This is a genomic window from Sphingopyxis sp. HIX (assembly GCF_001468285.1).
In the GTDB taxonomy this organism is placed as follows: domain Bacteria; phylum Pseudomonadota; class Alphaproteobacteria; order Sphingomonadales; family Sphingomonadaceae; genus Sphingopyxis.
On sequence record NZ_LNSB01000009.1, the window covers coordinates 1 to 55,938 of the forward strand.

The 55,938-nt window shown below is 66.5% G+C and carries 52 protein-coding genes and 3 tRNA genes (1 of these 55 only partly in view); 31 read left to right on the forward strand and 24 right to left on the reverse strand.

Annotated elements, in window-relative coordinates; translation table 11 throughout:
* Positions 1 to 201, reverse strand: a 201-nt coding sequence (locus ATE62_RS05900; protein ID WP_231736134.1) for a GcrA family cell cycle regulator, incomplete at its 3' end; no start/stop codon positions are given.
* Between the two features lie 109 nt (positions 202 to 310).
* Between ATE62_RS05900 and ATE62_RS05905 the strand changes: the two genes are divergently transcribed.
* Positions 311 to 1,195 (forward strand): ABC transporter permease, encoded by an 885-nt coding sequence (locus ATE62_RS05905; RefSeq protein WP_058808321.1) that lies wholly within the window; start codon positions 311 to 313, stop codon positions 1,193 to 1,195.
* Between the two features lie 9 nt (positions 1,196 to 1,204).
* Here the strand turns inward: ATE62_RS05905 and hspQ are convergent, their stop codons facing one another.
* Both hspQ and ATE62_RS05915 read right to left on the reverse strand, forming a co-directional pair.
* A complete protein-coding gene (gene hspQ / locus ATE62_RS05910; RefSeq protein ID WP_058808320.1) occupies positions 1,205 to 1,588 on the reverse strand; it encodes a heat shock protein HspQ in 384 nt (127 codons plus the stop codon).
* A 94-nt stretch (positions 1,589 to 1,682) separates the two neighbouring features.
* Positions 1,683 to 1,772 (reverse strand) — tRNA-Ser (locus ATE62_RS05915).
* A 343-nt stretch (positions 1,773 to 2,115) separates the two neighbouring features.
* Between ATE62_RS05915 and ATE62_RS05920 the strand changes: the two genes are divergently transcribed.
* Both ATE62_RS05920 and ATE62_RS05925 read left to right on the forward strand, forming a co-directional pair.
* The gene (locus tag ATE62_RS05920) at positions 2,116 to 3,090 is read left to right on the forward strand and encodes a right-handed parallel beta-helix repeat-containing protein (RefSeq protein WP_082662630.1); all 975 of its coding nucleotides are present in this window, start codon (positions 2,116 to 2,118) and stop codon (positions 3,088 to 3,090) included.
* A gap of 73 nt (positions 3,091 to 3,163) precedes the next feature.
* Positions 3,164 to 4,123, forward strand: coding sequence for a right-handed parallel beta-helix repeat-containing protein (locus ATE62_RS05925; RefSeq protein WP_058808318.1), 960 nt, complete (start codon positions 3,164 to 3,166; stop codon positions 4,121 to 4,123).
* A gap of 15 nt (positions 4,124 to 4,138) precedes the next feature.
* Here ATE62_RS05925 and virB11 read toward each other — a convergent pair whose 3' ends face one another.
* The 9 genes from virB11 to ATE62_RS05970 all read right to left on the reverse strand — a co-directional run bounded on the left by virB11 (position 4,139) and on the right by ATE62_RS05970 (position 15,357).
* Positions 4,139 to 5,140 (reverse strand): P-type DNA transfer ATPase VirB11, encoded by a 1,002-nt coding sequence (virB11, locus tag ATE62_RS05930; protein ID WP_058808317.1) that lies wholly within the window; start codon positions 5,138 to 5,140, stop codon positions 4,139 to 4,141.
* Positions 5,140 to 6,210: a TrbI/VirB10 family protein gene (locus ATE62_RS05935; RefSeq protein ID WP_058818460.1), complete on the reverse strand. Its 1,071-nt coding sequence runs from the start codon at positions 6,208 to 6,210 to the stop codon at positions 5,140 to 5,142. The genes virB11 and ATE62_RS05935 overlap by 1 nt, the downstream gene beginning before the upstream one ends.
* Positions 6,207 to 6,905: a TrbG/VirB9 family P-type conjugative transfer protein gene (locus tag ATE62_RS05940; protein ID WP_058818461.1), complete on the reverse strand. Its 699-nt coding sequence runs from the start codon at positions 6,903 to 6,905 to the stop codon at positions 6,207 to 6,209. The genes ATE62_RS05935 and ATE62_RS05940 overlap by 4 nt, the downstream gene beginning before the upstream one ends.
* Positions 6,902 to 7,729 carry a virB8 family protein gene (locus tag ATE62_RS05945; RefSeq protein ID WP_231736137.1) on the reverse strand — a complete coding sequence of 276 codons (828 nt, stop codon included), beginning with the start codon at positions 7,727 to 7,729 and terminating at the stop codon, positions 6,902 to 6,904. Before ATE62_RS05945 ends, ATE62_RS05940 begins: the two co-directional genes overlap by 4 nt.
* Before the next feature lie 12 nt (positions 7,730 to 7,741).
* Positions 7,742 to 8,980 (reverse strand): type IV secretion system protein, encoded by a 1,239-nt coding sequence (locus ATE62_RS05950; protein WP_058808313.1) that lies wholly within the window; start codon positions 8,978 to 8,980, stop codon positions 7,742 to 7,744.
* On the reverse strand, positions 8,977 to 11,355 hold the full coding sequence (locus tag ATE62_RS05955; protein ID WP_082662631.1) for a VirB4 family type IV secretion/conjugal transfer ATPase: 2,379 nt from the start codon (positions 11,353 to 11,355) through the stop codon (positions 8,977 to 8,979). The genes ATE62_RS05950 and ATE62_RS05955 overlap by 4 nt, the downstream gene beginning before the upstream one ends.
* A complete protein-coding gene (locus tag ATE62_RS05960) occupies positions 11,328 to 11,612 on the reverse strand; it encodes a type IV secretion system protein VirB3 (RefSeq protein ID WP_058808311.1) in 285 nt (94 codons plus the stop codon). Before ATE62_RS05960 ends, ATE62_RS05955 begins: the two co-directional genes overlap by 28 nt.
* 10 nt (positions 11,613 to 11,622) lie before the next feature.
* Positions 11,623 to 11,952, reverse strand: coding sequence for a TrbC/VirB2 family protein (locus ATE62_RS05965; protein WP_443028854.1), 330 nt, complete (start codon positions 11,950 to 11,952; stop codon positions 11,623 to 11,625).
* Positions 11,953 to 12,096: 144 nt separating this feature from the next.
* Positions 12,097 to 15,357, reverse strand: coding sequence for an amidohydrolase family protein (locus tag ATE62_RS05970; RefSeq protein WP_058808309.1), 3,261 nt, complete (start codon positions 15,355 to 15,357; stop codon positions 12,097 to 12,099).
* Positions 15,358 to 15,494: 137 nt separating this feature from the next.
* Between ATE62_RS05970 and ATE62_RS05975 the strand changes: the two genes are divergently transcribed.
* The 19 genes from ATE62_RS05975 (at position 15,495) to ATE62_RS06065 (ending at position 31,798) form a co-directional block, all read left to right on the forward strand.
* Positions 15,495 to 16,673, forward strand: coding sequence for a CaiB/BaiF CoA transferase family protein (locus ATE62_RS05975; RefSeq protein ID WP_058808308.1), 1,179 nt, complete (start codon positions 15,495 to 15,497; stop codon positions 16,671 to 16,673).
* A gap of 74 nt (positions 16,674 to 16,747) precedes the next feature.
* Entirely contained in the window at positions 16,748 to 17,629 is an 882-nt protein-coding gene (gene yghU, locus ATE62_RS05980; RefSeq protein ID WP_058808307.1) for a glutathione-dependent disulfide-bond oxidoreductase, read from the forward strand.
* A 140-nt stretch (positions 17,630 to 17,769) separates the two neighbouring features.
* The gene (locus ATE62_RS05985) at positions 17,770 to 18,342 is read left to right on the forward strand and encodes a phage tail protein (protein WP_058808306.1); all 573 of its coding nucleotides are present in this window, start codon (positions 17,770 to 17,772) and stop codon (positions 18,340 to 18,342) included.
* Between the two features lie 53 nt (positions 18,343 to 18,395).
* Positions 18,396 to 19,016 (forward strand): phage tail protein, encoded by a 621-nt coding sequence (locus ATE62_RS05990; RefSeq protein WP_058808305.1) that lies wholly within the window; start codon positions 18,396 to 18,398, stop codon positions 19,014 to 19,016.
* A gap of 46 nt (positions 19,017 to 19,062) precedes the next feature.
* A complete protein-coding gene (locus ATE62_RS05995) occupies positions 19,063 to 19,686 on the forward strand; it encodes a phage tail protein (protein WP_231736140.1) in 624 nt (207 codons plus the stop codon).
* A 101-nt stretch (positions 19,687 to 19,787) separates the two neighbouring features.
* The gene (locus tag ATE62_RS06000) at positions 19,788 to 20,399 is read left to right on the forward strand and encodes a phage tail protein (protein WP_058808303.1); all 612 of its coding nucleotides are present in this window, start codon (positions 19,788 to 19,790) and stop codon (positions 20,397 to 20,399) included.
* Between the two features lie 68 nt (positions 20,400 to 20,467).
* Positions 20,468 to 21,055 carry a phage tail protein gene (locus tag ATE62_RS06005; protein ID WP_231736143.1) on the forward strand — a complete coding sequence of 196 codons (588 nt, stop codon included), beginning with the start codon at positions 20,468 to 20,470 and terminating at the stop codon, positions 21,053 to 21,055.
* Positions 21,056 to 21,097: 42 nt separating this feature from the next.
* A complete protein-coding gene (locus ATE62_RS06010; protein ID WP_082662635.1) occupies positions 21,098 to 21,724 on the forward strand; it encodes a phage tail protein in 627 nt (208 codons plus the stop codon).
* Between the two features lie 204 nt (positions 21,725 to 21,928).
* Positions 21,929 to 22,480: a phage tail protein gene (locus ATE62_RS06015; RefSeq protein WP_231736146.1), complete on the forward strand. Its 552-nt coding sequence runs from the start codon at positions 21,929 to 21,931 to the stop codon at positions 22,478 to 22,480.
* A 47-nt stretch (positions 22,481 to 22,527) separates the two neighbouring features.
* Positions 22,528 to 23,130: a phage tail protein gene (locus ATE62_RS06020; protein WP_197411679.1), complete on the forward strand. Its 603-nt coding sequence runs from the start codon at positions 22,528 to 22,530 to the stop codon at positions 23,128 to 23,130.
* 46 nt (positions 23,131 to 23,176) lie between these two features.
* On the forward strand, positions 23,177 to 23,800 hold the full coding sequence (locus ATE62_RS06025) for a phage tail protein (protein WP_197411678.1): 624 nt from the start codon (positions 23,177 to 23,179) through the stop codon (positions 23,798 to 23,800).
* Positions 23,801 to 24,085: 285 nt separating this feature from the next.
* Entirely contained in the window at positions 24,086 to 24,529 is a 444-nt protein-coding gene (locus ATE62_RS06030) for a TadE/TadG family type IV pilus assembly protein (protein WP_058808298.1), read from the forward strand.
* Positions 24,529 to 26,154: a TadG family pilus assembly protein gene (locus ATE62_RS06035; RefSeq protein WP_058808297.1), complete on the forward strand. Its 1,626-nt coding sequence runs from the start codon at positions 24,529 to 24,531 to the stop codon at positions 26,152 to 26,154. Before ATE62_RS06030 ends, ATE62_RS06035 begins: the two co-directional genes overlap by 1 nt.
* A gap of 108 nt (positions 26,155 to 26,262) precedes the next feature.
* Positions 26,263 to 27,162 carry a PAS domain-containing protein gene (locus ATE62_RS06040; protein WP_058808296.1) on the forward strand — a complete coding sequence of 300 codons (900 nt, stop codon included), beginning with the start codon at positions 26,263 to 26,265 and terminating at the stop codon, positions 27,160 to 27,162.
* Between the two features lie 151 nt (positions 27,163 to 27,313).
* A complete protein-coding gene (locus tag ATE62_RS06045; RefSeq protein ID WP_058818463.1) occupies positions 27,314 to 27,847 on the forward strand; it encodes a phage tail protein in 534 nt (177 codons plus the stop codon).
* Positions 27,848 to 27,882: 35 nt separating this feature from the next.
* The gene (locus tag ATE62_RS06050) at positions 27,883 to 28,515 is read left to right on the forward strand and encodes a phage tail protein (protein WP_197411677.1); all 633 of its coding nucleotides are present in this window, start codon (positions 27,883 to 27,885) and stop codon (positions 28,513 to 28,515) included.
* Positions 28,516 to 28,558: 43 nt separating this feature from the next.
* Positions 28,559 to 29,161 (forward strand): phage tail protein, encoded by a 603-nt coding sequence (locus tag ATE62_RS06055; RefSeq protein ID WP_058818464.1) that lies wholly within the window; start codon positions 28,559 to 28,561, stop codon positions 29,159 to 29,161.
* A 191-nt stretch (positions 29,162 to 29,352) separates the two neighbouring features.
* Entirely contained in the window at positions 29,353 to 30,546 is a 1,194-nt protein-coding gene (locus ATE62_RS06060) for an acyl-CoA dehydrogenase family protein (protein WP_058808292.1), read from the forward strand.
* A gap of 112 nt (positions 30,547 to 30,658) precedes the next feature.
* Positions 30,659 to 31,798 (forward strand): acyl-CoA dehydrogenase family protein, encoded by a 1,140-nt coding sequence (locus tag ATE62_RS06065; RefSeq protein ID WP_058808291.1) that lies wholly within the window; start codon positions 30,659 to 30,661, stop codon positions 31,796 to 31,798.
* A 343-nt stretch (positions 31,799 to 32,141) separates the two neighbouring features.
* Here ATE62_RS06065 and ATE62_RS06070 read toward each other — a convergent pair whose 3' ends face one another.
* The 4 genes from ATE62_RS06070 to ATE62_RS06085 all read right to left on the reverse strand — a co-directional run bounded on the left by ATE62_RS06070 (position 32,142) and on the right by ATE62_RS06085 (position 39,526).
* On the reverse strand, positions 32,142 to 34,589 hold the full coding sequence (locus ATE62_RS06070) for a TonB-dependent receptor domain-containing protein (protein ID WP_058808290.1): 2,448 nt from the start codon (positions 34,587 to 34,589) through the stop codon (positions 32,142 to 32,144).
* Between the two features lie 2 nt (positions 34,590 to 34,591).
* A complete protein-coding gene (locus ATE62_RS06075; RefSeq protein ID WP_058808289.1) occupies positions 34,592 to 35,527 on the reverse strand; it encodes a FecR family protein in 936 nt (311 codons plus the stop codon).
* The gene (locus ATE62_RS06080; RefSeq protein WP_331458545.1) at positions 35,517 to 36,155 is read right to left on the reverse strand and encodes an RNA polymerase sigma factor; all 639 of its coding nucleotides are present in this window, start codon (positions 36,153 to 36,155) and stop codon (positions 35,517 to 35,519) included. The genes ATE62_RS06075 and ATE62_RS06080 overlap by 11 nt, the downstream gene beginning before the upstream one ends.
* 158 nt (positions 36,156 to 36,313) lie before the next feature.
* On the reverse strand, positions 36,314 to 39,526 hold the full coding sequence (locus tag ATE62_RS06085; RefSeq protein WP_058808288.1) for an autotransporter outer membrane beta-barrel domain-containing protein: 3,213 nt from the start codon (positions 39,524 to 39,526) through the stop codon (positions 36,314 to 36,316).
* 208 nt (positions 39,527 to 39,734) lie between these two features.
* Between ATE62_RS06085 and ATE62_RS06090 the strand changes: the two genes are divergently transcribed.
* From ATE62_RS06090 to ATE62_RS06100, 3 genes are read left to right on the forward strand one after another with little or no spacing between them, the layout of a single operon-like run.
* On the forward strand, positions 39,735 to 40,931 hold the full coding sequence (locus ATE62_RS06090; protein ID WP_231736149.1) for an efflux RND transporter periplasmic adaptor subunit: 1,197 nt from the start codon (positions 39,735 to 39,737) through the stop codon (positions 40,929 to 40,931).
* Positions 40,932 to 40,937: 6 nt separating this feature from the next.
* Entirely contained in the window at positions 40,938 to 44,132 is a 3,195-nt protein-coding gene (locus tag ATE62_RS06095; RefSeq protein WP_058808287.1) for an efflux RND transporter permease subunit, read from the forward strand.
* Positions 44,129 to 45,529 carry an efflux transporter outer membrane subunit gene (locus ATE62_RS06100; protein WP_058808325.1) on the forward strand — a complete coding sequence of 467 codons (1,401 nt, stop codon included), beginning with the start codon at positions 44,129 to 44,131 and terminating at the stop codon, positions 45,527 to 45,529. Before ATE62_RS06095 ends, ATE62_RS06100 begins: the two co-directional genes overlap by 4 nt.
* 6 nt (positions 45,530 to 45,535) lie before the next feature.
* Here ATE62_RS06100 and ATE62_RS06105 read toward each other — a convergent pair.
* Positions 45,536 to 45,626: transfer RNA gene (locus ATE62_RS06105), tRNA-Ser, on the reverse strand.
* A gap of 75 nt (positions 45,627 to 45,701) precedes the next feature.
* Here ATE62_RS06105 and ATE62_RS06110 point away from each other — a divergent pair.
* Positions 45,702 to 46,640 carry a peptidylprolyl isomerase gene (locus ATE62_RS06110; RefSeq protein WP_058808286.1) on the forward strand — a complete coding sequence of 313 codons (939 nt, stop codon included), beginning with the start codon at positions 45,702 to 45,704 and terminating at the stop codon, positions 46,638 to 46,640.
* Between the two features lie 5 nt (positions 46,641 to 46,645).
* Complete coding sequence (locus ATE62_RS06115) at positions 46,646 to 46,960, forward strand: DUF1905 domain-containing protein (RefSeq protein WP_058808285.1); 315 nt, start codon at positions 46,646 to 46,648, stop codon at positions 46,958 to 46,960.
* Here the strand turns inward: ATE62_RS06115 and ATE62_RS24010 are convergent.
* A complete protein-coding gene (locus ATE62_RS24010) occupies positions 46,950 to 47,078 on the reverse strand; it encodes a hypothetical protein (protein WP_269433361.1) in 129 nt (42 codons plus the stop codon). The two genes, ATE62_RS06115 and ATE62_RS24010, sit on opposite strands and share 11 nt — an antisense overlap.
* Positions 47,079 to 47,195: 117 nt before the next feature.
* Between ATE62_RS24010 and ATE62_RS06120 the strand changes: the two genes are divergently transcribed.
* Positions 47,196 to 47,270 (forward strand) — tRNA-Thr (locus ATE62_RS06120).
* A 27-nt stretch (positions 47,271 to 47,297) separates the two neighbouring features.
* Here the strand turns inward: ATE62_RS06120 and ATE62_RS06125 are convergent.
* Together ATE62_RS06125 and ATE62_RS06130 are read right to left on the reverse strand one after the other, a co-directional pair.
* Positions 47,298 to 47,666 carry a hypothetical protein gene (locus tag ATE62_RS06125; protein WP_058808284.1) on the reverse strand — a complete coding sequence of 123 codons (369 nt, stop codon included), beginning with the start codon at positions 47,664 to 47,666 and terminating at the stop codon, positions 47,298 to 47,300.
* 72 nt (positions 47,667 to 47,738) lie between these two features.
* The gene (locus tag ATE62_RS06130; protein ID WP_058808283.1) at positions 47,739 to 48,617 is read right to left on the reverse strand and encodes a LysR substrate-binding domain-containing protein; all 879 of its coding nucleotides are present in this window, start codon (positions 48,615 to 48,617) and stop codon (positions 47,739 to 47,741) included.
* A gap of 138 nt (positions 48,618 to 48,755) precedes the next feature.
* Here ATE62_RS06130 and ATE62_RS06135 point away from each other — a divergent pair, with 138 nt between their 5' ends.
* Positions 48,756 to 51,077, forward strand: a complete 2,322-nt coding sequence (locus ATE62_RS06135; RefSeq protein ID WP_231736152.1) for a CDC48 family AAA ATPase — start codon at positions 48,756 to 48,758, stop codon at positions 51,075 to 51,077.
* On the opposite strand, the gene ATE62_RS06140 is transcribed toward ATE62_RS06135, so the two are convergent.
* A complete protein-coding gene (locus ATE62_RS06140; protein WP_058808282.1) occupies positions 51,074 to 52,384 on the reverse strand; it encodes an MFS transporter in 1,311 nt (436 codons plus the stop codon). The two genes, ATE62_RS06135 and ATE62_RS06140, sit on opposite strands and share 4 nt — an antisense overlap.
* A 174-nt stretch (positions 52,385 to 52,558) precedes the next feature.
* Here ATE62_RS06140 and ATE62_RS06145 point away from each other — a divergent pair, with 174 nt between their 5' ends.
* Positions 52,559 to 53,197, forward strand: coding sequence for a class I SAM-dependent methyltransferase (locus tag ATE62_RS06145; protein ID WP_156420551.1), 639 nt, complete (start codon positions 52,559 to 52,561; stop codon positions 53,195 to 53,197).
* Here the strand turns inward: ATE62_RS06145 and ATE62_RS06150 are convergent.
* Positions 53,194 to 54,390, reverse strand: coding sequence for a phospholipase D-like domain-containing protein (locus ATE62_RS06150; RefSeq protein WP_058808281.1), 1,197 nt, complete (start codon positions 54,388 to 54,390; stop codon positions 53,194 to 53,196). The genes ATE62_RS06145 and ATE62_RS06150 overlap by 4 nt on opposite strands.
* Positions 54,391 to 54,540: 150 nt before the next feature.
* On the opposite strand from ATE62_RS06150, the gene rpoZ reads away from it, so the two are divergent.
* Positions 54,541 to 54,885 carry a DNA-directed RNA polymerase subunit omega gene (gene rpoZ / locus ATE62_RS06155; protein ID WP_058808280.1) on the forward strand — a complete coding sequence of 115 codons (345 nt, stop codon included), beginning with the start codon at positions 54,541 to 54,543 and terminating at the stop codon, positions 54,883 to 54,885.
* 65 nt (positions 54,886 to 54,950) lie between these two features.
* Here rpoZ and ATE62_RS06160 read toward each other — a convergent pair whose 3' ends face one another.
* Both ATE62_RS06160 and ATE62_RS06165 read right to left on the reverse strand, forming a co-directional pair.
* Positions 54,951 to 55,286 carry a hypothetical protein gene (locus ATE62_RS06160; protein WP_058818465.1) on the reverse strand — a complete coding sequence of 112 codons (336 nt, stop codon included), beginning with the start codon at positions 55,284 to 55,286 and terminating at the stop codon, positions 54,951 to 54,953.
* 56 nt (positions 55,287 to 55,342) lie between these two features.
* On the reverse strand, positions 55,343 to 55,938 hold the 3' portion of the coding sequence (locus tag ATE62_RS06165) for a DUF3800 domain-containing protein (protein WP_058808279.1). The gene runs 10 nt beyond the window's last position; the window shows 596 of its 606 coding nt (coding positions 11-606); its start codon lies off the right edge, out of view; the stop codon is at positions 55,343 to 55,345.

Consider the following 55,938-nt stretch of genomic DNA (forward strand, 5'->3'; position numbering starts at 1 on the left):
GGGTGCGGCCGCCTTGGGCGCGGGCTTCGCCTTTTCGGTCGCCTTCACGGGCGAGGGGCGCGATTTCAGGCCCAGGCGATGCGCCTTGCCGATCACCGCATTGCGGCTGACGCCGCCGAGTTCGTCTGCGATCTGGCTGGCAGTCAGCCCCTTTTCCCACATGCTGCGCAGGCTTTCGATGCGCTCGTCGGTCCAAGACATGCTTCAAATCCTTATCATTCCGCGTGGCGGGTCAGTCGCCGGTCCCTTCGGACCCTCGCGTCGCCGGCCAGCTTGCGGGAAAGTCGGGGAGGCGATAGGCGAGAACGCCATGAACGACCAGCCCCAAATTTCACGCCGCGACTCGGGCGTTTCCTCGGGTGATTTCGCCGCGACTCCGCCCTTTGCGGAACCCGGCGTGCCGCATATCCGGACACTGAACGTGCCGGGCATGCAGGCCCTATATGTCAAGGAGGTGCGCCGCTTTTTCAAGGTGCAGCTCCAAACTATCTGGGCGCCGGCGATCACGACGCTCCTTTTCCTTGTCATTTTCACCGTCGCGCTGGGCGGGGCGGGGCGCACCGTGATCGGCGTGCCCTTCGCCGACTTCGTCGCGCCGGGCCTGATCATGATGGCGATGCTGCAAAACAGCTTCGCGAACAGTTCCTTCTCGCTGCTCGTCGGCAAGATCCAAGGAACGATCGTCGACTATCTGATGCCGCCGCTCGCGGTGGGCGAACTCATCATCGCGCTGATCGGCGCCGCGGTGACTCGTGCGATCCTTGTCGGCCTTGCCCTGTGGCTCGCGATGCTGCTCTGGCCGGGGGTGCATGTGATGCCCGATCACCTGTGGGCGGTCGCGGTGTTCGGCATCCTCGGCGCCGCGATGCTGGGCTTTCTCGGGCTGATCACCTCGGTCTGGGCCGAGAAGTTCGACCACGCTGCGGCGGTGACCAATTTCGTGGTGACGCCGCTCGCATTGCTTTCGGGGACCTTCTACGCGATCGACCGGCTGGCACCGATGTTCCAAGGCATCGCGCATGCGAACCCGGTCTATTATGCGATCATGGGCTTTCGCTACGGCTTCATCGGCACCGTCGATTCGACGATCGCGAACCCGATCCTGACCGCGATCCTCGTGCTCGTCGGGGTCAATCTGGTGCTGGGGCTTTTGACCTATCGCCTGCTAGCTTCGGGCTGGAAGCTGAAGGCGTAATCGCTCGCTTCAGTGGCGGTGGATCGCGCGGAGGCGATAGCGACCGCGCTCGATCCCGTCGAACATCGCCTCGATCTGCGGATGCTCGACCGGCCCGCGATCACCGTCGGCGACCAGATTCTGCTGGCTGACATAGGCGATGTAGGACGAATCCTCATTCTCGGCGAGCAGATGATAGAAGGGCTGCTCCTTCGACGGGCGCATGCCTTCGGGAATGGCTTCATACCATTCGTCGCTGTTCGCGAAGACCGGGTCGATGTCGAACACGACGCCGCGGAAATCGAACATGCGGTGGCGCACGATATCGCCGGGCGCAAAGGTCGCGCTGCCGATCAGCGGCGGGGCGATGCCGCCGGTGTCCACGGTGGACTCGGAAAGGGATTTGAACGTCATATGATGAATCTATGACGATCCCGCAGCGATTCAAGTGGATATGACGCCGCGCCGGCCCAGCCAGCGCCGGTCCGCATCATGGTCGATAAGAAAATGGAGGAGAGTGAGGGATTCGAACCCTCGGTACCGTTGCCGGCACTTCGCATTTCGAGTGCGACGCTTTCGACCACTCAGCCAACTCTCCTCGCTGAGGCAGACGCCCCTAGCGGCGGCATTTCGATATGGCAACCCCTGCGCGCGTCACAAAGTTTCATTTGGTCAGAAGATCCAATGAATATAACCGGATAGGCCTTGTTTCGCGTGCAAGAGCGCCATGGTTAAGCACTTGCTAGCCATGGGCAATACTGCCATGAAGCGATCAGGAGGGCCCGGCTTCGTGGGGAGCCGGCGAATCCCCGCGTCCGGCGGGGGCACGCGCGACACGGTCGAAGCGCGCATCCCGTCACGATCGACGTTATTGAGTGGGACTATGCCCCTGCCGCCGGCCGCCGGCCGAATGCGAGGAGGGCCATGATGGGGGAATATTTATGACCAGAAATATGTTTCGTGGCCTGATGGCCGCCTCCGTGGCGATGCTTGCACTTCCGCTGGCGACGCCCGCCTCGGCGCAGGCGACGCGCACCTGGATCTCGGGCGTGGGCGACGATGCCAATCCGTGCAGCCGCACCGCGCCGTGCAAGACCTTTGCCGGCGCCATTTCGAAGACCGCCGCTGGCGGCGAGATCAACTGCCTCGATCCGGGCGGTTTCGGTGCGGTGACGATCACCAAGGCGATTTCGCTGATCTGCGAGGGCGAGCTCAACGGCGTCCTCGCCTCGGGCGGCAACGGTATCAACATCTCGGCGGGAGTGAACGACGTCGTGCTGCTCAGCGGCTTCGACCTGCAGGGCTTCGGTTCCGGCGTCAACGGCGTCCGCTTCAACACTGGGGCCGGGCTGCACATCCGCAATTCGATCATCCGCGGTTTTCGGGGTAGCACCGGCTTTGGCGTCAACTTCCAGCCGACGACGACGACCGGCTCGTCGCTGACGCTCGAAAATGTGACGATCGTCGACAATGGCAATGCGGCAGGCGTCACCGGCGGTGTCCTGGTCCAGCCGGCCGCCAACGTCCCGGCGAACATCCTGATCGCAAACAGCCGGATCGCCGACAACAATCGCGGCGGTATCCGCATCGACGCGAGCGCCGCGGGCTCGAGCGTCAAGGGCTCGATCTCGGGTAGCGAGATCGTCGACAGCCAGATCGGCGTCTATGCCCGCTCCGCGCCGGGCGGCGGGACCGTCAACGTCACGCTCGTCGACTCGGTCGTGAGCGGCAACGGCAGCACAGGCGTGATGGCCGAAGATGCGCTCGCGACGATCAACGCGAGCGGCAACACGGTCACGCAGAACGGCAATGGTCTGCGCTCGCTGACCGGCGGCATTCTGGTCAGCTTCGGCGACAATGTCGTGGTGGCGAACAACACCAACGGCAGCTTTACGTCGACCCAGGCCAAGCAGTAAGCAGTCAGAGGGCCGGTGCCTTCGGGGTACCGGCCCGATGCCTTCCCTTTTTCCTTCTCGACATCGGAAACCCATGACCCTCAAGACGGGCGCCCTGCTGGGCGCAGCCGCCCTGGTCGCCGGAGCGCTCGGCTTTGCTGCACCCGCGACCGCACAGGCGACGCGAACGTGGGTTTCGGGTGTCGGCGACGACCTCAATCCGTGCAGCCGGACGGCGCCATGCCGGACGCTCGGCGAAGCATTGTCCAAGACCGCCGCGGGCGGCGAGATCAACTGCCTCGATCCCGCAACCTTCGGACCGTTCACGATCACCAAGTCCGTTTCGATCATTTGCGACGGAGTCCCAGGCGGGATCCATGTCGAGTTTGATGATACGGATCAATTTGCCGCGATCATCGTGGATGCAGGTGCGACGGATAGCGTCCTGCTCAGCGGCATCAACCTTCGCGGCAACATGCGGGCGGGGCAGGGCGGCATACAGCTGAATTCGGGTGGCGCGCTGCACGTCCGCAACTCCACCATCCATTCGCTCGGCGGCAGCGGGGTTGCCATTCTCGGCGCCAGCACGGTGGTGCTCGAAAATATAGCGCTCAACAATGTCGTTGAAGGCGTCGCTGTTCATCCGCTTTCCGGAGGAACGGTAAATTTTGGCATCAGCAATGTGCAAATGACCAATCTTGTGTTCAACGGGATTTCCATTGCTTCACTGCCGGCCACAGCTAGCGTCAAAGGCACCATGTCGGACAGCCTGATCGGTGCATCGCGTTACGACCCCAGCCACGGCATATCGGTTGAAGCCTCGAGCGGGCAAGTCCGGCTTTCCGTCGAACGCAGCCTCATTTCCGGACAAGAGCTAGCCGGAATTCACGCCGAGGGCAGCGGGGCGGCCATCACCGTCAGCGACAGTGTGATTTCGCACAATTCTGTTGGCCTGAATGCACAAAACGGGGCGGCGTTGGTCAGCTTCGGCGGCAATATTCTGGTCGGGAATACAGACAATGGCAGCTTTACCGGCACCAATCTGAAAAAATAGGCGAACTCGCGCGGACTAGTCGCCGCGCAGTTTCACTTCGCTGATGTGCCGCCTGCCGCCGCTGCGGCCGAGCTGGACGAAGACGTCGACCGTCGAATGTACATAATGATGCACATCGGCGCGCGCGAGCTGGCTGCCCGCTTGGAGCACGAGCAAGGTCAGCTGTTCGATCGCTCGTTCCGGGCTGTCGGCGTGGATCGTCGTCATCGACCCCGGATGGCCGCTGTTGACCGCGCGCAAGAAGGAAAAGGCTTCGACTCCGCGCAGCTCACCGAGAATGATGCGGTCGGGACGCAGGCGCAGCGAGGCGCTGAGCAGATCCTCGGCGCTCGTGTGTGTTTCGCCCAGTGCACTGCGCGCCGCGAGCAGCCCGACGGCATTTGGATGATGGATCGTGATCTCGGGCGTATCCTCGATCAGGATCAGCCGCTCGCGCTCGGGCACCTCGCGCAGCAGCGCGTTGAGGAAAGTGGTCTTGCCCGACGAGGTGCCGCCCGAGATCAGCACATTTTTACGGTTCTGCACCGCGGTACGGAGCAGCACAGGGATGTCGCCCGCATCGAGCAGTTCGTGGAGCCGCCGGTCGAGATCGTCCTTGTCGCCGATGCGCCCCGGCTTGGTGGCGGCAAAGGCACCGCTATCGGCATAATCGTTGAGCCGAAGGTCGGGCGACACATGCTTGCGGATCGCGAGCACCATGCCGCCGCGCGTCGCGGGCGGCGCGACGATCTGGACGCGCGCGCCATCGGGCATGGTCGCGGAGAGCAAAGGATGCTCGCGGCTGATCCCTTGGTGCGACAGCGCCGCGATCTGGCGCGCGAGGCGTTCGAGCAGGACCTCGGTGAGCGCGGGCAGGTCGTGCGTCTCGATCTTGCCGCTCAACGATTCGGCCCAGGCCTCGCCGGGACGGTTGACATAGATGTCGGTGACGTCGTCGCGGGCGAGCAGCGGCGCCAGCGGCGCGAGATAGCTGCGAAAAAAGACGCGGTCGTCCGGCAGGGCCGCGACTTGGCCCATCAGCGGCGCTCGACCCCCGAGAAGTCGAGGTCGCGCGCGACGAAGACGGAGATGCTGGTCCCCTGCGCGACCTTCAGCGTCGGGGCGATGTTGGTCGGTTGCGGGCGTTGTGTCCCGGTCCCGCCGGGCAGGATCACGACAGGCGAATTGGTCGCGCTCGCCGCGGCGTTGACGCCGATATCGAGCACCGACTGCAGGATTGCCTCGCCGAAACGCGAGAAGAAGTGGCTGTTGACCTTGGCCTTGATCCCGCCGCGCCCGAGCGGATCGCCCGAAGGCGAGTTGAGCTGGATCGTCGCGCCGTCGGGGCGGATCAGGCGGGTCCAGGTGATGAAGGCGCGCTTCTGCCCCTGCGTCGCTTCGGAGCGATATTCGCCGATCAGCCGGCTGCCGCGCGGAATGAGGATGCGGCTGCCGTCGAAGCCGCGCACGTCGCGCGAGACGACCGCGCGCGAGAAGCCGGGGCGCGAGCTGTCGAGCGGGGTTTCGAGCACCGCGGGGATGAGCGAACCCTGCACGACGGTGGTGCCGCGATTGGCGAGCACGCCGGCGCGGACGCGGCTTGCCTCGGCGGCGCCGGCGCCGCGCTGCTGCGCGCCGTCGCCGTCGCTGCCCTGCGATCCCGCTGCTGCGGCCCCGCCAGCGCCATCATAGACGAGGACCGACCCGCCGCCGATCGCGCGCGGCGGGGCGGGCGGCCCCTCATAGCTTGGCGGTGGCCCCATCGGCGCGGGCTGCGGCATATATACGACTTGTGGCGGCGGGGGCGGCGCGCTGGGCGGCGCGGCTGCGGGGCCCTCGACGAACGGTGCGGGGAGCAACTCGGGCGGCTGCGGATAGTCGGGCAGCGCGAGCGGCGGCGGCGCCGAAATCATCGCGACTTGGCCGCCGGTCACCGCGGGTGCTTCGGCGCCCTGACGGCGGCCTTCGAGGATCACGAACAGCAACACTGCGGCAAGCAACGCGAAACCGACGAGCAGCGGCGTCGGCAGGCCTTGGCGCGGGCGGCGCACGACCGGGGCATTGTCGGGCGCCGTGCGAGGGGTTTCGGAAGCAGTCGTATCGGTCATTTGGCGCGCGCCTGGCTACGGCGGACGGCGCGCGCGAGCTTGCCGTCGAGCCGGAAGACGAGGCGCGGGACGACCTCGTCGATGGTGAGGATGCCGTCGCGCATCATCGCGTCGACCAGCTTTTCCTGGCCGAGTTCGTCGACGGTGTAGACCGCGGGCAGCGTTGCGTCGGCGTCCCACTGCATGAAGGTGCGGAGGCCGTCCTCGCTGATCGCCGAGGGGAAGAGTTCGCGCGTGCCCGTCAGCTTATAGAGCCCTTGGTCGACGCGTTGCTCGTCGGGCGGGGTCGAGACCGGCGTGGGTTCGGGATAGACGAAGCGGACGATCTGCGCATCGCTCCCGCCGCCGCCGCTCGACGGCACGAGTTCGAACAAATAGGTGCGCGTCCCCGTTACCACCGTCATGTTGGTGGTGATGCCATATTGCAGTGGCTTGATGAAGATGCGGTCGCCGCGGCGGCTGGGTGCCACCTGCCAAGCGCTGCTGTCGCCGAGCGCGATATTCTCGATCGTCTCGTCGGCCGAGATTTCGACCGTCAGCTGATAACCCGGCGTCGCGCTCAGGCGCACGACCTTGCCTTCGGCATAAGTCACCGCCTGGATCGACGCGTCGAGGCCGATCGGCACCGGATCGATCTGCGCCATCGCGGGCAAAGCACACAGCGCCGTGGTGAGAAGGGCGGCCGCGCGGATCACAGCGTGACCTGCGTCCCGTCGGGCATGACCTTGACCGTGTCGCCGCGGCGCGGACGGCTCGACGAGGGAGGTTGGGGCAGCGGTTGGCCGTCCGCCGCAACCGGAGCGGCGTCGGGTGCAGCAGCGGGCGTGGCCGTCGCCGCAGCAGCGGGCGCCGGCAGCATTTCGGGATCGCGGCGATAACGCAGAACCTGGAAGCCCAGCGGGTTGAACACCCGGTCCTCCTGCTTCATCGGCTCGCCGGTGTAGCGATAGCGGATCGTCGCGACCCAGCTTTGCGCAGGCTGCCAGTCGCCCGTGGCGTCGCGTCGGCGCGTGTCGAAGCGGATCAGCGCGACATTGGCGCTGACCGGCGACACGCTCTTCACCTGCGTCTCGACCACGGTCCCGCGCGGATATTTGACCAGCGGGCTGGCCGTGCTGCCCGACTGCATCAGCGTCAGATAGTCGCTGCGCGCGCGGTCGGCGGACCAGAGCGCGACCTTGCGATAGTCGTTCTGCACCGAATCGACGTCGTAATTTTCGCGCGCGATGACGTACTGGACGAGGAAGCTCTGCGTCAGCGCGGTGTCGCCGCTGACCTTCGCCGGTGCCAGCGGGTTTAGCGCCTGGACATATCCGGTGTGGCGGTCGACGAGCAATGTATAGGGTTCGACCGTCTTGAGCGGAGTCAGGAAAACGAGCGCCAGCGCCTCGCACAGCGCTATCGCGGCGGCAACCGACGCGACGATCCACGCGGTGCGGCGCGACTTGCTCAGTTCGGCATGACGATCGGCGCCCCAGCTTTCGGCCGCCTGCAGATAATCTTCGCGGGTCTGTTTCATATCCTGTTTCATCTAGCGTGTGTCCCGCCGGTTGCCGCTGGTGGAGACGCGGCCCGTGGTGCGGCGGCGCGCAGGGGCATCGCCTCCGGTATCGGTAGAGGCGCGCTGCGCATCGCGGCTCGCGGCGGTTCCCGAGGCGGCGCTGGCGACGGCACGCGCGCGGTCGTTGCCGCCGCCGCGGCCGGGGCCGGTGGAAGCTTCGCGGCGCTGCATTGCCTCGACCGCGTCGACGATCACGGCGGCGCGCGAGCGTGGGTCGTTGCGGTCGGCGGGTTGCGTCGCTGCCCCACGGTCCGCGCCGCTACCGCTGCCGCGCATCGAAGCAGGCAGATAATTCTGCGCCCATTGCCACTGCGGCAGGCGGAGCCCCGCGGCGACATAGAAAGAGACGCAGAGGATCGCGAGCGTGACGAAGGCGAAGACGATCGACAGCGCGAGCAACTCCGTCGCCGACCCCTGAATCGAATAACCCGAGGCGCGCAGGGTGATCAAAGCGACGATGCGCGGCTGGACGATCGCCGTCTCGACCGCGAGCACGAGCGAACTCGCCGTGCTGCCGAGCGTCAGCCCAATCAGTCCGCGCAGCCAGCCGCCGAAAATCCCGCGCGTCGCGTCGAACAGCAGGAAGGCGATGAACAGCGGCCCGAGCGCGAGCAATATGCCCGCTGCAAGGCGAGTAAGCGCCACGCTGCCCAGCGCACCGGTCAGGAAGCCCATGCGCGCGGCGCCGAGCGCCTTGGTCTCATAGGTGGTGTCGGGCTCGATGCCTTCGCTGTCCGACACGCCGGCGCGCGCCGGTTCGCTGCCGACGCCCCAGGCGGTGAGCGTGCGATAGGCGCGGTCGGTCTCGGAGAGGCGCGTCGACAGCGACAGGTCGCTACCCGCGAGCGAGGCGGCGCTGCCCACCGTCGCGCCGATCTGCGCGGGCGTATCGATGGCGACGTCGTAGATCAAAGTGCGGAAGGAAGGCCAACTGGTCGCCAGCGCCACCACGATGCCGATCTTGGCAAAGATGAGCAGGCCGCCGCCCAAGTCGGGCCCGCGCCCCGCGAACATGCGATAGCCGATCAGCGCGATGAAGATCGTCAGCATCGCGGTCAGGAAGGCGGCGATGCCCGATCCCGGCCCCGACAACGCCAGATAGCCCGCGTTGCCAATCGTCTGCGCCTGGCACTCGATCGCCGCCAGCGTGCCGCCGATGAAGCTGTCGGCCGACGAGGGGACGGGGCAGGGAGCGAGCGCGATCGTCACGCGACCGCCAGCAGGCGCGACATCCACACCCCCGGATCGTCGCCCGCAGTCTCGCGGATCTGGTCGAGCAGGCGCACAGTGCGCTCGCGGCCCGACAGGATCGTCAGCAGGTCGCGTTCGCCGGTCAGGTTCAGCCGCACGACGACGCTGTCATTGCCATGCTTGACCAGGAAGCAATGCGCGTCGTCGGGCAGGGTGCGGATCAGTTGATACTCATGCTCGGTCAGCCCGAAGCCGTCCATATAGTCGGCGGCGCGCGCCTTGGGGTTCGCCATGAAGATCTGCGTTGCGACCTGTTCGATCAGCGCGCTGGCGATCTTGCTCTCGAGCGCGTCCTGCGCGCTCTGCGTCGCGAAGCCGACGATGCCGTTGCGCTTGCGGATCGTCTTTTCCCAATCCTTGATCCGGCGCACGAAGACGTCGTCGTCGAGCGCCTTCCAGCCCTCGTCGACGACGATGATCGTCTCCTCGCCGGTCAGCCGTTCCTCGACGCGGTGGAAGAGGTACATCATGGCGGGGGTACGCATCGCGGCATCGTCGAGGATGACGGTCATGTCGAAGCCGATGGTCGCGCTCTCCATGTCGGTCAGATCCTCGACATTGTCGAAGAGCCAGGCGCGCTCGCCGTCGCCCCACCAAGGCCGCAGCCGCGACCACATATCGTCGGCGCGCGGGCGGTGACCGCCGCGGAACAGCTCGGCGACGTGGCGCAGGCGGCGGTGCGCGGGCGGCTGGGCATAGCTCGCGTCGACCGCATCCTTGATCTGCGCCATTTCCTCGATGCTGGCGCCGCCGACGAGCTGCGCGAGCCAGTCGATCAGGAACTGGCGGTTGACCGGCGTGTCGTCGAGCTGGAGCGGATTGAGCCCGCTCGCGACGCCGGGGCGCAGCTGGTCGTAGCGCCCGCCGATCGCGCGGATGAACAGTTCGGCGCCGCGGTCCTTGTCGAAGAAGATGATGCGCGGGTCGAAGCGGCGCGCCTGCGCGAGCAGGAAATTGACGACGACGGTCTTGCCCGACCCCGACGGGCCGATGACGGTGAAGTTGCCGAGATCGCCCTGGTGGAAGTTGAAATAATAGGGGCCGGCGGCGGTGGTTTCGAAGACCGTGACCGCCTTGCCCCACACATTGCCGTCGGCGCGGCCTGCGGCGAAATTATGCCCGCTCGCGAGGCCCGCGAAATTGGCCGAGGAGACCATGCCGCGGCGGACGATATATTTGAAGTTGCCCGGGAACTGCGACCAGAAGGTCGGCTCGAGCGCGATATCCTCGCGCACCGAGATGATGCCCAGTTCGGCGAGCGACGCCTGGACGTCAGCGATATTGGCGCTGACTTCGGCCTCGTTCGCGCCGTGCACCGCGATCGTCATATGATGCTCGCCGAAGGCGGCGCGGCCTGCGGCGACATCGTCCTTGGCGCGCGACAACTGGTCGCGCAGGCTCAGCGCCTCGTCCTCGGTCGAGCGCATCCGGCGGAGCGCGAGGTTCATCTTGCCGAGCGCGGGCTGGCGGTCGACGAAGGCGAAGCTCTGCGTCATCACCATCTCGAAGGGCAGGCGCAGCAATTCGTCGAACATGCCCGTCGCGGTCGACGCGGGATAATCCTTGATCGCGACCATGCCGACAAAGCGGCGCCCGGCGTCGCCCGCGGGCCCAAGCTCGATCGTCTCGGCGCCGAAGCTCACCCGCCGGTCGGGCAGATAGTCGCCCGCATCCTGATGCGGTGCGAGCAGGCGGCGAGGCTCGCCCGAATAGAGCTGGCCGAAAAATTCGAGCGGTTCGGAGCAGAGCCCCTGGTCGCTGTCGTAGAGTCCGAGCAGTTCGGGCTGATAGCTGCCGAGCTGCGCCATCAGCGCCTCGCGCGCAGTGTCGAGCAGGCGTAGTTCCTGCGCGATCGTCGCGCGATAATCCTGCCCGGTCTGGCCGAGCCAGCCTGACAGCCGGTCGAGCAGCCCCATGCGCCCCGGGGCGGGGCGGCGGACTAGGGTGATGTAGAGATCATTGTAGTAGAGCTGCTTGGTCGCGAGCCGTGCCTGCCAGCGTTCGTCGAGCCCCGCGGAGAAGTCGTCGCCGAAATCGCCATCGAGCTCGACGCTCGCCTCGCGCCGCACGACATGGTGATAGAGCGCGTAGCGCGACGAGCCGATCGCCTGCAGCATCGCGTCGCGCAGCAGCTTGCGATAGTTGAGTTCGTCGCTGTCGGCGGTCTCGAACAATATGCCGCGCAGGCGGATGACCTGCATCAACAGGCCGTCGCGCGTTTCGATCGTATGATCGTCGGCATGCCGGGCATAGGGCAGATGCTTGCCCGCCGGCACTTCGCCGTCACTCGCCGCCGGGCGGGGTTTCAGGGACGATAGGAGTTGCACTGCCAGGTCTTGAAATTCTTGACGCGCGGACAGCGGCTGACCTTGGTCAGCCAGATGTCGAAGAAGCGCGGTTCGCGCAGGCAGAGCAGCGCACCGGCCATATGGACGACGACTGCGCCGATCAGCGCCCAGGGCGAGCGGAAGATGAGGAACAGCTCGGTCGCAACGATCGCGTTGATTACGAAGAAGCTGTACGTGACGCCCGCGAACATCTGCGGCCGCGTGAGCGCCACAAACAGGGGATCGCGGTCTAGGTCGCTCATGGCGGCGCTCCTAGAGACCGCTTCCCGAAGCCGACTGGATGCCCGCGACGATGCTGGCGGCGCCGAAGAGGATGAAGCAGCCGAGGATCACGGTCGCGCCATAGCGCCAGTTGATTCGCCCGGTGAGCATCAGGAAACCGACCGAGGCGACCGCGATGATCGCGACGACGGTCGCGACGGTGCCGAGCAGGGTGCCCTGCAGCCAGCGCACGGCGTTGACGATCGCGCCCGAACCCTCGGGATCGGGCAGCGCGGTCGCTGCATAGGCATTCGCGGCATGGAACAGGCCCGCCATCGAAGCCGCAATCGCCGTTACCCTGGCTTTCAAACTACGCAAAATATTCCCCCTGGCCCGCGGGCCTCAGCAATCCCCAAGCCTAAATGTCTATAGGCAAAGGGGTTCGCCGCGCAAGGGCGATGCTGAGGCCCGGACAACGGCTCGTCGTTTCATTGCGGGAGCGGCAGACGCTCCCGCCTTCACGATTCAGCGGGTCGCCGAAGGCGAATCCATTTCCCACCCATAGGGCGCGCGCTTGCGGTTTCCGGTATCGACCTCGTTCATCGTCAGCGGGTCGTAGAGCCGCCCGCCGAGCATCACGCGGTGGATCTTTTCGGTGTTGCGAATCTCGACTGTCGGATCGGCGTCGAGGATCAGCAGGTCGGCGAGTTTGCCGGGCTCAAGCGAGCCGACGTCCTTCGCATAGCCCAGCGACTGGGCGGGCATGATCGTCGCCGCGCGCAGCGCGTCGACATTGCTCCACCCGCCGCGGACGAACGACCAAATCTCCCAATGCGCACCGAGCCCCGATTGCTGGCCGTGTGCGCCGATCGAGACGTTGCGCCCAGCCTGCGCGATCTTCCATGCCTCGCGCGCCGAATCGTCGTCCACATAGTCGCCCTCGGGCGCGATGACGCGGCGCTTGTTCTGCGCTGCGAGATCGGTCGGCGGGATGTGCCTGGTCAGGATCGGATGCTCCCACACATTGGTATGGGCGCGCCAATAGGGGTCGCCCGCGGGGCCGCCATAGGTGACAACCAGCGTCGGCGTATAGTCGACCGTCGTCTGGCCCCAGAGCTGGACCAAGTCCTTATAGAAGGTGTGGAGCGGGATATTGTGCTCGACGGTCGAATTGCCGTCCTGGATCAAGGTCAGGTCCATCGTGTAGAGCGAGCCGCCTTCGGGCACGACCTCCATCCCCTCGGCCTGCGCCGCCTTCACGACCATCTGGCGCTGTTCGCGGCGCGGCTGGTTGTAGTTCTTGACGCTGTGTGCGCCCTGCGCTTTCAGCCGGCGGACATGCGCGAGCGCGTCGTCATAGCTGTTGATCTCGGCATAGACCCCCGCGGCCTTGGCGCCGTAGATGATCTCGCCGGTGGAGAAGATGCGCGGCGCGAGGATAAGCCCGGCGCGCTGCATTTCGGACGAGGGAAAAATCTCCGACGCGCGCGACGACGGGTTGTGGCTAGTCGTCGTGCCCATCGCGAGATTGACGATCTCCGACCAGTTCTGCTGCGGCACCAGTTCGTCGTCGCCGTGCGAGCCATGCGCATGCGCATCGACGAAACCGGGGACGATCGTCTTGCCCGCCGCATCGACCGTGATCGCGCCCGCGGGCACGCTGATCGCGGCGAGCGGACCGACCGCGGTGATGCGGTCGCCCTCGATCACGATCGCGCCATTGTCGATGATGCCGCCAGCCTTGTCGGCCATGGTGACGATGCGCGCGCCAGTGATCACTACCGTAGTCTTGGGCTTCGCCGCAGCCTGCGTCATAGCGAGCGAGACGCCGTCGGTCGGCGGCGCGAATTTCGGCGCCTTCTCGTCCGCGGGCGCGTTGAAGAACAGGCTGGCGAGGTCGGCACTGAACAGCGTCGCGCCGCGGCTCCAGTGGAGCTTCGATCCGCCGTTCGACCAGTGCATATAATCGGCGCCGCTACCGCTGACGCGCGTCACGGGCAAGGCGCCGCTCTTGGTGCCGAGCGAGACATCCTGTCCGCCGGGCATCAGCGGCGTGACATAGGCGTCGTAATTCTGGCGGAAGGCGAGCGTGCGGCCGTCGGGCGAAATCTCGTAATCGCTGACCAGTTCGCCGCTGGCGTGGACGCGCTTGTCCTGGCCGTGGAGGTCGGTACTGATCAGCTGGCTCTTGCCGTCGGCAGCGGCGACCATGAAGAGGCGGTCATTGTCGCCGCCGAACTGTGGTTTGGCGCCGTCCGAACTGACGCGTTCGGGCGCGCCGCCCGCCGCCGAGACCCGGTAGACGCCCGGGTCTTCGCTCCATTTGGCTGAAGTCAGCCCGCCGCTGCCACGCCGCTCGAAGGCGATCGTCTTGCCGTCGGGCGAAAAGCGTGGCTCGGCATAATGGCCGGGGACGCTCGTCACCTTGCGCGAGGCGCCGCCCGCCGTCGGGGTGACATGGATTTCGCCCAAGCCACTGTCGGTCCAGCGCACGAAGACGATCGACTTGCCGTCGCGCGACCAGCTCGGCCATGCCTCCATCGCATCGTCCTTCGCCGCGGTCAGCCGCCGCGCGGTGCCGCCGCTCGCGGGCTTGGTCCAGAGCTTGCCCAGCGTCTCGAACACCACGGTGCGCCCGTCGGGCGATACCTCGGCCCAGCGCGGCATCCTGGTGGTGAAGCTGTCGGGGGCGACCTCCACCGTCGGATGCGTCGCATCGACGATCACGCGGTCGTCGGCGATGCTGAAAGGAATGACGCGCGCCTCGCCGCCAGCGGCGCCGACGCGGCGGAGCTTGCCGCCGGCCCAGAAGACGACCTCCTTGCCGTCGGGCGTCCACGCCATATTCGGATAGACGCCAGTGACCGCCCAGGTCTCCTGCACATCCTGGTCGAGCGCGTCATAGATTTTGCGCTCCTGCCCGGAGGCGAGGTCCTTCACATAGAGCTTCGACTGCGTGCCCTCGCGGCGGACATAGGCGAGCTTCTTGCCGTCGGGCGAAGGCGTGGGGCGCACGGCGCCGCCTGCACCCGACGCGGCGGTGCTCGTCTCGCCATCATCAAGGTTGTAGCGCTCGATATGGAACAGGTCGCTGTTGCTGTCCTGCGCATATTCGAAGATCGGCCCAGGGGTGACGTTGCGCGTGAAATAGACGCTCTTGCCGTCGGGCGCGAAGATCGGCTCGCCGAGTTCCTTCTGGTGGCGCTCGTTGGGCTTCTTGACCAGCGGTACGCCCGCGCCGCCCGAGACATGGTACATCCACACCTCGCCGGTGCCGAGCGAGCGACCCGTGGTGAAATGCTTCTTCGCGACGATGAACTGCCCGTCGGGCGACCAGCTCGGCTGGTTGAGCAGGCGGAAATCCTCCTTCGAGAGCTGGACCTTGCCGCTGCCGTCGCGGTTCATCAGCCAGATATTGTCGCCGCCGCCGCGGTCCGAGACGAAGGCGAGGCGGCTGCCGTCGGGCGAGAAGCGCGGCTGGTGCTCATAGGCCAGTCCCTCGGCGATGCGCGTCGGCGTGCCGCCGTCGATCGGCATCGTATAGATGTCGCCGAGCAGGTCGAAGGCGATCGTCCGCCCGTCGGGGGCGACGTCGACGTTCATCCAGCTGCCCTCGTCGACCGCGATCGGCACCTTGCGCGTCGTCATGCCGGGGGGCGCATTGACGTCCCACTTCTCGTCCTTCTTCTCCTCGGCGCCGGATGCCGCGGGCGCCGGGACGGTTTGAGCGAAGACCGAAGTCGAGCAGGCCAGCGACATGGCCAGGGCGAGTGCAAAGCGCGCCATTTTAGTTTCCCCTGTTGAAATTATGATGCGACCATATGGCTTTGGGCGCCGAGTGCAAGGCCGGGGTTTCGATGAAGGCGCTGGCGGCGTCGACCAGCGACTGCTAGCCGCAAGCAACATAATGGGAGGAAGGCTTCATGCCGCTCAAGGGCATCCGTGTACTCGATTTCGGCCGCTATATCGCCGGGCCCTATTGCGGCGCGCTGCTCGCCGATTATGGCGCCGACGTCATCCGCATCGAGGCGCCCGGCGGTAACGAGGATCGCTTTTCGGTCCCCGTCGCCGACGACGGCTCGGGCGCGATGTTCCTGCAGATGAACCGAAACAAGCGCTGCCTGACGCTGAAACCCGGCAGCGACGAAGGCCGTGCGATCGTCCGCAAGCTGGTGGTGACCGCCGATGTCGTGATCGCCAATATGCCCGACGATGCGCTGGTCAAGCTCGGGCTCGACTATTCGACGCTGGCGGCGCTCAACCCGCGCATCATCCTGGTCACCGCTTCGGCGTTCGGGAGTGACGGGCCGCTCGCCCAGCATGTCGGATTCGACGCGGTGGGGCAGGCGATGTCGGGGGCGGTCCATATCGGCGGCAAGGACGGCGAGCCAGCCCGCGCGCAGGTCAATTATGTCGATTTCACCACCGCGCTGCATTGTGCCTTCGGCGTCATGCTCGCACTCCGTGAACGCGAGGCGACCGGCGTCGGTCAGCGCGTGTCGGGCTCGCTGCTCGGCACCGCGCTCGCGATATCGAACGGGCTGACGATCGATCATGCGCTGAACGGCATCGACCGCGGCATGATGGGCAACCGCGCCTTCAGCTCGGCGCCGACCGACATCTTCGCGACCAAGGACGGCTGGATCATGACGCAGGTGGTCGGCAATCCGATCTTCGCGCGCTGGGCGCGGCTTGTCGGGCGGCCGGAGCTCGCCGAGGATCCGCGTTTCGCCAACGATATTACCCGCGGCGGGCATGGCGCGGAGCTGAGCGCGGCGATGGCCGAATGGTGCGCGGCGCGGAGCAATCAGCAAGCGCTGGACGAGCTCGGCGCGGCGAAGGTCCCGGCCGGGCCTGTGCTGAAGCCCTCCGAGGCGCTCGCGCACCCGCAGGTCGCCGCGACGGGGCTGGTCGACGCGATGGACTATCCGGGCGCCTTCGGTCCGGCTCCGGTGGTGCGCACGCCGATTACCCTCTCGGCGAGCGACAAGGCCGCCCCCGTGCCTGCGCCGCAGGTCGGCGAGCACAGCGACGCGATCCTGGCGGAACTCGGCTACGATGCCGGGGCCATTTCGGCTTTACGCGCGCAAAAGATAATTTGACTCGGCACCGCTGGACGCCGCCGCATCGCACGATTACATACCGGCCAGTACACAATCTGACGCAGGAGTTCCCGATGAGCGACGCCACCGACTATGTTCCGCCGAAGGTCTGGACCTGGGACAAGGAAAGCGGCGGGCGTTTCGCCAACATCAACCGCCCGATTGCCGGGCCGACGCATGACAAGGAACTGCCGGTCGGCAAGCACCCGCTCCAGCTCTATTCGCTCGGCACGCCCAATGGCGTGAAGGTCACGGTGATGCTCGAAGAACTGCTCGCGGCGGGTCACGGCGGCGCCGAATATGACGCCTGGCTGATCAACATCGGCGAGGGCGATCAGTTTTCGAGCGGCTATGTGGCGATCAATCCGAACAGCAAGATTCCGGTGATGGTCGACCGCAGCGGCGCCGAGCCGATTCGCATCTTCGAATCCGGCGCGATCCTGATCCACCTGGCCGAGAAATTCGGCGCCTTCCTGCCGACCGACACCGCCGCGCGCGCCGAAACCCTGTCGTGGCTGATGTGGCAAATGGGCAGCGCGCCCTTCCTCGGCGGTGGCTTCGGGCATTTCTACGCCTATGCGCCGTTCAAGCAGGAATATCCGATCAATCGCTATGCCATGGAGGTCAAGCGCCAACTCGACGTGCTCGACCGGCGGCTCGCGGAGAGCGAATATATCGCCGGGGCCGATTATACGATTGCCGATATGGCGATCTGGCCCTGGTACGGCGCGCTCGCCAAGGGGCTGGTCTACGAAGCCGGCGAATTCCTGCAGGTGCAGGATTACAAGAATGTCCAGCGCTGGACCGATCAGGTCGCCGTGCGTCCCGCAGTCAAGCGCGGGCGGATGGTCAATCGCGTGATGGGCGATCCCGCAAGCCAGCTCCACGAACGCCACGACGCGAGCGATTTCGACCTGCGCACGCAGGACAAGCTCGCGCCCGCCGACGGGAGCTGACCCCAAAACGCAACCCCATGATTTATTTGCCCCGGCGACTTTGACTTTGACGAATTTTCCGTTAGCGTCGCGCGTCTTGGGGCATCGGGATGGGGGACATGACTGTGTTGCGCAGGTCAATATTCATATCGGCGTCGGCGGTGGCGATCAGCTTCGCGAGCCTGGCGTCCCCCGCTTCGGCGCAGAATAATTATCTCGGCCAGATACTGAAGCTCGGCGGCAATTTCTGCCCGGTCGGCACGTTGCGCGCCGACGGCAGCCTGCTCAGCATTGCGCAGGAAACCGCGCTCTATTCGCTTTATGGCACCACCTATGGCGGCGATGGCATCACGACCTTCGCGCTTCCCGACCTGCGCGGGCGCGTGTCGATGGGGCAAGGGCAGGGCCCGGGGCTCACCAATCGCGTCATCGGCGAAAGGGCCGGCACCGAAACCAATTTGATGACGGTCGCGAACATGCCGCGGCACGAACATACGGCGCTGGTGCGCACAACCTCGGCTGCCGGCGATTCGAAGGCGGCCTTCCGCAACCTGTTCGGTACCACGCCCGCCAACAAATATGTCAGCGGCACGGCGCCCAATGCGCAATTGATCAACCGCGAGACGCTGATCATCCGCAACACCGGCGGCGACCAGCCGTGGGATCACCGGCCGCCGACGCTGGCCGTGACCTTCTGCGTGGTGAATGCAGGGATTTTTCCGTCGCAGAACTAGGCGGTGATGCGGCCCTGCGGGGCCGGACGAGGGGCAGACAGGGGAGTTTGACAATGCGGCATTTGAAACCTCTGGCGCTCGCCGCCGCATCGGGGATCGCGATCGTGGCGGCTTCCCCCGCGGCCGCGCAGACTTTCTTCCTCGGCCAGGTGATCGAGACGGGGACCAACTTCTGCCCGCGCGGTTTCGCGCTCGCGGCCGGGCAGCTATTGTCGATCCAGCAGAATACGGCGCTCTTCTCGATCCTGGGTACCACCTATGGCGGCAATGGCACCACGACCTTCGCGCTTCCGGACATTCGCGGACGCATGGTCGTCGGCTACGGCCAGATGCCCGGCGGCAGCTTTTTCACCTATGGCGAGCGCGCGGGACAGGAAACCGTCACGCTGACCAATGCGAACCTGCCTGCACACTCGCATGAGGCGGTGTTCCAGACGGTCAACGCCGACACCAACGACAACAAGCCGTTTCGCAACGCCTTCGCTGTGACGCCGGACTTTCAGTACAAGACGCCGCCGCCGAGCGGGCCGGCGACCTTCGACGGCAATCTGAACCCAGCGACGATGGCGGTGCAGCAGACCGGCGCCAGCGGCGTGCCGTTCGCGAACATGTCGCCCTTTCTCGTGACCAACTATTGCATCGCGCTTCAGGGCATTTTTCCGTCGCGCAATTGACGCGGCGACGGGGCATCGAACGAAATTACGGAAATCGGAGGCGGGCATGACGGGCAGGGCGGCAATCAGGACCTTCACCATGGGGTTGATCGCGAGCGGGAGCGCATTGGCGTATAGCGCGCCGGCCCATGCCGACGCTCAGGATCCCTATCTCGGCGAAATCATGCTGTTTGCCGGCAATTTCTGCCCGCGCGGCTGGGCCTCGACGCAGGGCCAGCTACTGCCCATCTCGCAGAATACGGCGCTCTTCTCGCTGCTGGGCACCAATTATGGCGGCAATGGCCAGACCACCTTCGCGCTGCCCAACCTGTCCGGCCGCTCGATGAACTATTACGGCGCTGGCCCCGGCTTGAGTGTGTACGACATCGGCGAGCAGGCCGGCGCGTCGACGACGACGCTGACCGTCGCCAATCTGGCAAAGCACGACCACCGCGGTGGGGTCCAGACCGCCAATGCGATCGCCAATTCGAACTCGGCGAACGGCAATGCGCTGGGTGTATCGTCGAACAACAGCTTCCTGTCGGGCACCGACCCGTCGGGCAATCTGATGGACCGCACCATGGTGCAGGTCGGGGTGACCGGCAGTTCGTCGCCGGTCAACAACCGGCCGCCCTATCTGGTGCTGCAACCTTGCATCGCGATTCAGGGGATTTTCCCCGCGCGCAACTGACGTACCGGCCCGCTGTCCGGGGCCCAAAAAGAGTGAACGGGTCGATCGGTGCCGCCATTCCGGCGGCGCTTGGCGTATGCGATTTTCTAGGAGGAGGCGGAATGATGATGTTGCGCAAATCATATCTCTTGGCGACGGCGGCGGCCATCGCTGGAACACTGGGGGTCGCCTCGGCGGCGAACGCCCAGGATAATTACATCGGGGAAATCCTAAAGGTTCCCTATAATTTCTGTCCTGCCGGCACCGACGAGGCCGACGGCCAGCTGCTCTCGATTGCGGACAACTCTGCGCTCTACGCGCTTTATGGCACTACCTTTGGTGGTGACGGGGTCACTACCTTTGGCCTGCCGAACCTGCAGAGCCGCATGTCGATCCATACCGGTACCGGCAACGGTCTGAGCGCCCGCCCGCTGGGTCAAATCGGCGGCACCGAGAGCAATACCCAGACGATCGCGACCATGCCGCGTCACGAGCATGTCGCGCTGGTGCGCACGACCAGCGCGGCGGCGAATACCACCACGCCCGTCGGCAACAAGCTCGGCACGACGCCCGCGGCCAAATATGTCAACAGCGCGCCGAACGCGCAGCTGATGAATCGCGAGAGCATTCTGATCAACAGCGCGGGTAGCGGGCAGCCCTACAGCCATCTGCCGCCGACGCTGACCATTCGCTATTGCGTTTCGCTCTTCGGCATCTTCCCGTCACAGAATTGAGGCTTGTCGCGCCGCTTCGAAGGCGCGCGCACATTCAAGGGGTTATGACAATGCGGTACAAGATTTCCATGTTGGCAGCGGCCAGCACATTGGCTTTTGCGGGCACCGTGCCCGCGACGGCGCAGGATTATTATATCGGCCAGGTGATTGAAACCGGCGCCGGTTTTTGCCCGCGGAACTTCCTCGAGGCAAATGGGCAGACATTGGCGATCAACACCAATGCTGCGTTTTTCTCGTTGCTCGGCACCACCTATGGCGGCAATGGCGTGACGACCTTCCAGGTGCCCGACCTGCGCGGACGCATGCTGATCGGAGACGGGCAGGGACCGGGCCTGCAAAACTATACGCAGGGCCAGGTCGGCGGGCAGGAAAACGTGTCGCATACGATCGCCAACCTGCCGGTCCACAGCCATCCGGGCGTGATCCAGACGGTGACCGGCGCGGGCAACCAGCGCATCGTGTTCCGTAACAGCTTTGGCGTGACCGCCGACAATCAATATGTCAGCGGCACGCAGGGTTTCGACGGCAACCTCGAAGCGACGACGCTCGCGGTGCAGAAGAGCGGCACCGACGGGGTAGTCGTGCCCAATATGTCGCCGTTCCTCGTTACCCGCTATTGCATCGCGTCGCAGGGAATCTTTCCGTCGCGCAACTGATGCGCACCGCGACATCACGACATTCAGACATCGGAGGCGGATATGAAACGCACTGGCAATCTTCGGAAAATTACCCTGGCGCTGGCGCTCGGGGGGAGCACATTGGGCTATACGGCACCGGCATCGGCGGACGGGCTCACGCCTTATATCGGGCAGTTCATGCAGGTCGGCTTCACCTTCTGCCCGCGCGGCTACACCCAGGCGGCGGGGCAATTGGTGGCGATCCAGTCCAACACGGCTCTATTCGCGTTGCTCGGCACGACCTATGGCGGCAATGGCACCACCAACTTCCAGCTCCCCGACCTGCGCGGCCGCGCGGCGGTGCATGTCGGGCAGGGGTCGGGGCTGTCGCCCTATGATTTGGGTCAGGTCACCGGCACCGAGACGACGACGCTGACAACCCTGAATATGGCGCCGCATAACCATCGCGTCGGCGCGCAGACCGCCAATGTCGACGCCAACCAGACTTCGCCGAACGGCAATGCGCTCGCCGTTCCGGTCAATCCCGGCTATGCGGCGCCGCCGCCCGATCCCGCAGGGAACCTGATGGACCCGGGCAGCATCCTGGTTCAGACGACCGGCAATTCGATCCCGGTGCCGAACCAGCCGCCCTATCTGGTGATGAAATGGTGCATTGCCACGCAGGGAATCTTCCCGGCGCGCAACTGATCGCCGCGGCCGGTTTGTCGGCTGCGCCAAGGCAAGGACGCCGGTGGGGTAGATCCCGCCCCGCGGGCGTCCCGCCATTGACTCTGGTTAAATTTCGGTTAGCCTTTTGCCCGGGTTATTGAGGTGGGGGGCTGAGCGATGGCTATCGCGCGTAAATCGCATTACTATCTGTCCGCGGCGGCGGTTCTCTTGGGAGGGCTCGGCTTGTCCGGGACCGCCCATGCGCAGTTCACCTATCTCGGCGAGATCATGAAGTTCGGCGGCAATTTCTGTCCACGGGGATCGGCGGAGGCGAATGGCCAACTGCTTTCGATTGCCAACAACTCGGCGCTCTACGCACTTTACGGCACTACCTACGGCGGTGACGGGGTCACGACTTTCGCCCTTCCCAACATGGCGGGGCGCTATTCGATGCACCTCGGTCAGGGGCCCGGACTGAGCGCTCGCACCCAAGGCGAGACCGGCGGTACCGAAACGACGACGCTGACCGAAAACCAGATGCCGCGCCACGAGCATACGGGGCTGATCCGCACGACGAGCGCGGCCGGCAACAATGGCGGCGCCTTCCGCAACATCTTTCCGACCACGCCCGCGAACAAATATGTGAACGGCACCGCGCCCAATGCGCAGCTGATGAACCGCGAAACGGTGATCATCCGCAACACCGGCAGCAACACGCCCTACAACCATCTGCCGCCCTATCTGGCCATTCGCTTCTGCGTCCTGACCGAGGGGATTTTCCCGTCGCGCAACTGACGGCGTCGCCGCGGCGGCGGCACAAGGGGCTTTGAGGGGAGTTTACGATGCGGCATTTGAAAACAGGGCTGACGGCGGGGATCGCTTTAGGCGCGATGGCAACGGCAGGATCGGCCACGGCACAGGATTATTATCTCGGCCAGATGATCGAGGTGGGCAATAGTTATTGCCCACGCGGCTGGACCGAGACCAATGGGCAGATACTGTCGATCGCGCAGAATACGGCGCTCTTCTCGCTGCTCGGTACCACCTATGGCGGCAACGGCCAGACGACTTTCGCGCTGCCCGATCTGCGCGGGCGGATGGTGCTCAACCAAGGCCAAGGACCCGGGCTCCCGCCCTATAGCCTAGGTCAGCAGGCAGGCGTCGAGAGCCAGACGCTGACGATCAACCAGCTCGCGTCGCACACGCATGAAGCGGTGTTCCAGACGGTGAATGCCAATGCCGCGACGACCATCCCGTTCCGCAACTCCTTCGCGGTGACGAGCGATTTCCAATATTCGAACGTGATCCAGTTCGACGGCGCGCTGAACGCCGCGACGCTGGCGGTGCAAAAGACCGGCGGGTCCGATCCGGTGGCGAACATGTCGCCGTTCCTCGTCAATCGCTATTGCATCGCGCTTCAGGGGGTTTTCCCGTCGCGCAACTGACCCTTGGCGGTTGTGCGGACGAAACAGGATAGAGTGGAGACGGGATATGACACGCATGGGGGCAATGGGGAAATTCTCGGCGGCGGCGCTGCTCGGCACGTCGGCGTTGACCATGGCGACGCCGGCCAGCGCGCAGATCGAACCCTATATCGGGCAGATGATGCAGACCGGTTTCAACTTCTGCCCGCGCGGCTGGGCGAGCGCGAGCGGCCAGATATTGGCGATCAGCACCAATACGGCGCTCTTCTCGATTCTCGGCACCACCTATGGCGGCAACGGCCAGACGACCTTCGCGCTGCCCGATCTGCGCGGACGCGTCGCGATCAACCAGGGCAGCGGCCCCGGGCTGTCGCCCTATGTCCTGGGTCAGGTCGGCGGCAGCGAGACGGTGACGCTGCTCCCCACCAACCTGCCCAAGCACGACCATCGCGGCGGCATCCAGACCGCCAACGCCAACGCCAACAGCATGACCGCGAACGGCAATGCGCTCGGCGTGTCGTCGAACAACAGCTTCATCGCGCCGCCGCCCGACCCGGCGGGCAATCTGATGGACCGCACGATGGTCCAGATCGCGCCGACCGGCGGTTCGCAGCCGATCTCGAACCGGCCGCCCTATCTGACGGTCAACTGGTGCATCGCGCTCGAGGGGATTTTCCCTTCGCGTAACTGAGCGCGTCGCCAGCGGCGGCGGATTCGCCAATCAAGGAAGGCCGTGCTGATCGTCAGCGCGGCCTTTTCTTGTTCTCCGGACAAGGGCTGAATGCCGTATTTGATGTAATCTCGGGACCGGGGCGCTTCGAAATTCGTTAACCCGCCAGCGTTCGGTTCGCAGATCGCCCCGGTTTTACGACCTTTGGGCGCGCCAGACCTTTCGCGCGATTTTGCGCATTTTGCGTAAAATCGTTGCATCAGCAGACAGCGACGGTTTTCACGAGCCGCGTGCCACGATCCGGGCATGACCAGGATCGTTTGCCATGTCCCGCTTCCGGCCCGCCTCCGTCGCCTCGCCGTTTGCCCGCGCGGCACCGCGATGATCGAGACCGCGCTGCTGCTGCCGCTGTTCCTGATGCTGCTGCTCGGAATCCTGATCTACGGCCAATATTTCATGCTCGCGCACAGCGTGCAGCAGGCGGCGAACGACGGCGCGCGTGCGGCGATCACCGGGCTCGACGCCGCCGACCGCCGCGCGGTTGCGGTGCGCGCAATCGACCGCAGCATGCACGGCGTCGGGGGCTATCGCACCGAACTGCGCGACGTCGAGGTCTCCGAAACCGTCGATACCATCACCATCGATCTGACCTACCGGGTCCCCGAAAGCAGCTTGCTGCGCAATTCGCTCGTACCCTCGCCCGGCGAAGAGATTCGCGCCAGCGCGACCTTCGAACTGCCGGCCGACTGATGCGCGCGCTGCTCTCTTCGCTGCGTCGCGACACGCGCGGGGCGATCAGCATCGCCGCGGCCTTCGGGCTGACGATGCTGATCGGCGCCGCGGCGCTGGCGGTCGATGTCGGCGCGCTGCATCTCGACCGCCGCAAGCTGCAGGGGATCGCCGATGCTGCCGCGATGGCCGCCGCCGCCAAGCCCGGCGAGGAACGTGCAGCGGCGGAACGCATCATCGCCGCCAACTGCGACTGCGGCATCGCCATCGCCTCGATTACCCGCGGCAGCTATGTCGCCGATACCGGGGTCGCCGCCGAGCAGCGCTTCACCGAGGGCGGCGCGTCGCCCAATGCGGTGCGTATCGTGCTGACTCGCTCGCATCCCCTGTTCTTCGGGCGCTTGATCACGGGTCGCAGCAGCAATGTGATCAGCGCACGGGCAACCGGCGCGCGGCGCGGTTATGCGGCCTTCTCGCTCGGCTCGCGCGTCGCGGCGGTCAACGGCGGCGTCCCCAACGCGATCCTGTCCGCGCTGACCGGTAGCGAACTCAATCTGTCGGTGATGGATTACAACGCGCTGGCGAGCGCCGATGTCGATCTCCTCGCCTTTTCGGAAGCGCTGCGGACCGAAATCGGCGTTGAAGCGCTGACCTTCGGCCAGACGCTGAACAGCGAGGTAACCCTGCCGCAGCTACTCTCGGCGCTCGCCGCGGCATCCAGCGGCAGCGCTGCGCCGGTCGTCGAGCATATGGCGTCGCGCGCAGACCCCACGACCCTGATCCCGGCCTCGGTAATCGACCTCGGCCCGCGCCACGCGAGCGCGCGGGTCGACCCCGCCAATCCCGTGCGCGTCAACCTGCTCAGCCTGATGCGCGCGATGCTGGTGACTGCCTCGGCCGGACGACAGGTCGATCTCGATCTGGTCAGCGGCCTGCCTGGTGGGTCGCACATCAAGGTGGGGCTGATCATCGGCGAGCCGCCGGCCAATTCACCGCTGATCGCGGTCACCGACGACAATGAAGTCGTCGTTCGCACCGCGCAGGTGCGGCTGCGCGTCGATACGAAGGTGGCGACGCCGGTCGCGACGGTCGAGATTCCGGTGCTCGCCGAGCTCGGGTCGGCGGCCGCGCGCATTTCGGACATCGACTGCAGCAAGGGCAGCGACGAGGCGGTGACGCTGGCGGTGACGACCTCGCCCGCCATGCTCGCGATCGGCAGCGTCAGCGACAGCGACTTCCGCGACATGGCGCGACCGCTCGACCCAAAGAAGGCCCGGTTGCTGAAGCTGCCGCTGGCTAGCGTCGATGCCGAGGCCGAACTTGTCCTGTCCGATCTGGAGGAAAAATCCGTCGCCTTTTCGCGGGGCGACATCGCCGACGGCACGGTCAAGACGGTGTCGAGCACGGGGCTGGTCGCGGGCGCCGCGAAGTCGCTGTCGGACCGCATGGAACTGACGGGATCGGTGCTGGGAATCGGACTGAATCTCGGGGCCTTGAAGACCCTGGTCGCCCAGACCGTCGCCACCGCCGCGCCGGTGCTCGACGGTGTGCTCGGGCAAGTGACGGGCGTGCTCGGCGTCCACGTCGGCCAGGCCGATGCGCGGATCAACGCGCTGCGTTGCGGGCAGGCGCGACTCGTGGGTTGATCCGTTACGCAATCCCCATCCGAGTGAAATCCCGACGCGTCCGCTCTGGAGCAAAGCCTCGACGCCCCGCCCGGTGAAGCTGGTAGCAGATAGGGTCCGGAGGACAGCATGGCGATTGATCGGACCCCCGAACGTGTCTCGGCGGCAGAATTCATCCGTGGGTTCGCCAGCTGGCGGCAGCATGCGGCGCGGCGCCCCGTGGTGGTGACGCATCACGGCAAGGACGCCCATGTGCTGATCTCGCTCGACGATTATCGTCGGCTTGGAGGAGTTCGGGATGCGGCCGGAGAGACGGCCGAGGCACGATTGCGCGAGTCGCAGGCGCTGCTGCTCGAATCGATCCGCGACAGCCTGATCCTCGTCGACCGGCAACGGAGGATCGTTGCCATCAACCCTGCAGCGAGCGACATGCTGGAGGCGAGCGCCGCGGCGCTCATCGGGCAGCCGCTGGCCGCCGCGCTGCCCACGATCGAAACCAACCTGCTATTCCACCATATCCTGCGCATGCTCGACCATCGCGAGCGCTTCTCGGGCGACCTGCCGTCGCTGCTGCGTCCGGGGCAGTGGCTGCACGCCGACCTGATTCCGCTACCGATCGGCGGCGCGATCGTGCTGCGCGACGTCAGCGACGCGATGGCGGCGCTCGAGCGCGACGACGCGCGCGGCGCCGCGATCCGCGCGATCGAGGTCGAGGGTGGCATCGGCCATGCCTGCATCTCGGTGCGCGAGGCGATCGAGCACGCCAATGACGCCCTGCTGGCGACGATCGGGGTCGGCGACGAGGCGATCCGGCGCGTACGCTTTTCCGCGCTGCTTGCGCTCGCGCGGCGCCAGGCTTTCGCCGAGGCGCTCGAAGAGCTTTTCCGGACCGGCGTGCCGGCGCGGATCGAGTCGGAGCTGGTCGCGCGCGACGGCGCTGCCGTGCCGGTGACGCTGTCGATCGTCGAGCGGCGCAGCGCCTATGCGAGCGAAGGGGCGGTGGTGTTGGTGACCTCGCGGCGGGCGTAAATCGGGCCCACTCAATTCGTCGCTAAGCTTTTGACTTCAAGAAGCTTTCCTCTAAGGTTGCAACAGGGCTATCGGGGGATTGCGGATGATCCGGACAGGGGTATGGCGCGGTTTTAGCGCCTTTCTGGCTTGCAGTGCGATTGCGACCGCCGTGCCGGCATCGGCTCAGTATCGCGGCGAGCTGGTCAAATTTGCGTATAAATCCTGTCCGGGCGGCACGCTGCCTGCCGAAGGGCAGGAGCTGAAGATATCCGACTATCCGGACCTCTTCGCGACCATCGGCAAGGCCTATGGCGGCGACGGCGTCACGACCTTTGCGCTGCCTGACATGCGCGGCCGGACCTCGATGGGAGCGGGGAGCGCCGAGGGGCGCACGACGCGCGCGCAGGGCGAGAAGGGCGGCAGCGATATGGTGGCGCTGACCGAAAATCAGATGCCGCGCCACGAGCATACCGCGCTGATCCGCACGACCAGCGGGGCCGGCAACGCCTATCGCGCGCTCGGCGCGATCTTTGCGACGACGCAGGCGAACAAATATGTCGCGGGCGGCTTGCCGGCGGCGAATCTGATGAACCGCGAAACGCTGGTGTTCGTGAACAGCGGTGACGGGAAGCCGTTCGAGCGGCGCTCGCCCGGGTTGGGCATCCAATATTGCATCCTGCCCAGCGGGGCTTCGCCGGGTTGATGCGCGGCACGATGATGGCGGGAGCGTTCGGGGGAATGACAATCATGCGTTACGGCAAGGCGGCGATGCTGGCTTCGATCGGGACCGGGGCGGCCGTGGCGGCGATGCCCGCGATGGCGCAGCTTCCGCCGCCTGATCCGATCGAGCATTATTATATCGGGCAGCTGATCGAGATGGCGGGCCCCTGTCCGGCGCGCTGGCTGGAGGCCGACGGGCGCTTGCTGCAGAAGGCGTCCTATACGCAGCTCTTCTCGCTCATCGACAAGACCTATGGCGGCGACGGGGTCACGACCTTCGCGATCCCCGACCTGCGCGGACGGATCGCCGTGGGGGCGGGGTGGGGGCCGGCGCTCGCCAACCTGCCGCTTGGCGGCACGGGAGGCGCCGAAAGCCAGGTGCTGACGATCGACCAGCTCGCGACGCACAGCCACAAGGCGCTGATCCGATCGGTCGACGGCGACACCGACACGCCGCGGCCGTTCCGCAACGCCTTCGGCAAGACGAGCGGGCCGCAATATTCGACGACGATCGCCTTCGACGGCAACCTGCATCCCGAAACGCTGGCGATCCAGAAGACCGGCGGCAGCGATCCGGTGTCGAACCAGTCGCCGTTCACGGTAAACCGCTTCTGTATCGCGGCCTGGGGTGTGTTTCCGCCGCGCAACTGACGGCGCAGGAAGGATGGGGACGGGAAGGATGCGAGGCAGGGCCATGAATTTTCGGATGTCGCTTGTGCTATGCGGGTTGGCATGGCTGTCGGCGGCGCCGGCTGGGGCGCAGGTTTCGCCTTCGGCGGGGCAGCTGATGCTCGTGTCCTTCCCCTATTGCCCGATGGACTATTACGAGGCCGACGGCAGGGAGTTGGTGATCCGCGACAATCTGGCGCTCTACAACGCTATCGGGACGACCTATGGCGGCGACAACCGGGTGTTCCAGCTGCCCGACCTGCGCAGCCGCGCGGCGGTCGGCAATGGCGTGGGGCCGGGGCTGCTGCCGGTGGCGCCTGGACAGAAGCTAGGCCACGAGAGCTTGAAGCTCGCCGAAACCAACCTGCCGCCGCACGCCCACCGCGGCGGGATCCAGACCAGCACCGGCGCGGCGAACCGGACCACCGCCAACGGCAATGCGATCGGCATTTCGGCGAGCGACAGCTTCATCGAGGGCTATGACCCGCCCGCGGGGTTCGAGATGGAGGCGTCGATGGTCGTGGTGGAGCCTGAGGGCAAGTCGGCGCCGATCGCGACCCGCGAGCCCTTTGTCGCGCTGCGCTGGTGCATCGCCTATCGCGGCGGGCCGCCGGCGCCGACGCAATAGCGCTCCGCAAATCCGCAATTCATCGCAGGACCCGACTGCGCCCGGCTCTGCGCCGCGGCGCCTTCGTGCGCATCTGGACAAGTGCTCGGAAGTTGGCGAAGTTGCCGCATATCGCGTAGCAAAATACAACTTACCTTTACGTAAGCGTGAACCGGTCCTATAAGCCGGGCACAGCCCTTGGGAGAATCAGAATGGACATGGAGTTCAGCCCCGAAGACCTGGCTTTCCAGCAGGAAGTCCGGACCTTCATCGCCGAAAACTACCCCGAAGAACTGCGCGGAAAGCAGGACGAGGGGGAAGAGCTGTCCAAGGAGGATTTCCTTGCCTGGCACAAGGTGCTGTACAAGAAAGGCTGGGTCGCGCCCGCATGGCCGGTCGAATATGGCGGCACCGGCTGGACCCCGACGCAGCGCTTCATCTTCTCCGAGGAAACCGCACGCGCCGACTGCATCCGGCTGATGCCCTTCGGCCTCGCGATGGTCGGCCCGGTGATCTACACCTTCGGCACGCCCGAGCAGAAGGCCTATTTCCTGCCGCGCATCCTGTCGGGCGAGGATTGGTGGTGCCAGGGTTATTCGGAACCCGGCGCGGGTTCCGATCTTGCCAGCCTGCGCACCGCCGCGGTTCCCGATGGCGACGACTATATCGTCAACGGCCAGAAGACCTGGACGACGATGGCGCAGCACGCCGACTGGGGCTTCTTCCTGGTCCGGACGGACAAGGACGCCAAGCAGCAGGAAGGCATCAGCTTCCTTCTCATCGACATGAAGTCGCCCGGTATCACCGTGCGCCCGATCATCACGCTGGGCGGCGAGCACGAGGTCAACGAAGTGTGGCTGGAGGACGTCCGCGTGCCGCAGTCGCAGCGCGTCTACGAAGAGAATAAGGGCTGGACCTGCGCCAAGTTCCTGCTCGCGCACGAGCGCACCGGCATCGCCGGCGTCGCGGCGTCGAAGCGCGGAGTCGAGAAGGTCAAGGCGATCGCCCGCACCGAACTCGACGGCGACAAGCCGCTGATCCAGAACGCCTTCTTCAAGCGCAAGATCGCCGAACTGGAGGTCGACCTCACCGCGCTCGAATTCACCGAGCTGCGCAGCCTGGCGGGCCCCAATGCGGGGCGCGGGCCGGGGCCGGAATCGAGCCTGCTCAAGATCAAGGGCTCGGAAATCCAGCAGCGGCTGACCGAGCTGACGCTGGAAGCGGTCGGCCATTACGGTGCGCCCTACTTCCGCGGCTTCGGCGAGGGCGACAACGAGCATCCGATCGGCCCCGACTATGCGCACCGCGCGGCACCGACCTATTTCAACGTCCGCAAGACGACGATCTATGGCGGGTCGAACGAGATCCAGCGCAATATCATCGCGAAGATGGTTTTGGGTCTTTGAAGCGCCGGCGCCCATAAATAGGGACAGTCCCTATTTGTCCGCGGGCGCCGGACCAGCCGCAACGACGATATTCGATAAATAGGGACAGTCCCTATTTATGAGAGGACAGACAATGGATTTCACCTACACCGAAACGCAGGACATGATCCGCGACACGCTGGCCCGCTTCCTCGGCGACACCTATGATTTCGAGACGCGCCAGAAGTTCATCGCGAGCGACGAGGGCCGCGATCCGGCGATCTGGACCGCGCTGGCGCAGGAACTCGGCATGCTCGGCGCCGCCTTTTCGGAAGAGCATGGCGGCCTCGGCGGCGGCGCTTTGGAAAATGCGATCATCATGGAGGAACTCGGCAAGGTGCTCGGGATCGAGCCCTATCTGCCGACCGTGGTCATCGCCGGCGGCGCGCTCAAGGCCGTCGGCGGCGCGCAGGCCGACAAATTCATCCCCGAGATCATCGCGGGCAATGTCATCGTCGCCTTCGCCTATGCCGAGCCGCAGGGCCGCTACGACCTCGCCAATCTGCGCACGAGCGCGAAGAAGGACGGCGCGGGCTATGTGCTCAGCGGCCACAAGGGTGTCGTCTATGCCGCGCCCTGGGCGACGCACCTGCTCGTGACCGCGCGCACCGGCGGCGGCCAGCGCGACCGCGACGGCGTGTCCTTGTTCCTGATCGATGCGAACCTGCCCGGCATCGTGCGCCGCGACTATCCGACCGTCGACGGCAGTCGCGCGTCCGAAGTCTATTTCGAGAATGTCGCGATCCCCGCCGACGCGCTGCTGGGCGGCGAGGGCGAAGGGCTGGCGCTGATCGAGCAGATCGTCGACGAGGCCACGGTCGCGGTTTGCGCAGAGGCGACGGGCGTGATGCAGAAACTGCACGAAGGCACGCTGGAATATACCCAGCAGCGCAAGCAGTTCGGCGTGCCGATCGCGAAGTTCCAGGTGCTGCAGCACCGCATGGTCGACATGTTCATGGAGGTCGAGCAGGCTCGATCGATGACGATCATGGGCACGCTGAAGCTCGATCTGCCCGCGAATGAACGCAAGGCGGCGGTGTCGGCGGCGAAGAACAAGGTTGCGCGCGGCGCGAACTTTGTCGGGCAGAACGCGATCCAGACGCACGGCGGCATCGGCATCACGCAGGAACTGGCGATCGGCCATTATTTCAAGCGCGCGACGATGATCGAGGGCCAGTTCGGCAGCGCCGATTATCATATGGAGCGCTATGAGGCGCTGACTTTGGCGGAGTAAGGTTGGCGCCTGATTACGGGCGTTAGCTGCCAAACCGCCCTATAAATCCCGTTCGTGTCGAGCGAAGTCGAGACACCCATCAGCGGCTCCTGCCCTGGAGGTGTCTCGACTACGCTCGACACGAACGGAAATAGGGGACGGTCTGGAAACCACCTCAAAACCGCTGCCCAAAAAAAGCCTTTCCTAATAAATCCGGCTATGCCAGCGTCGATCTCGACTCTTCCGCTCGGCGAATATAGCAGTCTTCGAGGTCGCTATTCGGGAGGCGCACAGGGCTGAACTTTCCTGAACTTTGGAAGAAGGTAAAGGCCGCTCCCCACCCCAAAGCTGCCATCGCGGCAGGTCAGTAAGACAGATCGATCGCGATCCGGAGCGTCCGCGGCCGCAGCGGCGTAAGATACCCCGCGCTGCCCTCCACAAAAGGCGTGCCGAGCGCGAAGCGGTTGCCCTTGGCGTCGAACAGGTTGGTCAGCGTCAGCGACAGGCCGCGGCGGTGGTTGCCGACGCGCATCGCGAGACCGGTATCGACATATTTGCCCTGGCCCTCGCCGAGGATCGGGCCGATGCCGAGCCTTGACGGGCCGATATAATTGGCCCAGCCGTTCACGCGCAGATCCTCATCGCCCATCGGCGCGGCATAGTTGAACGAGCCGCGCACCGCATATTTGGCGACATTCGGGATCTGGCCGAGGCGTTCGAGCAATTGTTCCTGCGGAATGGTGATGCCGACGTCGCCGCCTGCGGCCGCGGCGCGCACCGCGATGGTGCGTAGCTCGGTCGAGAAGAGCTCGGTCACGCGGCTGTGGTTATAGACCCCGCCGAGTTCGAACGACAATTCGGGGGTCGGACGCACTGCAAAGGCGCCGGTGATGCTGGTGATCCGCCCGTCGCCGATATTGGCGGTGGTCGGGAAACCGTTGGTGTCGATGAAATCGGCCTGGATATCGCGCCAGCGACTGTGCGAGACCGACAGACTGGCGTCGAACGGCGTCCAGCCCTTCTCGCCGAAGCGCACCCCGGCTTCGAGCGTCTGGACCTGGTCATTGCGGAAGCGGCGGACGAAATTATTGTCGACCGCGAGCCCGCCCGGGCGGAAACCCTCCTGATAACGGACGTAGAGCGTCACGTCGCGGATCGGTGTTGCCAGCAGCGACGCCGAGGGCAGGAGGTCGGTTTCGGAGCGATGCGCGGTCTCGGCGCGCCCCGCGAAGGCGACGTCGAGCGGAATGTCGCGCCCGGCGCCGTCGAGCCGCGCGTGCGAGAGGCGGAGGCCGCCCGCGGCGATCAAATTCGGCATCAGCTCGGCCGTTGCCTCGCCATAGCCGGTGATTTCGGTGATGCGGTTCGACACGCCGGTGAGCGGCATCTGGACGAAGGCGTCGCCGATCTCGCGGCTCTGGCGCGTGCGGTTGTCGAGCAGGCTGATGCCGACGACCCAGCCGAGCCCGTCGTCGAAGGGGCGCGACAGCCGCGTTTCGCTGACGAACATGCGCGTCGCATTGCGCTGGTCGAGGATGCGTGGCGGATCGTTGGGCTTGCTGGCGTCGAAGCGTTCGAACAGCCGGTGGCTGACGAACGCGTTCGACGATTGGAAGAACAACCCGTCCCATTGCTTCATCACGACGATCGTGCCGAGGCCGTATCTCGCCTTGGCGTTCTGCTCGACCTTCGAATTGCGGATCAGCGGCGGCGCGTTCTTGTCGGCATATTGCGCGTCTTGCGAATTAATCGTCTGGTAGACGCCGCCGAGATCGATCGTCCAGTCGTTGCCCGCGTCGAAGCGGAAGGTGCCACGGCCGCCGCGAACATCGACGCGGTTGACGTCGTTCTGGCCGAGCATCGGATTGTCGATATAGCCGCCGTCGCTGAGCATATAGCCGACGAGGCGCAGCGCATGGCCGCCGTCGCCGACGGGCAGGTTGACGATCGCGCCCAGGTCGCCGCCGGGGTCGCCATGCTGCGTGACCGACACGCCGGCGATCGCCTGCACCGTCTGGCGGTAGGGATCGGGGGCGTTGGGGACGGCGCGGATGATGCCGCCGAGCGAACCCGCGCCATAGAGCGTGCCCTGCGGACCTTCGAGAATCTCGACATTCTGGATGTCGTAGAGGCGGAGGTCCGGATCGGGCGCGTTGTAGCTGAGCCGGATGTCGCCGAGATATTGGCCGACGGTGGACTGGGTCGGGCCGGTGAAGCTGGAATCGGCGATGCCGCGGATGAACAGCTTGTTGCGCCCCGAACCCAGGTGGGTCGAGGAGACGGTGGCCATGCGCGAAAGGATCGATTCCATCCCGCGCTCGCCGCCGAACGCCAAATCGCCGCCATCGAGCACGGTGGCGACGCCCGCAAAGCTTGCGTAGGGAAGATCGGTCTTCGAGGCGGTGACGATGATCTCGTCGTCGGGCCCGGCGACGAGATTGTCGGGCTCGCGCGCTCGAGGGGGCGGCGGCTTCGGCGGCGAGGTGGCGCGGCGCGCGACCTTTGGCGGCGGCGGGCGGCGCTCGATACGCCAGCTGGTCGCGCTGACGCGTACGGCGCGCGCGTCCGAACCCGCCAGCATGCGGTGGATCGCCTCTTCGACGCTCATCCGCCCGCGCACCTTCTTGACGCGATTGCCCCAGAGGCCCGCGTCGGCAACGCTGATGCTGACCCCGCCCTGGCGGCTGAGCAGGGGCAGGCTGGTCGACAGATTGCCCTTGGGCACGTCGAACGCCCGTTCGTCGGCCGCCTGCGCCACGGCGGGGACGGTGAGCATCGCGATCGCGGCGGCGAGGGGCAGGCTGCGGCGCATCGTCAGCGGGTGAGCACCCAGCCGTCGCCGCGGCGTTCGGCGCGGGTGCCCGAAAGCGCAGCGAGGTCGGCGACGGCGCGCGCCTTGTCGGCGCCGATCACCAGCGCGCCGCGGAAGGGCAGGTCGGCGGCTTCGGGCGCGACGCTGACCGTAAGGCCGGCCGTGCGACCGAGGTCGCCGGCGACGACCGATAGCGGGGTATCGGCATAGACGAGCTGACCGCTGCGCCAGCCGCCGATGGTGCTGCTGTCGAGCTTGCGCACCGCCGGTGCCTTTTTGTCGCCGTCGCGCGCCTCGATGCCTTCGCCAGCAACCATGCGCACATTGTCGCGGTGCGGGTTGTAGACGACGATGCCTTCGGACACCGCGACGCTGGTCGCGTGGTCGCGCCGCACGACGTTGAAGGCGGTGCCGAGGTCGACGAGCCGCGCGCCGCCGGTTTCGACCACGAAGGGATCGGATTCGCGGTGGACGACGTGGAACATCGCCTCGCCGCTTTCGAGCTTGGCAAAGCGCGGACGTTCCTCGTCGAGGGTGACGACCGAGCCGCCGTTGATCTCGATCCGCGACCCGTCGGCGAGTTCGAGCGTGCGATGCTCGCCCGGCGCGGTCTCGATGCGGTTGGGATCGCCGAACAGGCCGATGTTGGGGATGGTGACTACGGCGACGAGCGCGGCGGCGATCGCCCCGCCGAACCAGCCGCGGCGCGACGGACGGGCGCGGGGCTCCTCGTCATTGGCCGCGACAGGCGCCGCGGGCCGGGCCGGCAGCGCTTCGAGGTCGGCATCGAGCAGCGCGACCGCGTCATAAGCCGCGGCGTGCGCGGCATCCTCGGCGAGCCAGTCGGCGAAAGCGTCCCAGTCGGCGAAGTCGGGGTCGCGCTGGGCGATGACCCAGTCGATCGCGCGCGCTTCGATCATGGCGGCGTCAGGATGCATCGAACTGCCTCCTGAGCGCGGCGAGCGCCGCATAGACCTTGCGCAGGTCGGCCTCGACGGTGCTGAGGCTGACCCCCAGCTCGGCGGCGATGTCGCGCTGCGCGGCGCCATCGACGCGGAAGCGGCGGAAGATGCGCGCGGGGCGCGTGCCGGTCGCCTCGATCACCGCCTCGACCTGTTCGAGCTGCTGGCGCGAGATCAGCGCAGCCTCGGCTGAAGGCGCTTCCGTGGCGGCATTTTCGCCCCACGCCTTGTCGCGCAGCTCGCTCTGGCGCGCCGAGCGGTAGCGATCGAGCATCAGATTGTTCGCGGCGCGCATGACGTAGGAGAGCGGATCGGCGATCGGTCCGGTGCGGCGATCGACGAGCCGCATCCACAGGTCCTGGAACAGATCCTCGGCGCCCCCGCCCGCGCCGCGCACCTCGAGGAAACGGATGATGCGCGCGCGGTTGGCGAGCAATACCCCCTCGATGCCCTGCATGGGCTGCGGTGCGTCGGTCGCCTCTGTCATGGATCGATTGATTCGGAACGCCATCTGCTGCTTTTCGGCACCTGCCTGGCCGGTGCCCCACGTCCCCCTGGCGGGGCCGTCATATAGCGCCCCCAGCGCGGCGCGCAACTGCGGCATGACCTCTCCCGCATCGAAACGATGCTCGCGGGGAAGAGGGAAGGGGGCGGTGGCGGCAATCATGATCCTCGTTCGTTCGTCAGAATATAAGGGCAAGGGGGAAGCGGAGGGTGGGGTGGGTGCTTCCCCCTTGCCGGGACAAGGTCGGACCCGGGGGCTTAGAGACCGACCTTGAGGCTCGCACGGAAAGCCCAAGCCACATGGCTTTGCTGTTCTTCCGCGGAGAGTTCGCCGCCAACCTGGAATGCAGAGTTGCCGGCGATCCCGCGGAGGCGGCCGACCCAGCCGCTCGTGCGATCATCAGGGGTGAGGGTGAAGGGTGTGCCGTTCTTGAACGACGCGGTGGTCGTGCCGAGCGAGCCGCCGACGATCTGGCGGCGGCCGCCCTCGATCTCGAAGCGCGTCCAGCCGTCATATTCGTCCTCGCCGCCGAAATCGAGGCCGAGCGCGACGGTGCCCGACACCGCGAGTTCGTCGCTGTCGCGGCTCAGCACCGTGAGGTCGAGCGCGTCACCGCCGCCGGTTTCGGTGTAGCCGTCTTCCTGCAGCTTGTAATAGTCGACCGCGACCGCAGGGCGGAACGAGATGCCGCCGAGGCGGGTGTCATAGGCGACCGAGCCCGCGGCCGACCACAAGGTACCGTCCCACTTGGCCCGCATCGTCTCGTTGATGTCGTCGGCACCGGCCTCGGCCTGGAACAGGCGCGTGCCCTTGAAGCTGACCGGGGCGCCCGAAACGCGCGCGCTGGCGAGGATGCCGTTCGAGCGCAGGCGCCAGTGGAGCGCGCCCTCGAACTGGCTCGACGACACTTCGTTGGCATTCGCCTTGTTGCCGTCCTTGCCGCTGAGGAATCCGATCGAGCCGCCGAAGTTGCCGAGGTCGGTCTTGATCTCGGCGCCGAGCGCGACGCCCCAGCCGGTGACGTCATAGCCCGCGGTATCGCCGACACTCTTCGACGTGCCCCAGACCGCCTGGTTGATCCAGTAGCCCCATTTGCCTTGGTCCTGGAACGGCGCGTTGGGGTCGTTCAGGTAGCGGGCCAAAGCGCGCGAGCCCGAAGTCACGGTTTCGAACACGCCGCCCTCATGCTCGGGCAGCATCTGGCCGAGCTGGGTCTTGAACTGCGACTGGTCGGTGATGTCGAGGAACACCTGCTCGATATCCTCGTCGGCCGCAAGCGCGTCGATCACGGCGTTGAAGGCGCCGCCCTCCGAACGGTTGAGGCCGAGTTCGGTCGTCGTCTTGCGCGACACGTCGACGATCAGCTGGGTGGCGTTCGAGGTCAGCGTGCCCTTGTAGAGGAAGGGCAGCAGCGTCGAGGTGGCGGTGAGGTTGTTCGCGCCGGTGAGCGTGCCGGCGGTCAGCACGACATGCTGGCCCTCGGCATCGTCGAGGCTGGTGAGGCGCAGCGCGAGCTTCGATTCGGCGCCGAAGCTGGCGTTGCCGGTCACCTGGATCGCGGTGCCGGTGTTGCCGCCGTCGAGCGTCACGCCGAGCACGCCCTTGTTGGTGACCGCGAGCGACGCGATCGTCGCCGCGCCGACCACGTCGAAGGTGCCGCCGTTGACCGCGACCGCCAGCCCCTGCGAATTGGCGAGGCGCGCCGAGAAGAGCGAGGTGCCGCCGATGGTCAGCGTGTCGCTGCCACCGCCGAAATCGGCAAGGCCGCCGAACTTCGACGTGCCTGCAAGGGTCATGATGTCGTTGCCACCGCCGAAGGTCGCGGTGCCGTCGAAGGTGCCGTCGCCCGACAGCGCGAGCGTGTTGTTGCCGGTGCCGAAGAAGGCATCGCCCTTCATCGAGCCGTCGGCGATGTCGATCAGGTCGTTGCCGACCCCGAAGCGGACGTCGCCGATGATCGCGGGGGCGGCGATGCCCGACGCGACCGCGGTCTGCTTGACCGAGGCACCGCCGAGATTGCTCGACAGGTCGATCGCGATATTGCGGTCCGAGGTGCCGAGCGCGCCGGTCGCCGAGATGGTGCCGCTGTTCTCGATCGTGCCGACGGTGCCCGACAGATCGACGATGCCGCGCGCGGTGCCGTTGTCCCCCGCTGCCTTGGCGGTGATCGAGCCGCTGTTGCGGATCAGCCCGACATTGCTGCCGGCCTCGACGACGATGCCGGTCGTGATCGCGGTCGCGGCGTTGCCGCCCGACGCCTCGATCTTGCCCGCGTTACGGAGTTCGGCGAGCGTCGCGCCCGCACCGACCTGGATCGCGGTTGCCGAAGCGCCGTTCGACACGGCACTGACGGCGCCGGACGCGCCGATTGCGACGCCGCCCGCGATGTTCACATTGCCGCCAAGGCCGCCGATCTGCATCCCGGTGGCGTTCTTTCCGGCATAAAGGCCGTTGCCCTGGATGGTACCGTCGATGATGACGCCGAAGCCGGTGCCGGTGCCCGGAACCGCACCGATGGTGACGTCGCGCCCGGCGGCGCCGATGCGGACGGCGGGCGCCGATCCGAAGGAGCGGACGACCGCCGAGCCTTCCTTGGCGTCCTCGATGCCGTCCTTGTCCTCGTCATTGTCGGTAGTGCTGGCGTCCTTGGGCGGGACGGCGAAGATGACCCCGCCAGTGATGTCGCCCTCGATCGACAGCGCGGGGCCGCCGTTCAACAGGTCGTCGGCGTCGAGCTTCGACGGGTCGGCCGGCGGGGTGGTGAAGCGGTAGCCGGTCGAGGTCAGATTGCCCTGTACGACGAGCGAACCCGTGATGTTGCCGCTGAGCCGCGCCGCAGTCGCGTCGAGGCCGGTCGCGGTGATCGTGCCCGCGAGGCGGACGTTGCCGGTAACGTTCTGGAGCCCGACGCCGAGCGCGCGGTCGCCAAGCACCGAGATCGTGCCGTCCGTGGTGAAGTTGCCGGTCAGCGGGCCGCCGAGGCGGATACCCGCCGAATCATTGCCCTCGATCGTGATCGCGCCCGAATTCAGGATGTTGCCGTTGAACGCGCCGAGCGTCTCGATACCGACGCGGTTGCTGCCGATCGCGAAGGCGCCGTCGATGTCGCCGTCGTTGTCGATGTCGGTCGGCGCATAGCTTTCGTCGATGATGATCTTGCCGCTGGCGGTGTTGGTGATGTTGCTCGTCACGCCGGCGTTGGCCACGATACCGCGCGAACCGTCGGCGTTGGTGATCTGGATCGTGCCTTCGTTGACGAACTTGTGGTTGCTGTCGACCGTCACCGCGGTGCCCGAGGCGGGCTTGATCGAGCCCGACGCCGCGAGGCGGGAGTCGTCGGGGGTCGTGCCGCCATTGACGGTCGAGGAGCGGATCGGCGTGGTAAGCGCATTCCCAATCACGGTTTCGGCAAAGGCGGGGGTGGCCATGACTGCCACCAGGCAGGTCGACGCGAGCAGGGTCTTGCGCATTGAGTTCCTCTTGAAATCGGGGCGGGAAAGCTCCCGCGACAATGGCTTGACGGAACCGACCGAGCGCAGCCTTGAAAAAATAATGCGGATGGCGGCAGGAAAAGTGTCGCAACTTGTCGCAATCGCAACCAAGCCATTGCGCGCGGCGGCTCAATTTGCTGAATGAACGGCGAAACAGGCTGTCCCCAAGCCCGAAAAGGTCCTTCGAATGCAGAAATATGGGCGGTCGATGCTGCGGCTCGGCGCTGTCTCCATGGCATTGGCGACGCTTGCTGCCTGCTCCGCAAGCGACGACAGCAAGGGCGGACGCCCGGCACCCGAGGTCGGCTATGTCGTGGCCGAGCCGGGCGCGGTGCCGGTGCCGATCGAACTCGGCGGGCGCACCGTCGCCTTCGAGACGAGCGAAGTGCGGCCGCAGGTAAACGGCATCATCCTGCGCCGCCTGTTCGAGCAGGGCAGCTATGTCCGCGCGGGGCAGCCGCTGTTCCAGATCGACGCCAGCCTGTACCGCGCCGCGGTCGACCAGGCGTCGGCGAACCTGTCGAGCGCGCGCGCCAGCGCCGAGGCGGCCAAGACCCGGGCCGACCGCTTCAGGCCGCTTGCCGAGATGGAGGCGATCGCCAAGCAGGATTATACCGACGCGGCGGCGCAGGCCCGCGTCGCGAATGCCGTCGTCGCGCAAAATGCCGCGGCGCTCGAAACCGCGCGGATCAACCTGCGCTACACGACGATCAGCGCGCCGATCAGCGGGCGCATCGGGCGTACCCTGTTTACCGCGGGCGCGCTGGTGAATGCCAACCAGGCCGACGCGCTGGCGGTGATCCAGCGCACCGACCCCATCTATGTCGACATGCAGCAGTCGAGCGCCGAACTCACCACGCTGCGTCAGTCGATCGCCGCGGGCGGGGTGCTGCCGGGCAGCGCGAGCGTGCGGCTGCTGCTCGAGGACGGCAGCGCTTATGGTCTCACCGGCACGATCGAATTTTCGGAAGCCGTGGTGAACGAGGAGACCGGCACGATCACGCTGCGCGCGCGCTTCGCGAACCCGCAAGGCACCTTGCTGCCCGGCATGTTCGTGAAGGCGGTGTTCGACCAGGCGATCGAGCAGAATGCGTTCCGCGTGCCGCAGGCGGCGATCCAGCGCGACTTCGACGGATCGGCCTTCGTCTATCTGGTCGGCAAGGACAACAAGGCGATGCGCCGCAAGGTGAAGGCCGACCGCACATTGGGCGCCTTCTGGGTCGTCTCCGACGGGCTGAAGGCGGGAGACCGCGTGATCACGCAGGGGCTGGGCAATCTGCGGCAGGGGCAGGCGATCCGCCCGGTCGCGGCGTCGAGCGCGCAGCGGGTCGGCGCGCCGAAGGGTGGCGGCGCGGCGGGCGGGCAAGCGAAGAAGGGCGACTGACCGCCGATGTCACGCCTGTTCATCGACCGCCCGATCTTCGCCTGGGTGCTGGCGATCATCGTCATGCTGGGCGGCGTCGGCGCGCTCTATCTGCTGCCGATCGAGCAATATCCCGACATCGCGCCGGCGCAGGTCAACGTCCGCGCGACCTATCCCGGCGCCTCGGCCGAAACGATCGAGAATAGCGTCACGCAGGTGCTCGAGCAGCAGCTGACCGGGATCGACGGCCTCCTCTATTTCAGCTCGCAATCGAGCTCGCGTGGCCAGGCGAACATCACTGCGATCTTCGCCAAAGGCACCGACCCCGACATCGCGCAGGTCCAGGTCCAGAACAAGATTCAGGCCGCGCTGTCGCGCCTGCCGCAGCAAGTGCAACAGCAGGGGGTGCGCGTCACCAAGTCGAACTCCGACACCTTGCTGCTCGTCGGCGTCTATGACGAGACCGATACGCGCGTGAACCAGGACGTGTCCGACTATATGGCGTCGAACATCCAGGACCCGCTGTCGCGCGTCGAGGGGGTGGGCGAGGTCAATATCTTCGGCGCGCCGCACGCGATGCGCATCTGGCTCAATCCGCAAAGGCTGGCGGCGGTGTCGCTGATGCCGAGCGACGTGATCTCCGCGATCAGCGCGCAGAACAGCGAGGTCGCGGCGGGCGACGTCGGCGGCCTGCCGTCGCCGCGCGGGCAGATGCTCAACGCCACGGTCACCGCGCAGTCGCGGATGCAGACGGTGCCAGAGTTCGAGAATATCGTGCTCAAGACGCTGCCCGACGGATCGGCGGTGCGGATCAAGGACGTCGCGCGCGTCGAGATCGGCGCCGAAAGCTACGCCGTAATCAGCCGGATCAATGGACATCCCGGCGCGGGCATGTCGATCTCGCTGTCGCCGGGTTCCGACGCGCTCGAGACGGCCGACCGGGTCAAGGCGCGGATGGAGGAGCTGGCGGCCGATTTCCCCGACGGCCTGACCTACAGCTATGCCAATGACTCGACCGAGTTCATCAAGCTGTCGGTGAGCGAGGTGCAGAAGTCGCTGTTCGAGGCCATTCTGCTGGTCATCCTCGTCATGTTCGTCTTCCTACAGAGCTGGCGCGCGGTGCTGATCCCCGCGATCGCGGTGCCGGTGGTGCTGCTCGGCACCTTTGCCATCTTCTATATGCTGGGGTTCAGCATCAATACGCTGACCCTGTTCGGGCTGACGCTGGCGATCGGCCTGCTCGTCGACGATGCGATCGTCGTGGTCGAGAATGTCGAGCGGCTGATGGAAGAAAATCCCGGCATGTCGGCGCGCGAGGCGACGATCCAGTCGATGCAGGAACTGCAGGTCGCATTGATCGCGATCGCGCTGGTGCTGTCGGCGGTGTTCCTGCCGATGGCCTTCTTCGGCGGGTCGACCGGGGTCATCTACCGCCAGTTCTCGGTCACGATCATCTCGGCGATGATGCTGTCGGTGCTTGTCGCGCTGATCCTGAGTCCGGCGCTCACCTCGACCCTGCTCAAGCCCAAGGACCATGGCGAAGCCGCCGTCTCGGGCGGACGCTTTCCGCGTGCACGCGCGATGTTCGAGCGCGCCAAGAACGGCTTCAACACGCGCTTCGATTCGATGGTCGAGCGCTACGTCGGCAGCGTGACCAAGGTCGTCGACCGCAAATGGCTGTTCCTCGGCATCTATGCGGTGCTGCTCGTGGCGCTCGTCTTCCTGTTCCTGCGGCTGCCCGGCGGCTTCCTTCCCAATGAGGACCAGGGGCGCGTCCAGATCCAGTTCCGCCTGCCCGCGGGCGCGACGCAGGAACGCACGCTGCAGGTGCGCGACGAGATCGAGAAATATATGCTGACGCAGGAGAAAGCGAACACCGGCGCGCTTTTCCTGATCGCGGGCGGCGGGGGCGGGTCGGCGGCGGGGCAGAATACGGGGCAGGGTTTCGTCAACCTCGTCCATTGGGACGACCGCCCGGGTGCCGAGAACACCGCCGACGCGATCGCCGAACGCGCGCGAGGGGCGCTGAGCGGCCTGCGCGATGCGCAGATCTTCGCGCTGGTGCCGGGCGCGGTACGTGGGCTGGGCGATTCGTCGGGTTTCACGATGCAGTTCCAGAACCGCAGCGGGATGAGCCGCGCCGAATTCGTCGAGGCGCGCGAGCGGCTGCTGGCGATGGCGAACGCCAATCCAAAGCTGACTTCGGTGCGCCTGTCCGACCTCCCCGACGTCGCGACGCTCAAGATCGATATCGATACCCAGCGGCTCACCGCCTACGGCCTCACCAACAGCGACGTGAACGCCACGCTCGCGACCGCATGGGGCGGGCGCTACGTCAACGACTTCATCGACGATGGCCGCGTCAAGCGCGTCTATGTCCAGGGCGACGCACCCTATCGCGCCAAGCCCGAGGATCTGGGCCAATGGTATGTGCGCTCGAACGACGGCGAGATGTCGCCCTTCTCGGCCTTCTCCAAGATCGGCTGGTCGACGACGCCGAGCAGCAGCTCGCGCTTCCAGGGTGTGCCCGCGTTCGAAATTTCCGGCCAGCCCGCGCCGGGCACCAGCTCGGGCGAGGCGATGGACGAGATGGAGCGGATGGCGAACGAGATACCGGGGACCAGCGTCGCCTGGTCGGGCTCCTCCTATCAGGAGCGGCTGTCGTCGGGGCAGGCGCCTTTCCTCTACGCCATCTCGCTGCTCGTCGTCTTCCTGTGCCTCGCGGCGCTCTACGAAAGCTGGTCGATCCCCTTCGCGGTGTTGCTGGTGATTCCGCTCGGGCTGATCGGCGCGGTGGTCGCGGTGAACCTGCGCGGGCTGGAGAATGACGTCTATCTCCAGATCGGGCTGCTCACGACGATGGGGCTCGCGGCGAAGAACGCGATCCTGATGATCGAATTCGCCGAGCAGGAAGAACGCAAGGGGCGGCGCGTGATCGAGGCCGCGGTCGAGGCCGCGCGCATCCGCCTCCGCCCGATCCTGATGACCAGCTTCGCCTTCATCTTCGGCGTGCTGCCGCTCGCGATCGCGACGGGAGCGGGCGCGAACAGCCGCGTCGCGATCGGCACCTCGGTGATCGGCGGGATGCTGACCGCGGCCTTCCTCGCGATCTTTTTCATCCCGCTCTTCTTCGTGCTCGTGCGAAGGGGCGTGCGCGACGGGGTGAAGGCCGCGCGCGAATGGATCGCACGGCGCCGCGGCGGCAAGGCGGCGACGGCATGAGGCGCGCGCTGATCTTCGGCACCGCGACGCTCGCGCTCGGCGCCTGCTCGCTCGCGCCCAAATATGTCCAGCCCGCGCCGCCGGTGCCGACATCCTGGCCGGTCGGCGACGCCTATCTCGCGCAGAACGAAGCGGCGTTGCCGCGCGTAACGCTGAACGATCTGTTCCGCGATCCGCGGCTCCAGCAGCTCATCGGGCAGGCGCTCGCGAACAACCGCGACCTGCGCATCGCCGCCGCCAATGTCGCGGCGGCGCGCGCGCAGGTGCGCGTGACGCGCTCGGCGCAATTCCCTGAAATCGGCGTGAGCGGCTCGGCCGATTATACCGACGCCGGCATTTCGGGCGGCGTCGCGGGCGGCGGGCGCGAAAGCTATGCGCTGCAGGCCGGGGTGTCGGCGTTCGAGCTCGACCTGTTCGGGCGGCTCGCCAATGCGACCGCGGCGGAACGCGACCGCGCCTTCGCCACCGAAGCCGCGGCGCGGACGGTGCGGCTGGCGCTGATCGCCGACCTCGCCGAAGCCTGGGCGAACCACGCCGCCGACCGCGAGCTGCTCGCGATCGCGCGCGACACCGCCGAAAGCGCACGGCGCAGCGTGACGCTGACCCGCGCGCGGCTCGAGGGCGGGGTCGCGCCGCGCACCGACCTCCGCCAGGCCGAACAGGTGCTCGCGACGGCCGAAGGCGACCTCGCGCTGCAGACCGCGGCGGTGGCGCAGGACGAGAATCTGATCCGCCTGCTCGTCGGTGCGGACTACGACCGGGCGCTGCTGCCCGCGAACCTCGACGCGGTCAGCGCGTCGATCGCGACGCTGCCCGCGGGGACGAGCTCGGACATCCTGCTGCGCCGTCCCGACGTGATCGAGGCCGAATATCTGCTGCGCGCCGCCAATGCCGACATCGGCGTCGCGCGCGCGCGTCTGTTCCCGACGATCTCGCTGACCGGGCTGCTCGGCTTCGCGAGCGACGCGCTGGGTTCGCTGTTCACCGGCGACGCGTTGCGCTTCACCGCGGGCGCCGATGCCAGCCTGTCGATCTTCGACGCCGGCGGGCGCCGCGCGGGGGTGGCGGTCAGCGAGGCACAACGCGACGCCGCGCTTGCCGCCTATGAGCGCGCGATCCAGACCGCCTTTCGCGAAGTCGCCGACGCGCTCGCCGACCAGGGCACGCTCGGCGAGCGCCTCCGCGCCGCCAATGCCAACACCGAAGCAGCCGCCGACACCGCGCGCCTGACCGACGCGCGCTACCGCGGGGGCGTCGACAGCTTCCTCGCCAGCCTCGACGCCCAGCGCAGCCTCTACAGCGCGCGGCGGAGTGAAATCGCGGTCGAACTGGCTGCGGTGCGCAACCGGATCACGCTGTATCGGTCGCTGGGGGATGACGGGGTGTCGGAAAACTGAGGGCAATGGCGGAGCGGGAGGGATTCGAACCCTCGATACGCTTTTGACGTATACTCACTTTCCAGGCGAGCGCCTTCGACCACTCGGCCACCGCTCCGCATGCACTGGAAGGGGCGCCCTAATCGCTTGGCGGGGCTTTCGCAAGCGGCATGGGCGTGGCAGACATTGCGCCATGAAGCATCGCCTCCTTGCCGCCGCCGCGGCCTTCGCTTTTTCCCTTCCCCTGGCCGCACAGGAGGCGTCGCCGCCACCCTCGCCGGGCGAGATCGCCGCTGCGGCGCCGGCGAGCGACTGGGTCGCGATTCCGGCATCGGACCTGCTGGTCATGGACCTCGTCCCCGATGCGGCGGGCAAGGCGCGCCGCGTCGTGATCCAGCTGATGCCCGCACCGTTCAGCCAAGGATGGATCGGCAATATCCGCAAGCTCGCCGCCGCGCATTGGTGGGACGGCACGAGCGTCAACCGCGTGCAGGACAATTATGTCGTGCAATGGGGCGACGCGACCGAGAAGAAGGCGCTGCCCGAGGGTTTGGCGGTGTTGCCGGAGAGCGCCTATGTCGCGCCCGAGCCCGAGGACGCCTTCCTGCCGCTGTTCCAGGTCAACGATCCCTATGCGGGGGCGATCACGCTCTACAAGGGGTGGCCGCTGGGTGTCGGGCCCGTTGATCCGGAGGATTTCAACAAAGGACAGATCTATTGGCCGCTCCATTGCTATGCGATGGTCGGGGTGGGGCGGAACATGTCGCCCGACACGGGGTCGGGTGCCGAACTCTATACGGTAATCGGGCAGGCGCCACGCCACCTCGACCGCAATATCGCCGTAGTCGGGCGCGTGATCAGCGGGATCGAGCATCTGTCGAGCTTGCCGCGCGGGACCGGGGCGCTCGGCTTCTACGAAAAGGCCGAAGAGCGCGTGCCGATCAAATCGATCCGCCTCGCGACCGAATTGCCCGCGGCCGAGCAGCCCAGTTTCGAATATCTGTCGAACGAAAGCGACAGCTTCGCCAAATATGCTGACGCGCGCGAGAATCGCCGCGATCCCTTCTTCATTCGCCCGGCGGGTGGCGCCGACATCTGCAATATCCCGGTGCCAGTGCGCGCGGCGAAATAGAGCGCGTGGAGAGCTTCACCACCACCACGGTGCTGTGGCGCTGGCAGTCGGCGACGGCGCCCGCCGCCTGGTTTTTCCTGACCATCGCCGGCGAGGCTGCCGACGGGATCCGCTTTGCCGCGATGTCGGGGCAGTGGCTCGACAAGCGCGGGGGATTCGGGTCGGCGCGGGTGACGGTGACGATCGGGGATACCGTCTGGCAGACGTCGGTCTTTCCGCACAAGGAAAGCGGCGGCTGGTTGCTGCCGGTCAAGGCCGCGGTGCGCAAGGCCGAGGGGATCGCCGAGGGCGACGATGTGACGGTGACCGTCAGTCTCTAGGCGGGGTTTCGGCCCGGGCCTCGCGCGCCTGCGCCTTTCTTTTGCGCAGATTTTCGCGCAGCGCTTCGGCCAGTCGCTGCTGGCGTTCGAGTTCGGCGGGGGAGGGGCTCTTGCTCACGCGACGATCCTTGCCCGCGAAATCTGTCCAGCGTCAAGCCTCGCGGCTTGACAGGCGCAAGGCGTCCCGCCATAGGCCGCGCCTGCCCCGCAGACATGCGTTAGCGGGCGCCCGGTTGCTGCTGTAGCTCAGTGGTAGAGCGCGTCATTGGTAATGACGAGGTCGACAGTTCAATCCTGTCCAGCAGCACCATTTCCCGACATTCGGAAGTCTTCGCCCTCAGGGCGATTTGCGCGTTTGTGCCGCGCCCGCGAGGCTGCGGAGCGCCTGGACGCGCATGTCGAGTTCGCGGCTCTCCGACGCGGTCAGGCCGCCCTCGGCATAGCGGTCGGCGAGGCGGTCGATCTGGCGGGCTTCGCGGCGGAGCGAGCGTGCTTCGGCGCGCGTGATATCGCCGCGGTCGCGGGCGTCGCCGATACGATCGCGGAGGTCGCTGAGGTCGCGTGAAGGGGTCGGCCCGGCGGGCTGGGTACCGCGGTCGACGATGCCGGGCAGCACCGGATCGCGCGGGATGCTGCGCGGCATAAACTGCGCGCTCGCGGCCGCCAGCGGCGCGAGGCAGAGGAGGGCGGTCAAAATCGGTCGCATCGGCTGGCTCCCGCGGAGGAACAGGGCTTCAGGCTCGCCCCTGACCCCTGAACCGCCGCTGAATCGCCGGCGTCAGATCTTGGCGCCGAGCAGCCAGTCGTGGAAGAGCTTCACCGCGGGCTGGCGCAGCGCGCGCGGGCGGCAAACGAACCAGTAGCTGTACGGGCTGTCGACGTCGAAATCGAACAGGCGGACGAGCCGCGGGTCGTGCGCGTCGTCGAAATGATGGCCGTGCATGAAGGCGACGCCGATACCCTGCGCCGCGGCCTCGAGCATCAGCGGACCCGAATCGAAATAGTCGATCCCCGCGGGCTCGAGATAGGGCATGCCGATCGCTTTCCGCCATTCGCCGAAGGTCTCGGGCATTTCGCGGTGGAGCAGGATCGTCGCGCGCTGGAGCTGTTCGGGCACGGTGAGCGGGCGGTTGCAGTCGGTGAGTGTGCGCGCGGCGATCGGGAAGACCTTGTCCTGATCGAGCCGCGCTGCGTAGAGCGCGGGGTCGATCGAGCGCGCGAGCGCGATCGCGGCGTCGATCCCTTCGCCCAGCCGCGCCTCGGCGTGCGACATCGTCTCGATATCGATGTGCAGTTCGGGATGCTTCTGGCGAAGCTCGGGCAGGCGCGGGAACAGCCGCTGCTGCGCGAAGAGCGGCAGCACGTTGAGGTGCAGCCGCAGCGAGGCGTCGGGGCTGCCCGCCTGGGTGATGACGCTGCGCAGTTCGTCGAGGATCGGCGACAATTGCTCCTGCAGCGCGCGCCCCGCTTCGGTCAGTCGCAGCCCATGGTGATGGCGGTCGAAGAGCGGGCGGCCGACGGCATGTTCGAGCGTCTGGATGCGCCGCGAGAGCGCGGGCATCGACAGGCCGAGCTCGATCGCCGCGGCCTTGACCGTGCCGTGGCGGGCGACCTCGAGAAAGGCTTCCATGCTACTGAGGGGAGGAAGGCGTGCCATGATCGTTCGCCTGCGATGATGACATGGCAGCGCGCGTCATGCCAGCGACTTTTGTGCACTGCGTCATAAGCTTGGGGTCGCAAAGGCGGAACCGGCGTCCTATCTTTGCCGTTCTGTCCATTTTGCGGGAGACACGCCTTGGCCGATGCAGCGGTAAAAGAAAAACAGGTCAAACTGCAGGTGGCCAGCGCCCGCGCCGAGGAAAGCGGCCGTGGTATCGCGCGCATCCCGCGCTCGGCGATGGCCGAACTCGGCCTCACCGAGGGCGATATCGTCCAGATCAGCGGCAAGCGCGACACCGCGTCGCGCGTCGTCTTGCCCTATGCCGAGGATGAGGGGCTCGACGTCATCCGCCTCGATGGTTTGCAGCGGGCCAACGCCGGCGCAGGAGCGGGCGATATGGTGACTTTGGCCCGCGTCGAGACGCGGCCTGCAACGCGCGTCGTATTCGCTCCCGCGCAGGAGAATATGCGGCTGCAGGGGTCGACGATCGCGCTCAAGCGCAATTTCCTCGGGCGCCCGCTGATCGCCGGCGACACCGTCGCGACGCAGGGACAACAGCAGCTGTCGTCGGGTGAGATGCCGCCGCAGCTGCGCCAGATGCTCAACGCACCCGCCTATGCCCTGACGGAGCTTCGCTTGCTCGTGGTGTCGGCGAGCCCCAAGGGCGTCGTCTTCATCGACGAGAATACCGAAGTCGAGCTGCTCCCCGAATATCAGGAGCCGCAGGACGCGCGGCGCACCGACGTCACCTATGACGACCTCGGCGGGCTGGGCGAGACGATCGACCAACTGCGCGAGATGGTCGAGCTGCCGCTGCGCTATCCCGAGCTGTTCCGGCGTCTGGGCGTCGATCCGCCGCGCGGGGTGCTGCTGCACGGTCCGCCGGGAACGGGCAAGACCCGGCTGGCCCGTGCGGTCGCGAACGAGAGCGACGCGCAATTCTTCCTGATCAACGGGCCCGAGATCATGGGCAGCGCCTATGGCGAGTCCGAAAAGCGGCTGCGCGAGGTGTTCGAGCAGGCGACCAAGGCCGCACCGTCGATCCTGTTCATCGACGAGATCGATTCGATCGCGCCGAAGCGCGGGCAGGTGACCGGCGAGGCCGAGAAGCGCCTCGTGGCGCAATTGCTGACGCTGATGGACGGGCTCGAGCCGCGCACCAATCTGGTGGTCATCGCGGCGACCAACCGTCCCGACGCGATCGACGAGGCGCTGCGCCGTCCGGGCCGTTTCGACCGCGAGATCGTGATCGGCGTTCCCGACGAAAAGGGCCGGCGCGAGATATTGGGTATCCACACGCGCGGCATGCCGCTCGGCGAGGATGTCGATCTCGACGAGCTCGCGCGCACGACCTTCGGCTTCGTCGGGGCCGACATGGCGGCGCTGACGCGCGAGGCGGCGATCGAGGCGGTGCGGCGGATCATGCCCAGGCTCAACCTGGAGGAAGGGACGATCCCGCCCGAGGTGCTCGAGGAACTGCGTGTGACGCGCGAGGACTTCAACAATGCACTGAAGCGCGTCCAGCCCTCGGCGATGCGCGAGGTGATGGTGCAGGCGCCCAAGACGCGCTGGAGCGACATTGGCGGGCTCGACGCCGCGCGCGACAAGCTGATCGAGGGGATCGAGCTGCCGCTCAAACACCCCGAGGCGTTCCGCCGGCTCGGCATCCGCCCCGCGAAGGGCTTCCTGCTCTATGGCCCGCCGGGCACCGGCAAGACCTTGCTCGCCAAGGCGGCGGCGCGCGAATCCGACGCGAACTTCATCTCGATCAAATCGTCGGACCTGCTGTCCAAATGGTATGGCGAGAGCGAGCAGCAGATCGCGCGGCTGTTCCAGCGCGCGCGCGCGGTGGCGCCGACGATCATCTTCATCGACGAACTCGACAGCCTGGTGCCCGCGCGCGGCAGCGGGACGTCGGGCGAGCCGCAGGTGACCGAGCGCGTCGTCAACACGATCCTCGCCGAGATGGACGGGATCGAGGAGATGCAGTCGGTGGTCGTCATCGGCGCGACCAATCGCCCGAACCTGATCGACCCCGCGCTGCTGCGCCCCGGGCGGCTCGACGAGCTGATCTATGTGTCGGTGCCCAATGCCGAGGGGCGCAAGCGCATCCTCGAGATCCAGACGGGCAAGATGCCGCTCGACGAGGATGTCGACCTGGGCGTGCTGGCCGACAAGGCCGATCGTTTCACCGGCGCCGATCTGGAAGACCTGACACGCCGCGCGGGGCTTGCCGCGCTCAAGCGCTCGATGGGCAGCGAGACGGTGACGATGGCGGATTTCGAGACCGCGCTCAAGGACACCCGCGCTTCGGTGACCGAGGCGATGGAGAAGGATTATGAAAAGATCCAAGGCGAGATCAAGCAGGCGGCGATGAGCGTCGACCCGATCGGCTTCTTTGCGCCGGGCATGCTGAAACCCGTGCGTGAACGGAAGCATGAGGAGCCGAACGACTAGGAGGCAGGCTGGTCCAGCCGGAGCGCCTTCCAGCCCCACAGGACCAGCCAGCCGCAAAAGCCCGCCATCAGGCCGTAAGCGACGATCGGGTGCCAATTGTAGAGCAGCACCCCGATTGCGGGCGATATGATGTACGCCGAGCCGTTGATCGACGCGGTCATCCCCGCGACCGCGCCCTGATCGCGGCGCGGCACCGCGAGCGAGGAGCCGGCGGTAAAGCCCGGACGGAAGAGGCCGAAACCGAGCGAGGCGAGCGCGAAGCCGATGATGATGCCGTGGAGGTCGAACGACAGCCCGGTCATCACCGCACCCGCACCGCCGAGCGCCGCACCGACGAGCACCGCGGTGCGCGGCGACATCTTGAGCAGCGGGATCAGCCCCCATTGCGAGAGCAGGGTCGCGAAGGCGCCCGCCATCAGCACGATGCCGGTGATCGCCGCGCCCTCGTCGGGGCGCAGGCGCAGCTCGAGCCGATCGAGGATCAGGAAGCCGATGACGCCGAGCATCATCGCCTGAGCCTGCCCGCCGAACAGTCCCGCGAGCAGCCACGGCCGCACGCGCGCGTCGGTCCAGCGGAGCGGCGGCGAGGCGGCAGCGGCGGTGTCGACGACCTCGTCTTCGGCCTCGTCGGCCGCGGTTTGCGGCGAGCCGCCGGTGGTGGGATAGGAGACGATCGCGCCGCGCGCGGCGAAGCGCGGGACGTCGTCGGGCAGCCGCCAGCGCAGCGCGACCAGCACGCAAAGACCGACCAACGCGAAGACGAGTAGCGGCCCCGCCAGCCCGACGAAGGGCAGGATGAAGAAGGGCGCGATCGCGGGGCCGATCACGGTGCCGAGCCCGAAGGAGGAAGAGACGAGCGACAGCGCCTGCGTCCGCTCCTCGGGGTCGGTGCGCGAGGCGACATAGGCCTGGACCGCGGGCGGCGCGGCCGAACCGAGCCCGCCATAAAGGCTGCGAAACAACGCAAAGAGGATGAAGGTCACTCCCGCGGCGAGCCAGCCTTCGAGCCCCGACCACAGGACGAGGCCGCAGAGCGCCATCGACGACAGGAAACCGATGACGCCGAGCGCCATCAACGCCTTGCGTCCGCGCTTGTCCGACTGGCGTGCCCAATGCGGCGCGGTGAGCACCCAGAGCAAGGCGGACCAACTGAAGGCGAGGCTGACCCAGACGTCGGGGATATGCAGCTTGGCGCCGATCGCAGGCAGGATCGACTGCATCGCGGTGTTGCCCGCGGCGGCGACGAGCATCACCGCGAAGAGCACCGCCATGCGGTCGGCGGGAATCGAGCGGCTGATCGTCGACATGTCGCTCTCCCCCTTTCAGCTGCCGCGCGTGCGGATCGTGCCCGGACCCCTACACGCCCGGCTCCGCCTGTCCAGCGGCGGAACGCGGGCAGCCTTTGTCAAGCATAGTCTTTCCTTGCGTCGCGCGCGGCTTTTTGCCACGCCTTCGTCACACGCAACAACGCGAAAGCCATCATGTCCAATCCCCGGGCGCAGGCCCAAGAACAGAAGGTCGCGCTGACCAAACGCATCCGCGACCGCGCAAAGCGCTTTTTCGGGCCTTGGGGCATGTTCGTGAAGGGCTTCATCAAGCATCCGGTGATGGTCGGGTCGATCGTGCCCTCGTCGCCGACGCTGATCCGCCACATGCTGAAGCCCGTAGACTGGAAGAACACCAAGCTGTTCGTCGAATATGGCCCCGGCGTCGGAACCTTTTGCCGCCCGGTGCTCGAGCGGATGGCCGGCGATGCGACGCTGATCGCGATCGACACCAACGAGGATTTCATCGACTATCTGCGGAAGGACATCCGCGACAGCCGCTTCATCGCGGTGCATGGGTCGGCCGCCGACGTCGAGGCGATCGTCCGCGCGCACGGCTTCGACCATGCCGATTATGTGCTGTCGGGCCTGCCTTTTTCGACTTTGCCCGCAGGCGTAGGGCCCGCGATCGCGGCGGCGACCCACCGCGTGCTGCGCCCCGGCGGCGCCTTCCTCGTCTATCAATTCCGCGCCCGCGCGCGCGACTTTCTGGCGGCGCACTTCAATCGCATCGACAATGCGTTCGAATGGGTCAACGTGCCCCCGTGCTTCCTCTTCTGGGGCTGGAAAGACTAGACCTCGGTCTCCGGATCGATCTCGCCCAATCCAAAATTGAGCCGGCGCGACACCGTATAGTCGGCGACGCCGACGACGAACCACGCCAGCGTCCAGCGCAGCCGCGTAAGCCAGGTGCCGCGCTTCTTGTGCTCCCCGGCGGTGATCAGGTCGCAGTCGGGCTGCAGCCCCGCGATAAAGTCGCGCATCTGCTGCGCAAAGCCCGCGTCGGCGACGCGCAGCATCACCTCGACGTTCATGAACAGGCTGCGCATGTCGAAATTGGCAGTGCCGACATAAACCACATCATCGACGACGATCAGCTTCATGTGCAGCCGGCACGGTAGATATTCCCAGATCGTCGAGCGCTTGCGCAGCAGATAGCCGTAGAGCAGCCGCGAGGCACCGATCGTCGCCGGATTGTCCGACTTCGCCGCCATCACGAAGCGCGCGCGGCCGCGCTTCGCGACGCGGCCGAGGCGGCGCAGCATGCCCTGGCCGGGCGAGAAATAGGCCATCGCCATGTCGAGCTGGCGCGCCTCGTCAAGGTCGGCGCGCACCGCCCTTGCCCAAGGCGACAGCCGTTGCGTCGGCCCGCCGACCAGCCAGCTGACCGGGCCGATATCGACCGGCCATTCGCGGATTAGGCGGCGCAGCATGAGCAGCTTGCCGTCGTTGTTCACCGTATAGTCGTGGATTTCCTCGAACCATTGCACCATGCGCGCGACCGAAGGCCCGCGGACGAGCACGCCGAGGTCGAACCAGCATTTCGACAGTTGGGTGCTTAGATAAGGCTCGGCGATGTTGAAGCCGCCGGTGATCGCAACATGCTCGTCGATCAGCAGCAGTTTCTGATGGTTGCGGATGAGGTAGCTCGACCGCCAGTGGCGCGAGAAGAAGGTGACGCTGCCGCCGGCTTCGCGCAGCGGGGTGAAGACGCTGTCCGATACATCGCCCGATCCGAAGCTGTCGATAACCGCGCGCACGCGCACGCCGCGTTTGGCGGCCGTGGTCATTGCGTCGAGCACTCGGCTGCCCGCGCCGTCATGCTCGAAAATATACATCACCATGTCGATGCTGCGGATCGCGCCGTTCAGCAGCGCGAGCAGGCGCGTGAGCCGCTCGTCACCGTCGACGATGACCTCCAGCCGGTGCCCCGCGACCTCCGCCCGGATCGTGTCGGCGTCGCAGGCGGTGACGGGTTCGGCGGTCATGCGCTCACCATAGGCGCGGGCCCGCGCGCCGGGCAAGGGCGAGGGCAGGACTATCGGCCCGCTTTCGTTGACATTCGCCGGGCCGCCTGCTAGCGCGCAGCGCTTGCCGCCAGCCCCCTGGGCCGGCCTCTCCTCGATCAAGGAACATCTATGGCCCGCGTTACCGTCGAAGATTGCGTCGACAAAGTCCCCAACCGTTTCGACCTGGTTCTGCTTTCGGCGCACCGCGCCCGCGAAATCTCGGGCGGTTCGGAGCTGACCATCGACCGCGACCGCGACAAGAACCCCGTCGTCGCGCTGCGCGAAATTGCCGAACAGACCGTGCGTCCGAAGGACCTCTCCGAAACGCTCGTCGGTTCGCTGCAGAAGGTCGTCGTCGACGACGACGACACGCCCGACGAAATCAGCTCGATCGCGCGCTCGGCCGAGGCGCTCCGCCTCACCGCCGCCGCGCCGCCGCGCAGCCCCGCGGGCGGTGGCAGCGACTTCGAATAAGTCGACGCGACAGCGAGATCACCAAGGAGGGCCGCGGGAAACCGCGGCCCTTTTTGACGTCTCACTCAAATGATACGAGGGACTCCCGGTATACGGTCGCTAGGGCTTTCCCCGATAATCATCAGGTCGAGAATCATCTCAAATTCGTCGGCTAACGATAGATTGTCACGCGCTTGCGGAACATAAGGGGCTTGGTTGCGAATTGCCTTGCTTGCGTCCCGAAGAACACCAAGAACCTGTTTCGAAACTACATGTTCGCTTTTAATCGCCTCTGCTTTGCCAGAGAGATAATCCTTAAGTGCGGCGAAGGCCGTCGCGTCAAATGACTCAGATGCAAGCAGCCTGATCGTCGCGCGACGATTCAGATCTTCGAGCTCCAGATCATAGTCGCTTGCTTTCATTTTTTTTCCCTTACCCGATAGCACTCGAGTATTCCACCTCTGAGCGAGTGCTCGACTCAGACCACCCGCGTGAGCTCCGCCACCCTTATCGCCTTCGAAGCCAGCATCGGTTCGATGATCCGCTCGATGCGGTGGGCGCGGGGCGATTTTACCGTGATGTTGAACAGGCTGTTCGCGATCACGTCGGCGATCTGGACGCCGTCGCTGCGCTTGCTGTCGGCGAGCGAGGCGCGGCCCCAGTTGCCGAGGCCGGCCTGGACCTCCTCGCGGACGTGGCTCAATATCTTGGGATCGTAGCGGCCGTCGTCGATCACCACGTCGGTGCACTCGCCGCCCGTTTCGGGCAGCCAGTGGCCGACCGCGCTGTTGAGCAGCGCGCCGTAGAGCGCAAGGTCGCTGGGTAGCGTGCCGCCGGGCGCCTGCGCCAGTTGGTCGCGATGGGCCGCCGCGACCCAGGCGCGGCCGCCCGCGCGATCGACGAGTTCGAGCAGATAGGCGCGCTCGACCATCGAGATGCGGCTGCCCTTGAGCTCGCCGCGGAGGCCGGTAACGGAACGAAAGCGCTCGTGGATGTCGGCGGCCGCTTGCGGCGTGAGCATCACCGCGGCGAAGGTCATCGCGCCCGCGTTGAGCCCGCCCGATTCATCGCAAT

What these genes read in the sequence shown, in the direction of transcription:
- ATE62_RS06160 (WP_058818465.1), bottom strand. Translation starts at nt 55,286, where the DNA reads ATGAAAGCAAGCGACTATGATCTGGAGCTCGAAGATCTGAATCGTCGC.
- ATE62_RS06125 (WP_058808284.1), bottom strand. Translation starts at nt 47,666, where the DNA reads ATGCGACCGATTTTGACCGCCCTCCTCTGCCTCGCGCCGCTGGCGGCC.
- ATE62_RS05990 (WP_058808305.1), top strand. Translation starts at nt 18,396, where the DNA reads ATGCGGCATTTGAAACCTCTGGCGCTCGCCGCCGCATCGGGGATCGCG.
- ATE62_RS06065 (WP_058808291.1), top strand. Translation starts at nt 30,659, where the DNA reads ATGGATTTCACCTACACCGAAACGCAGGACATGATCCGCGACACGCTG.
- ATE62_RS06060 (WP_058808292.1), top strand. Translation starts at nt 29,353, where the DNA reads ATGGACATGGAGTTCAGCCCCGAAGACCTGGCTTTCCAGCAGGAAGTC.
- ATE62_RS06035 (WP_058808297.1), top strand. Translation starts at nt 24,529, where the DNA reads ATGCGCGCGCTGCTCTCTTCGCTGCGTCGCGACACGCGCGGGGCGATC.
- virB11 (WP_058808317.1), bottom strand. Translation starts at nt 5,140, where the DNA reads ATGGGCCAAGTCGCGGCCCTGCCGGACGACCGCGTCTTTTTTCGCAGC.
- ATE62_RS06145 (WP_156420551.1), top strand. Translation starts at nt 52,559, where the DNA reads ATGTCCAATCCCCGGGCGCAGGCCCAAGAACAGAAGGTCGCGCTGACC.
- ATE62_RS05970 (WP_058808309.1), bottom strand. Translation starts at nt 15,357, where the DNA reads ATGGCGCGCTTTGCACTCGCCCTGGCCATGTCGCTGGCCTGCTCGACT.
- ATE62_RS05905 (WP_058808321.1), top strand. Translation starts at nt 311, where the DNA reads ATGAACGACCAGCCCCAAATTTCACGCCGCGACTCGGGCGTTTCCTCG.
- ATE62_RS05960 (WP_058808311.1), bottom strand. Translation starts at nt 11,612, where the DNA reads ATGAGCGACCTAGACCGCGATCCCCTGTTTGTGGCGCTCACGCGGCCG.
- ATE62_RS05935 (WP_058818460.1), bottom strand. Translation starts at nt 6,210, where the DNA reads ATGACCGATACGACTGCTTCCGAAACCCCTCGCACGGCGCCCGACAAT.
- rpoZ (WP_058808280.1), top strand. Translation starts at nt 54,541, where the DNA reads ATGGCCCGCGTTACCGTCGAAGATTGCGTCGACAAAGTCCCCAACCGT.
- ATE62_RS05945 (WP_231736137.1), bottom strand. Translation starts at nt 7,729, where the DNA reads ATGAAACAGACCCGCGAAGATTATCTGCAGGCGGCCGAAAGCTGGGGC.
- ATE62_RS06055 (WP_058818464.1), top strand. Translation starts at nt 28,559, where the DNA reads ATGAATTTTCGGATGTCGCTTGTGCTATGCGGGTTGGCATGGCTGTCG.
- ATE62_RS06040 (WP_058808296.1), top strand. Translation starts at nt 26,263, where the DNA reads ATGGCGATTGATCGGACCCCCGAACGTGTCTCGGCGGCAGAATTCATC.
- ATE62_RS05975 (WP_058808308.1), top strand. Translation starts at nt 15,495, where the DNA reads ATGCCGCTCAAGGGCATCCGTGTACTCGATTTCGGCCGCTATATCGCC.
- ATE62_RS06070 (WP_058808290.1), bottom strand. Translation starts at nt 34,589, where the DNA reads ATGCGCCGCAGCCTGCCCCTCGCCGCCGCGATCGCGATGCTCACCGTC.
- ATE62_RS05920 (WP_082662630.1), top strand. Translation starts at nt 2,116, where the DNA reads ATGACCAGAAATATGTTTCGTGGCCTGATGGCCGCCTCCGTGGCGATG.
- ATE62_RS06020 (WP_197411679.1), top strand. Translation starts at nt 22,528, where the DNA reads ATGCGGCATTTGAAAACAGGGCTGACGGCGGGGATCGCTTTAGGCGCG.
- ATE62_RS06095 (WP_058808287.1), top strand. Translation starts at nt 40,938, where the DNA reads ATGTCACGCCTGTTCATCGACCGCCCGATCTTCGCCTGGGTGCTGGCG.
- ATE62_RS06025 (WP_197411678.1), top strand. Translation starts at nt 23,177, where the DNA reads ATGACACGCATGGGGGCAATGGGGAAATTCTCGGCGGCGGCGCTGCTC.
- ATE62_RS06140 (WP_058808282.1), bottom strand. Translation starts at nt 52,384, where the DNA reads ATGTCGACGATCAGCCGCTCGATTCCCGCCGACCGCATGGCGGTGCTC.
- ATE62_RS06030 (WP_058808298.1), top strand. Translation starts at nt 24,086, where the DNA reads ATGACCAGGATCGTTTGCCATGTCCCGCTTCCGGCCCGCCTCCGTCGC.
- ATE62_RS06005 (WP_231736143.1), top strand. Translation starts at nt 20,468, where the DNA reads ATGTTGGCAGCGGCCAGCACATTGGCTTTTGCGGGCACCGTGCCCGCG.
- hspQ (WP_058808320.1), bottom strand. Translation starts at nt 1,588, where the DNA reads ATGACGTTCAAATCCCTTTCCGAGTCCACCGTGGACACCGGCGGCATC.
- ATE62_RS06100 (WP_058808325.1), top strand. Translation starts at nt 44,129, where the DNA reads ATGAGGCGCGCGCTGATCTTCGGCACCGCGACGCTCGCGCTCGGCGCC.
- ATE62_RS06075 (WP_058808289.1), bottom strand. Translation starts at nt 35,527, where the DNA reads ATGCATCCTGACGCCGCCATGATCGAAGCGCGCGCGATCGACTGGGTC.
- ATE62_RS06150 (WP_058808281.1), bottom strand. Translation starts at nt 54,390, where the DNA reads ATGACCGCCGAACCCGTCACCGCCTGCGACGCCGACACGATCCGGGCG.
- ATE62_RS06080 (WP_331458545.1), bottom strand. Translation starts at nt 36,155, where the DNA reads ATGCCGCAGTTGCGCGCCGCGCTGGGGGCGCTATATGACGGCCCCGCC.
- ATE62_RS05925 (WP_058808318.1), top strand. Translation starts at nt 3,164, where the DNA reads ATGACCCTCAAGACGGGCGCCCTGCTGGGCGCAGCCGCCCTGGTCGCC.
- ATE62_RS05995 (WP_231736140.1), top strand. Translation starts at nt 19,063, where the DNA reads ATGACGGGCAGGGCGGCAATCAGGACCTTCACCATGGGGTTGATCGCG.
- ATE62_RS06050 (WP_197411677.1), top strand. Translation starts at nt 27,883, where the DNA reads ATGACAATCATGCGTTACGGCAAGGCGGCGATGCTGGCTTCGATCGGG.
- ATE62_RS06010 (WP_082662635.1), top strand. Translation starts at nt 21,098, where the DNA reads ATGAAACGCACTGGCAATCTTCGGAAAATTACCCTGGCGCTGGCGCTC.
- ATE62_RS06130 (WP_058808283.1), bottom strand. Translation starts at nt 48,617, where the DNA reads ATGGCACGCCTTCCTCCCCTCAGTAGCATGGAAGCCTTTCTCGAGGTC.
- ATE62_RS06000 (WP_058808303.1), top strand. Translation starts at nt 19,788, where the DNA reads ATGATGATGTTGCGCAAATCATATCTCTTGGCGACGGCGGCGGCCATC.
- ATE62_RS06090 (WP_231736149.1), top strand. Translation starts at nt 39,735, where the DNA reads ATGCAGAAATATGGGCGGTCGATGCTGCGGCTCGGCGCTGTCTCCATG.
- yghU (WP_058808307.1), top strand. Translation starts at nt 16,748, where the DNA reads ATGAGCGACGCCACCGACTATGTTCCGCCGAAGGTCTGGACCTGGGAC.
- ATE62_RS06085 (WP_058808288.1), bottom strand. Translation starts at nt 39,526, where the DNA reads ATGCGCAAGACCCTGCTCGCGTCGACCTGCCTGGTGGCAGTCATGGCC.
- ATE62_RS06110 (WP_058808286.1), top strand. Translation starts at nt 45,702, where the DNA reads ATGAAGCATCGCCTCCTTGCCGCCGCCGCGGCCTTCGCTTTTTCCCTT.